The sequence below is a fragment of the Pseudomonas sp. R38(2017) genome (assembly GCF_002112395.1).
Taxonomy (GTDB): Bacteria; Pseudomonadota; Gammaproteobacteria; order Pseudomonadales; family Pseudomonadaceae; genus Aquipseudomonas.
On the sequence record NZ_NEHN01000005.1, the window covers coordinates 339,760 to 396,803 of the forward strand.

Consider the following 57,044-nt stretch of genomic DNA (forward strand, 5'->3'; position numbering starts at 1 on the left):
TCGAGTCGGTGGTTTGCAGCACCGGCTCCAGTTCGGAACGAATGTCACTCCACAAGAACTGGCCAACCCCGGTCAGCAACAGCACCATTGCCAGAATCCCCAGTGCCAGACGAAAACCGTCCGGCAACGCCGTGCGCACCGGCAATTGCAGCGGCGCAACCAGCGAAGGTTGTACCAGGCGCTGGCTGACATCGTCGTAACTGGCCTCGTCCTGCCAGGCGAAGGTGAACAACGCCAGCCGCCACTTTTCCAATTGCGCCTGGCTGTGCTCGCCGCGCAGACGTCCGTGGAAACCGAGAATCAGACATTGCAGATAGACGTTGGCGAGATCGCGGGTGGTGGGTTGCTGCTCATCGAGAAGAGTCTGGATCGCCGCCGGCAACTGCTCACCCGCCTGACGACTGGAATACAGGCGTGACTCCAAAGGTTTTTCCTGCCAGGCGCTCTGGCCCGGCCATGGGCTGAACAGCAGCGTTTCATCGACCAGAGCAACGAAGGCGTACACCAGTGCCTTGACCTGTTCGGTCGCCGAGTCGCCAACCCGCGAAAACGCCGTGCGCCACAGCCGTTGTGAAGCCTGGGTGGACAGCTCGACCACGGTTTCGACCAGCGCCGCATCGTCCTCGATGTCCTTGGGCAATTGAGTCCAGTCCAGTTGCCATTGCTGCCACGTCTGCCGGAACGCGCTGCTCAACGGTGCGTCCTGCAACCCAAGGCTTGCGGCACTTCCTTGCGACATACGGCGTTCCTTGTGTGATCAGGCACTTTCACTGTTCTGGGCGACAAACAGCACCACTTGCCACGGACTGCTGGTCAACCGGGTGGCCGGCGCGGCGATCACCAACGGCAATTGCGCGTCGAACCAGTTACCTTCGGCTGTCACCACAAACAGTCGGGTGTCGTCGCCGACGCTGTAGGCCACTTGTTCGTTGCGATTCATGGCCTGGTGCGTCAGGCCGCTCATGCGCTGGCGGCTGAGCAAAGCGATGTGCGGCGCCGAGGCAATGATCGCGCCGCGCAACCACTCGCCGGCCGCCTGCTCGCTGGCGCCGTTGGGCATGCGCAGGCCGATGACCAGCCGCTGGCTCGGCTGCTCGTCCGGCAACTGAATGGAAAAGCTGTGTTCGCTGCGCTCGAAAGCGATGCTGCGATAACCGGCACGAATCAGTTCCAGCGTGGTTTCCAGCCAATCGAGCAGCGGCTCGTAACCGCGCTGCAACTCGAAAAAATCCAGCGGCGCAAATGACGGCACGCCCGCCAACGGATCCAGCGCCGACCACGCGCCGGCCAACCCCAGCAACTGCACGTACAAACCCTGCGGATGAGCAATGCGACTGTTCAGCGAACCTTCGACTTCCGGCAGCCGCGTCCATAACGCGGTCAGTTGGCGACGGATCTCCAGCGCGTCGTCCTGATTGCCGGACTGTTGTGCCTGACGCAGACGCCCGCCCAGGAACAGGCATTTCTCCCGGGCCCGCGCGCAGAGCCCGGCAATTCGCCGACCCAGCGGCGACTCCGGCAAAAGGACCGGCGTCGGCGGCGTATAGGGCAACGGCAGAAAACCGCCGCCCTCCTTGCGGATTTTCAGCAGCGGCAGGCAGATTGAATCAGCCTTGTTCAACTGTGTGCACAGACGCGGATTGGGTCGCCACACGGTAATCGATTCGGGGAACTCGCCGCTGGTGAGATCCGGCAGGGCCTCGCCGACCACCGACTGCAATCGCCCCTTGAGCGGCAGCAATTGACCGGCGCGCCACAGCGGACTGATCGCCAGGTACACGGTGACGGTCGCATCGTCGGTTTCGTTGATCGAAGGGCCGACATCCAGCTCCAGCACAGGCCCGACACCCGCCTGCAGATTGACCGGCAACCCGTCGGGCATCGTCCCTTGCAATGACACCACGCGTACCACCCCGGCACTCATCGCCGAAGGGTCGAAATCCATGTGGCTGACCCCAAAGAACCACGGATTGCACGCCTGCGCCAGATGCGCGCCGAGCGCTTCGGCCCGCAGACCCTGCAACTGAAAATGCTGTGGCAGCAATTGCATGCCTTCATGCCAGCAGACCGCATCAGGTAGCAGACTCATACGACTCCCTTCGACTGCACCGCGAACCGGCGGCGGACGGTTTTTTCAGTTTTCCTTGCTGACCAGGGTCATCTCGCGGCTGTCGAACTTGAGCCATGCATCGCTCTGATCGTCCAGCCGCAAGCGGTGCGCTCCGGGTGTGTTATAGCTGGCGAAGACCAAAAGTCCAGCCGCCCGCTTGCCCCCCAGCGGGAAGGGTTGGCGGTCGATGAATTGCCCCGGCACCAGCTCCAGTCCCCACACGCTCATCAGCTGACGATAGTCGCGCTGGTACTGCTCGCGCCCGGCGAACCACTGCTGGGCGCTGATGCCCGACAGTTGCTTGAGCAGGTCAGGGTCATTGACCGCGATGAAATCCACAGCGATCGGTGTGTCGTCATTGGCCTTGGGCGCGACGTCGAGGGTCAGGCTGTCGAGGTCGACTTTCGGCCCGAAGAACGAACAGCCCGCGAGCAGCGCAAACCCGATTGTTAGAAAAAGTCGTGAAGACAAAATGAATTTTCCTTTTCGCGAGACAGTCCAAAAATGTTTTTCGCTTGCATTTTTATAGACCTGTTCTAGCGTCTTGGGTAGTTCGGTTCCTACAGCCGAATGTGGAAGGTTTGTCAAAGGAACGACAGGTCATCTGCCTCCCTTTCTAACCTGTGGTCCAGCAAGGGAAAGCGATGAACGGGCCTCCCCGATGCATTGCGCCCGCTCATCGCATCGGAGTCCGCCGACATGGCAGAAAGTACTCAGCACAAGCTCGACCGGGTGCGTCCGCCCAGAGTGCAAATCACCTACGACGTCGAAATCGGTAATGCCATCGAGAAAAAGGAATTGCCGCTGGTGGTCGGGATTCTTGCCGACCTCTCGGGCAAGCCGCTCGAACCACTGGCAAAACTGACTGAACGCCGTTTCACCGAAATCGACCGCGACAACTTCAACGACGTCCTCGCCTCCATCGCTCCCCGTGCCACCCTGCAAGTCAACAACACCCTCAGCGGCGACGACAGCAAGCTGAACATCGAACTCAACTTCAAGCACATCGACGATTTCGACCCGGTCAAGGTGGTGGAGCAAGTCACCCCGCTGCGTCGTCTGTTCGAAGCCCGTCAGCGCCTGCGCGATCTGCTGACCAAACTCGACGGCAACGACGATCTCGACAAACTGTTGCGCGATGTCATTGCCAACACCGAAGGCTTGCAAGAGATCAAATCGGCTCGCCCGGACACCGCTACCCCGGCAGTTGATGCCGAGGCCCCGGCCGAACCGCAAGCCTGATCGTCCACCTGACCGAGGAAGAATTCGCCATGCCCGCCGCCGCCCAGAATCAAGCCAGCGAAAATGCTGCCGCCGAAACTTTATCCCTGCTTGACCGAATCATTGCCGAGGGCCGCATGGCCCATGACGACAGCCAGCAGGACTATGCCCGCGACATGCTCGCGGAGTTCGCCACCCAGGTACTCGACGAAGGCATGGCCATCGACAAGGACACCGTGGCGATGATCAACGACCGCATCAGCAAGATCGATGAGCTGATCAGCGCCCAGCTCAACGAAGTGCTGCACCACCCGGACCTGCAAAAACTCGAAGCGTCCTGGCGCGGCCTGCACATGCTGGTGCAGAACACCGAAACCAGCACCCGGTTGAAGCTGCGCCTGCTCAACGTGACCCAGAAAGAGCTGCAGAACGACCTGGAAAAAGCCGTCGAATTCGACCAGAGCGCCCTGTTCAAGAAGATCTACGAAGAGGAATACGGCACCTTCGGCGGTCACCCGTTCAGCCTTTTGGTCGGTGACTACACCTTCGGCCGTCACCCACAGGACATCGGCCTGCTGGAAAAACTCTCGAACGTCGCCGCCGCTGCCCACGCGCCATTCATCGCTGCCGCCAGCCCGCGTCTGTTCGACATGAACAGCTTCACTGAACTGGCCGTGCCCCGTGACCTGTCGAAAGTGTTCGAGAGCCAGGAACTGATCAAGTGGCGCTCGTTCCGTGAAAGCGAAGACTCGCGCTACGTCTCGCTGGTGCTCCCGCACTTCCTGCTGCGTCTGCCATACGGCCCGGACACTTCGCCTGTGGAAGGCATCAATTACGTCGAAGACACCAACGGCACCGACCACAGCAAATACCTGTGGGGCAACGCCGCATGGGCGCTGTCGCAACGCATCACCGAAGCCTTTGCCAAGTACGGCTGGTGCGCGGCGATCCGTGGCGCTGAAGGCGGCGGCGCGGTCGAAGGCCTGCCGGCACACACTTTCCGTACCAGCTCCGGCGACCTGTCGCTCAAATGCCCGACCGAAGTGGCAATCACCGACCGTCGTGAGAAGGAACTCAACGACCTCGGCTTCATCGCCCTGTGCCACAAGAAGAACAGCGACATCGCGGTGTTCTTCGGCGGCCAGACCACCAACAAGTCCAAGGTCTACAACACCAACGAGGCCAACGCCAACGCACGAATCTCGGCGATGCTGCCGTACGTGCTCGCGGCCTCGCGTTTCGCCCATTACCTGAAGGTGATCATGCGCGACAAGGTCGGCAGTTTCATGACCCGCGACAACGTGCAGACCTACCTCAACAACTGGATCGCCGACTACGTGCTGATCAACGACAACGCGCCGCAGGAAATCAAGGCGCAGTACCCGTTGCGTGAAGCGCGGGTGGACGTCACCGAAGTCGCCGGCAAGCCTGGTGCCTACCGCGCGACCGTGTTCCTGCGGCCGCACTTCCAGCTGGAAGAGCTGACCGCGTCGATCCGCCTGGTCGCCACCCTGCCGCCTCCGGTAGCAGCCTGACCTGCCTGCGCCCGCAGGATTTCCCTGCGGGCGCTTCCCCGTTTGTCTAGCGCGACAACCTTCAGGAGTTTCAAGCGATGGATGCAATCATTCTCGACCTCGGCGGCGACATCAAAGGCGACAGCCTGCTCGAGGGCTACAAGGACAAGATCGAAGTCATGTCCTACAGCCACAACGTGGCGATGCAGGTGACCAACGACGTCAGCAACTCGGAGCGAACCTCCGGCCGGCCGCACATCGGTGAATTTACCCTGACCAAATTCATCGACAGCTCGACCCCTTCGCTCAACGAATATTGCTGTGCCGGCAAGCCGATCCCGGAAGCCAAGATCACCATCGGTCGCAACGCCGCCGAAGGCAGCGGGCAGATCATGCCGTTCATCATCTACACCCTGACCAACGTGGTGATCTCCAACGTCAGCGTCAGCGGCGGCACCGGGGGCAAACCGGTGGAAACCCTGTCCCTGAACTTCACCAAGATCAAATGGGAACTCACCGCGCAAAAAGACGACGGCACCAAGGAAGGCACCGCCGGCACGGTCTGGGACCTGGCGGCCAACAAGGCCAGCAAGTAACCGGACGTCCTCGCCATGGCAGGCACCGGCATACGCGCACCGCTGTTCGAACGCCTCGCCTGGAGCGAGGCCGACGAGCCGCCGGTGTTCGATCGGCAGGACTTGCTCGACTCGGTGCACGCCGAGCTCGGGCGCCTGTTCAACACCCGCCGTGGCCCGCGCGCACTGACGACACCTCCGAGCGTGATCGACTACGGCATCGCCGACTGGAGCGCCCTGCAACAACAGCGCAGCGATGACCGCCGTCGCCTGGCGCGGGACATTCGCGAGGCCATCACCCACTTCGAACCGCGCCTGCTGCTGGGCGAGGTTCAGGTCAATCCCCTCCCCGAACAGCCCCAGCGATTGAGCATCCGCCTGCTCGGCGAATTGCGCAGCGGCTCGCTGCACTGGCCGGTGGCCTTTGTCATCGAGCCCGGCAACGAAGGGCTGGAGGTGCGCCATGAGCGACTCGATTGACCCGCAACTGCTCGACTACTACCAACGTGAACTGACTTGGTTGCGCCACGCCGGCAGCCAGTTTGCCGAACGCTATCCGAAAGTCGCGCGGCGATTGGAGCTGTCTCCCGGTGAATGCCCGGATCCGCACGTCGAGCGTTTGCTCGAAGGCTTCGCCCTGCTCGCGGCGCGTCTGCAACGGCGTCTGGATGATGACTACGCCGAGTTCAGCGATGCCTTGCTTGAGCAGCTCTATCCCTTGGCCGTGCGCCCGTTGCCGTCCTGCGCCATCGTGCAATTCGAACCGGACCCGAGCAAAGGCAAACTCGACGGCGGCTATCCCCTGCCCCGGGATACACCGCTGTTCGTCACCACCAACAAGGGCGAAAGCATTCACTTTCGCACCAGCGCCGCCGTGCGGCTGTGGCCCATCGAAGTGGCCGAAGCGCTGTTGCTCGGCAGTGACGAAGCCCAGGCGCTGACCGGCGTGGCGCAGTCCCGTTCGGCCTTGCGCCTGAGCCTGCGCTGCCTGGGCGAAAGCCAATGGTCCGAACTGGAAATCGACAGTTTACGCATTCACCTGGCCGCCTCGCCCGTGATCAACGCCGGCCTCTATGACCTGCTCGGTGCCCACGCGGTGCAAGTACTTGCAGGCTCGCCGGGGAGCATTCCCGCCAAGGTGAAGGGACTGCCGCAGATCGTCGGGTTCGCCGACGGTGAAGTACTGCTGCCGGACGAGGACGGCGTACATCCAGGCATGCGTCTGTTGGCGGAATATTTTGCCTTCCCGGAGAAATTCCATTTCTTCGACCTGCCACTCGGCAGTGTTTCCAGCGACAGCCAGACGCTCTACCTCTACATCGTTTTCGACCGTGCGCCGGCCGGCCGATTGCACTTGCAGGCCAGCGACATCGCCCTCGGCTGTGCACCGGTAATCAATCTGTTCCCACGCACCTCCGAGCCGCTGCGCCCCGACGGTACCCGCAGCGAATACCGCTTGATTGCCGACAGCCACCGGGAAAACAGCGTCGAGATCCACAGCATCCGCGCGATGCGCTCCAGCTCCAGCGCCGGCGTGCAACGCCTGCCCGCCTATTACGGCAGCCAGCACAGCGGCGGCGATCAACAGCGTTACTGGCATGCGCGGCGAGTCAGCGGCCAGTCACCGAACCGGCTCGGCAGTGATCTTCTGGTCAGCGTCGTCGATACCCGTTTTGAACCGCAAACCGACCTGCCCGACTACAGCCTCACGGCCGAACTGCTGTGCACCAACCGACACCTCGCCCAGAGCCTGCCGGCCGGCACGCCACTGGGGTTCGAGCGGCCCGGGCCGGTGGCGTGGGCACGCCTGCGCAATCCGCCGAGCTCGCAGAGCCAGCCGCGACTGGACGGCGACTCACGCTGGCGGCTGGTGTCGCAACTGACCCTCAATCATTTGTCGCTGGTCGAAGGACCGCAGGCGCTGGATGCGCTGAAGGAGATTCTGCATCTGCATAACCTGCGCGATGAAGCCAGCGCCCTGCGTCAGATCGATGGCTTGCTGAGCCTGGCTTGCGAACGGGTGATCGGCCACGTCGGTGCCGATGCCTGGCGCGGCTGGCGCAACGGACTTGAAGTACAATTGCAGCTCGATCCGCAGCATTTCGTCGGCAGCAGCGCGGTGCTGTTCTCGGCGGTGCTAGCGCAATTCTTTTCGGTGTACGCCACGGCCAATCGCTTTGTGCGCACGGTGCTCATGCAGGCAGACAAGGAGGTCAAGGCATGGCAACCCCAAGCCGGCATGCCCCTGTCGCTCTGACACTGGGCCAGCGACTGCGCCGCGATCCGCAGGCGTTCGAATGGTTGCAGGCGTTGCTGTTGCTGGAGCGCGAACAGCCGCAGGCCGACTCCCTTGGCTCAGGCACGTCGCCGCAGGCCGAAGCGCTCAAATTGCGCGGGCCGTTGACGCCCGTGTTCGCCGCCAGCCAGATCGAAAGCCTTGAGGAAAAATCCGGTGAACCGCTGACCCTCAACTCGCCGATGTTCGGCCTCGGCGGCCCCGACGGTCCGTTGCCCTACGCCTATCAGGAATGGCTGCAACAACGGGCCAGGGCCAAGGATCACGCGCCCGCCGAATTCCTCGATCTGTTCCAGCATCGGCTGCTGAGCCTGCTGTACAAGGTGATGCGCAAACACCGGATCGCCCTCGGCTTTACCACGCCCGGCGCTTCGCCGGTGCAGGCGCAATTGCGGGCGCTGACCGGGTTGATGCCCAAATCGTTGCAGGAGCGCCAGGCGATTCCCGACTGCGCCGTTCTGGCCTGCACCGCGTTGTACGCCGATGGCCGCCGGTCGTTGGCGGGGTTCGCAGCGATTGTCCGCGAGCAATTTTCAGTACCGGTGGAGCTGAGCGCCTATGAAGGTGCGTGGCGTGAGATTCCGGCCGCCAGCCGCAGCGTCATGAAGGCTGGCGGGCGCAATCTGCAACTCGGTCGCACAGCCGTAGCCGGCACGCGGGTCTGGGATGAGCATGCCGGGATTCGCCTGACGCTCGGCCCATTGTCCTCGGCGCAGGCCGCGCGTTTTTTGCCGGACGGTGAGGCGCACCCGGCACTGGCCAGTCTGGCAGCGCTGTATTTCGGCCCCGATCTGGACGTGAAACTGGTGATTCTGGTGCGCGGTGCCGGGCCGCTGAAGCTCAGTCGCCAAGCCCCGGCACTGTTGAGCTGGAACGGCGGTTTGCAACGTCAGGCCAGCGTCACCGTGCAACGGATCGAAACCCGTCTTCGTCAGCTGGAGATCACCTGAAATGGAACTGGCCAGCCTGATCGGACGCCTCAACCCGGACAACCGCCGCGCCCTCGAACGCGCCGCCCAACGCTGTCTGCAGCGCGGGCATCACTTTGTCGAGATCGAGCATCTGTTGCTGGAATTGCTCGACATCGACGGCGGCGACTTTGCTTTCCTGCTGCCGCGTTTCGGGCTGGAACGGGATGCGCTGACGGCTGAAATCAACAAGGCACTGGACCTGTTCAAGGCGGGTAGTACCCGCACCCCGGCACTGTCCTCGCATACGCTGGGATTGTTGGAAGACGCCGTGGTGCAGGCCAGTGTGCTGGGGATCGACAGCATTCGTTCCGGGCTTTTGCTACTCGCATTGATTGATCGTGACGAGCGCCGAAGTCTGTTGCTCAACAGTGCGTCGTCATTGCTGCGGATTCCCAGGGAAGCCTTGCGCGCGAATCTGCTGGAGTGGACGGAGAACTCCCGCGAGCACGCAGGCCCGCGTTCTGTGTCTTCTGGAAATCCGGCGCCACGTCAGGACTCGGTGCTCGATCAATACACCCAGGACCTGACCGCTGACGCTCATGCCGGGCGCATCGATCCCATCGTTGGTCGCGACGGCGAGATTCGTCAGTGCATCGACATTCTTTTGAGACGCCGGCAAAACAACCCGATTCTGGTCGGCGCACCGGGCGTGGGCAAAACCGCCGTGGTCGAAGGCCTGGCGCTGCGCATTGCTGCCGGAGATGTGCCGCCGTCGTTGCAGGAAGTCAGTCTGCGAGTGCTTGACCTTGGTCTGTTGCAGGCTGGTGCCGGGGTCAAAGGTGAATTCGAACAACGACTCAAAGGCGTGATCGACGCCGTTCGCAGCGCCGACAAGCCAATCATCCTGTTCATCGACGAAGCCCACACTCTGATCGGGGCAGGCGGCGCCGAAGGTGGCAGCGATGCGGCCAACTTGCTCAAACCTGCGCTGGCCCGTGGTGAGTTACGTACGTTGGCCGCCACGACCTGGATGGAATACAAAAAATACTTCGAGAAAGACCCGGCCCTCGCCCGCCGCTTCCAGCTGGTGCAGGTCGAAGAACCGGATGAGATCACCGCCGTGGAAATGCTCCGTGGTGTGGCCGCCAAACTCGAACAACACCACGGCGTGCAAGTGCTGGACGCGGCGATCCACGAAGCGGTGAAACTCTCGCACCGCTACATCTCCGGCCGCCAGTTGCCGGACAAGGCCATCAGCGTCCTCGACACCGCGTGCGCCCGGGTCGCCCTCGGCCAGCACGACGTGCCGCCACCGCTGGAAAGCCTGCGCCACCGGCAAAACAGCCTCAAGGATGAAGTCGAGCGCCTGCGCCGGGAGCAGGCCACGGGGCTGGACCATCGTGAACGCATCACCCTGCTGGAGGGTGAGTCGAACACCAATGTGCAAGCGATCCGCGAACTGGAAACACGTTGGAGCGAAGAGCGCGTGGCCGTGCGTGAACTGCTCGAGACCCGCCGCGAATTGCTGGCGTTGAGCGAAAGCGCCGACAGCGACAAGCCCGACGAAGCCACCGACAGCCGCATCGATCATCTGGCCGCCGAACTGCTGCGCCTGGAGGCGGGACTGGATGCGATCCGCCAGGACGATCCGCTGGTACCGGAACAGGTCGACAGCAAAACCGTCGCTGCCGTGATCGCCGGCTGGACCGGCATCCCCGTCGGCAAAATGCTTGCCGACGAAGCCCATGCCGTGCGCACCCTCGGCACCCGCATGGGCCAGCGCGTCATGGGCCAGAGCATTGCGCTCAACACCATCGCCCAGCGTTTGCAGGCCTATCGAGCGGGGCTCACCGATCCACAAAAACCGGTCGGGGTATTCCTGCTGGTCGGCCCCACGGGCGTCGGCAAAACCGAAACCGCCTATGCGCTGGCGGACGCGTTGTATGGCGGTGAACGCAACCTGATCAGCATCAACCTTTCCGAATATCAGGAAGCCCATACCGTCAGCCAGCTCAAGGGCGCCCCTCCGGGTTACGTCGGTTACGGCAGCGGCGGCGTACTGACCGAAGCGGTGCGACGCAAACCGTATTCGGTGGTGTTGCTGGATGAGATCGAGAAGGCGCATCCGGATGTGCTGGAAGCGTTTTACAACGTCTTCGACAAAGGCTTGATGGAGGACGGCACCGGGCTGGTGGTGGACTTCAAGAACACCGTGATGCTCGCCACCAGCAATGTCGGTGCTGAGTTGCTGCTCGATACGCCCGTGTCACAGATCGGCTCCGAGCCCTTCAACGAGGTGCTGCACAAAGTCCTGCTGCAAGCCTTCCGACCGGCATTTCTGGCGCGCATGACGGTGGTTGCGTATCGGCCGCTGGATGAGCAGACGCTGGAAGGGATTGTGCTGGCGAAGCTGGAGAAATTGCGTGGGCGCTACAAGGCTGCGACCGGCAAGCAGTTCGAATTTGATTCGGGAATTGTGAAAGCGGTACTCGCCAAGTGCAGCGCGGCGGGTGCACGGGATGTCGAGAATGTGTTGATGACGCAGGTGACGGGGAAGTTGGCGGAGTGGGTGTTGGAATAAAGCGTACCCAAGGTTCATACGGAAACAAAACGACGGGACGAAAACATGGGGAATATACATTTCAACTTGAACAACTCTGCGCACCTTGGAGGATTGGCGCCGCCCCCCTTGGCCGCTGGAGGTTTTGGAAACGCGCTTTTGCCAGGTGGAATGTATGGCATGGCGGGGACGTACATCATTGTCAACTCCAACTCCAACAACCGCTACATCGGTATCGCCAACGATATAGGCACACGCTTCAACACCCGCTTGGCGACGATTACAGAGACCGGTTTTTTGCCGGCCGAAATGGCCAGAATCGGCGTCACCTGGGGAACAACCACTTGCCAGAATACCGCTCCGGTCTTTGGCGTCGCTCCCGCTCCCGTGCTTGCAGTACCCGCCCCTCCGGCTGCATTCAATGCATTGATCGATGGTGTCGCGGTAAACCTGGAGCGCTTGCTGATTCGCTTTGTCATCACTCAACTGGGTGCCGGCGGTACCGTTTCCAACAACGCCATGGCCGTAGCCCCGTATGCCAATCCGACTGCAAATCCCATTACCGTCCGCTTGACCTGGGGGGCCATGGGCGGCCTGTACCTGGCCGGGTTTCATCAGGCGATATGGAATGTGGGAATGATCAACGCATGGTGAAAAACGCCAGCGCCCGGGCCTGTAAGGAAAAACAAGGACATTGAAATCAAAGGGGACAGATTTATTTATGAAACAAATAAATTCGTCCCCTTTTTTACACTCGACAAAATATGTTCGGCGGATTTTTCATACATCATCAAGCCATCCGTCACTGACTGACGGGAAACAGCAAAGGAAACAGAAAATTAGATGAAATACGGACATAAGCAGGTTTTTCGCTGCCATTTCAATGAAGACTAACCGCCCTCATGCAACTGAAGAACAGGGCATTTGATAAACACAACAAAGGATTGTAAACATCATGCCAGATCACCTCGTTACGTCCGACCAGATGGATTTATTGAGAGTGGGCGAGCGCGTCATAACCGATGTAAAAAACTTATTAATCAACGGAAGCGGAAATCAAACACACTCAAACGTTACGGGACTAAATCATCTCGCAACAGCGTTAAGCTACAACTACGGAAATGCGTTCGGCCCTTTCAGACCCCGAAGGATCATTGCCATAGCACAGCAAACAGGCGGAGGGAACTGCGATCAGACGGGAGCCATTTCATATGCATATTGCCGTGACCTGCTCGACAACCTTCACGAATCCGCCTGGGCTTATGTACCTGGGCATACATTTGCTTTGATTGGTTTAACCGGCACAAACACCGACGAATGGATTGCTGTTGACCCTTGGGTGGAGCACGCAGTACCGACGCTTTACAAACATCATTTCTCTCACGGCAACAACTTACAGTTTTATTCAAAAAAAACTGGAACCGGCAAAAACGCTTACACTTCGACCAAAGTGCTTAACCAGATACAGACTATTATCCAGGCCACGTTACCTGCCCAAATATTTTTAAACTCCACTGTCATCTACAACCAATACAGCCATGGAACACCCTGGAAGAATGGCATTTCGTACAAATACATTGAACAAATAGTACTTGATTAGATGTGGAGAAACAGACGCACCTCACGGCTTTAAATATAAGTGAGACTCCTATGCCCCGTTCCACCGACAACAACACCACCCTCTCCCTCACTGCCGCCTCGCTCTCGGCGCTTTACCCTGAGTCATTTTCCGGGGAGGAAACGCTCAACGTATTGAGCTTGCAAATCATCAACGGCCTCAACGACGGCACCTCCCTCACCCTGACCAGCGCCATCGCCAGCCACGTCACCACCACCCTGCACAACGACGCGCAACTGCGCCCGTTCGACGCCTTGGTCGCCGAGATCCGTCAACTCCCCGCCGACGCCACCGCCGAGCGCTATCAGCTGGTTCTAAGGCCATGGCTCTGGTGGCTGACCCTGGCCAGCAACAACCGCGTGTTCCAGAACCTCGCCACCTCGGACATCGTCACCACGATTTTCAAGGCCCACGGCTTCACCGATTTCAAACTCTCGCTGACCAGCAGCTACACCCCGCGCGAGTACTGCGTGCAGTACGGCGAAACCGACTTCGCCTTCGTCTCCCGCCTGCTGGAAGAGGAAGGCATCTTCTGGTTTTTCACCCACGACGAGGGCAAGCACACGCTGGTGCTGGGCGACAGCAATGACGCCTTCGTGCAGATCCCCAACGGCCCGAAGGTCAAGTATCTGGCTCAGCAAATGGGCGAGCGCGAGTTGCATGGCATCCGCTCGGGTCAAGTGTGCCTGCAAGCTGTGGCCGGGGTGTACAAGGCAACGGATTACGAGTTCACCACGCCGACCACGTCACTCTTCGGCCAGGCCGAGGCGGTTGCCGGGCCGCGTTCCTTCTATGAGCATCCGGGTGGTTACAACGCCAAGGCTCGGGGCGACGCATTGACCAAACAACGGGTCGACGGGCTGCGCAGTGAAGAGAAACGTTTTGTTGGCGAGAGCGACTGCCGCTGGTTGATCCCCGGCCATTGGTTCACTCTCGACGGCCACGAAGACGCGAGTCTGAACATCGATTGGGTCGTCACGCGAGTCACCCACGACGCCAGCCACGAAAGCTATCGCAACCGCTTCGAAGCCATCCCCAAAGCCACGCCGTTTCGCCCGCCCCGCACCACACCGAAACCGCGCATGCATCCACAAACAGCGATTGTCGTGGGCAAGTCCGGCGAAGAAATCTGGACCGACGAGTACGGCCGGATCAAGTTGCAGTTCCCCTGGGATCGCGACGGCAAGAACGATGAAACCAGTTCCTGCTGGGTGCGTGTGGTGTTGCCGTGGAGCGGCAAGGGTTTCGGCATGCAGTTCGTGCCGCGTATCGGCCAGGAAGTCATCGTGACCTTCATCGACGGCGATCCGGACCGGCCGCTGGTCACCGGTTGCGTGTACAACGGCGACAACGCCCTGCCCTACGCCTTGCCGGCGAACCAGACCCAATCGGGGATCAAGACCCAATCGTCCAAGGGTGGCGGCGGTTTCAACGAGCTGCGTTTCGAGGACAAGAAGGATGCCGAAGAGGTGTTCCTGCAGGCGCAGAAAGACTTGAAGATCAACGTGCTCAACGACACCACCGCCACCGTCGGCCACGACGAAACCCTGACGGTGCAGAACGCCCGCACCCGCACGGTCAAGGACGGCGACGAGACCGTCACGCTGGAAAAAGGCAAGCGCAGCGTGACCATCCAGACCGGCAGCGACAGCCTCGATGTGAAGGACAGCCGCACGGTAAAAGTCGGCGCCGACCAGAACCACAGCACCGGCGGCAACTACACCGACAAGGTCACCGGCGACTACAGCCTGACGGTGGATGGCAACCTGACGATCAAGGTCAGCGGCACCCTCACGCTGCAAAGCGGTGGCAGTTTCACGATCAAGAGCGGCGCGGATCTGGCGACTTCGGCCAGCACCTCGATCACCCAGAAGGCCGGGACCGCCATGACCAATCAGGCCGGTACTTCGCTGGACAACAAGGCCGGAACCACGCTGACCAACGACGCCGGCATCAGCCTGACCAACAAGGGCGCGGCCTCACAGACCGTGGACGGCGGCGGCATGCTGACCATCAAGGGCGGGCTGGTACAGGTCAACTGACAAGGAGAAGCCATGGCGATCACACCGCTGGATCTGCAGCAGAACGACAAACACCTCAAGGGGCGATTGCAGGACGGCCAGCTCGACGGCCCGCTGAACATCAAGGAAGACGGTCGCCAACAGGCAGACCTGAATTACAGCCAGGGAGAATTACAGGGCACATCCCTGCTCTACCACCCCAACGGCAGGGTCTCGGCGCAGATGCCGTTCGTGCGCGACAAGCTGCAAGGCGTCGCCAGTTTCTACGCGCCCGAAGGCTGGCTGCAGCGCAAGGCAACCTATCGGCGCGGTTTGTTGCATGGCGAGGCGTTCAACTACTTTCCCGACGGGCAAGTGGCAGAGGCCGAGTTTTATCGCGACGGCGTGCGTGAGGGGCGTTATCAACGCTTTCATCCCAACGGCAAACCGGCGGTGGATGCGCGTTATCTGAATGGGCAGTTGATGGAACCGGAGCAAGGATTTGCCGAGGATGGGCGACCGCTGGATGCCGATGGCAAGCCGATTTCCCGGGTGCGCTGGTGGTTTCGCAAATGGACGGATCCGCAGCAGGCCTGACTCAGGGAATCAACATCTGCATCTGCCCCGGCATCACGATCTTGATCACCCCCGCCCAATTGCACATCAACGTGCTGTTGGCATCGATCGCCGGCATCCCGCCCAGCAGCAGGGTCGGCGCACCGCCGGGAATCCACGGAGAGGCGGTGGCGGGAATGCACGGCATCGGCGTTAACACCCCCAGCGCAGCAGCCGTGGCAGCGGCGACCATCGGGTTGGCCATGCTCATGCACATGCCGAACGTGGTGACGTTGACCAGCGGAATGTGATCCATGATGTTCGCCGCCGGCATCCCGCCGGTCAGCGTGCGGTTGACCGGCAACACGTTGAGCACTGCCGGCGCAGCACCGAAACTGCATTGCAGGGTGGCGCTGGCACAGACTTGCGGGCAGCCCATTTCAAAGCTCCTTCCTGGACACGGCATACCCGCTAAACCTTAGTCGCCAGCGGCCCGCCGCGCACATTCCCAAAGGTGATTATCGTGCAACACGCTAACCTATAAGACCGAACCGCGCTTGTGACCGCCCGAGCGCGCCATTAGATTAGCCAATGATGTCTGGCCTCCAAAATAAGCAGAAGGGATAAGCATGGCGCTTACTGACCAGTCCACCCGTATCCGCTCTGGCGAAGAACTCGATGCCAGCCTGATCGATCCGTACCTCAAGGCGCACATTCCGGGCCTGACCGGCACGCCGCAGATCAGCCAGTTTCCCGGCGGCGCGTCGAACCTGACCTACCTGCTGGAATACCCGGACCAGGAATTCGTCCTGCGCCGTCCGCCGTTCGGCCACAAGGCCAAGTCCGCCCACGACATGGGCCGCGAATTCCGCATCCTCAACCAGTTGCGCGACGGCTTCCCGTATTGCCCGAAAGCCTACGTGCATTGCACCGATGAATCGGTGATCGGCGCCGAGTTCTATGTGATGGAGCGGGTCAAGGGCATCATCCTGCGCTCGGACCTGCCGCCGGAACTGGGCCTGGATGCAGCGAAAACCGAAGCCCTGTGCAAGAGCTTTATCGACCGTTTCGTCGAGCTGCACCGGGTCGATTACAACGCCTGCGGTCTCGGCGATCTGGGCAAGCCTGAAGGCTACGTCGCCCGTCAGATCAAAGGCTGGAGCGAGCGCTACGAAAAAGCCCTGACTCCGGACGCACCGCACTGGGAACAGGTCAAAGCCTGGCTCAACGACAAGATGCCGGCCGACCACCCGACCTCCAGCATCGTCCACAACGACTACCGCTTCGACAACGTCATCCTCGACCCGAACAACCCGATGCAGATCATCGGCGTGCTCGACTGGGAACTGACCACCCTCGGCGATCCATTGATGGACCTGGGCAACACCCTCGCCTACTGGATCCAGGCCGACGACCCGGCACCGGTGCAACTGATGCGCCGCCAGCCGAGCCACGCCCCGGGCATGCTGACCCGCCGCGAATTCGTCGACTACTACGCCGAGCGCTCGGGCATCCAGATCGACAATTTCGACTTCTACTACACCTATGGCCTGTTCCGTCTGGCCGGGATCGTGCAGCAGATCTACTACCGCTTCTTCCATGGCCAGACCCAGGACAAACGCTTCGCGCAGTTCATTCACATGAACAAACTGCTGGAGCAGATGAGCCTGCAGGTCATTGCCAAATCCAGCCTCTGATGACGGCGTTATAACAAGGCTTACTACAAGGGAATCCCATGTCCAAGACTCAGTTGTTCGACCTCGACGGCAAGATCGCTTTCGTCTCCGGCGCCAGCCGTGGCATCGGTGAAGCCATCGCCAAACTGCTGGCCCAGCAAGGTGCCCATGTGATCGTTTCGAGCCGCAAACTCGAAGGCTGCCAACACGTGGCCGACGCCATCATCGCCGCCGGCGGCAAGGCCACAGCGGTCGCCTGCCACATCGGCGAAATGGAGCAGATCAGCCAGGTCTTCGCCGGGATCAAGGAACAGTTCGGGCGCCTGGACATCCTGGTCAACAACGCCGCGACCAACCCGCAATTCTGCAACGTGCTGGACACCGACCTCGGCGCCTTCCAGAAAACCGTCGACGTGAACATTCGCGGCTACTTCTTCATGTCGGTGGAGGCCGGCAAGCTGATGCGTGAGAACGGTGGCGGCAGCATCATCAACGTGGCGTCGATCAACGGCATCTCGCCGGGAATCTTCCAGGGCATCTACTCGGTGACCAAGGCTGCCGTGATCAACATGACCAAAGTCTTCGCCAAGGAATGCGCGCAATTCGGCATTCGCTGCAACGCCCTGCTACCGGGCCTGACCGACACCAAGTTCGCCTCGGCCCTGGTCAAGAACGACGCAATCCTGAAACAGGCCCTGACACAAATCCCGCTCAAGCGCGTGGCCGACCCAAGCGAAATGGCTGGCGCCGTGCTGTACCTGGCGAGCGACGCCTCAAGCTACACCACCGGCGTTTCGCTGAACGTGGACGGCGGCTTCCTGTCCTGATCCGCCGCTGAAGCAAACGAAAAGGCAGCCCAAGGGCTGCCTTTTTCATGCCTCCAGAATCTTCGGCAACTGCCAGCCGAAATGCACCGACAACAAGCGCAATAACAAACACGCCGCCCCTGCCAGCAACGCAGCCGCCACCGGCGAAACGCCCAGTCTGCGCCCGATGATCAACACCGCCGCGCCGACAAATGCCGAACTGGCATACAAATCCGCCTGCAACACCACCGGCACTCGCGCCAGCACAATGTCCCGCAGCACCCCGCCACCGACGCCGGTAATTGTGCCCATCAGCATGGCCACAAACGGCGAAATGCCGAAATTCAACGCCTTCTGCGCCCCGGCCACGGCAAACAGCGCCAGCCCCGCCGCGTCCAGCACGATCAAGGTCGAACCGGACCAGCCCAGCACCTGCTCATGAAAAACAAACGCCACCCCGCCCATGGCAAACGCCAGCGCCGGATAACGCCAGTCAGCCACGGCCTTGGGCGGCGTAGCGCCGATCAACAGATCACGCGTCACCCCGCCACCGAGCGCAACGATGAACGCAATCACCATCACGCCCAGCAGATCGAGTTGAGCGTGCATCGCCGCAATGGCGCCTTCAACGGCAAACACCGCGGTGCCGACCAGATCGGCCACCAGCACAATCCACTCGACCCGCGCCTTCGACGGCGCGTGCGTTATTGAGTGACGCAACGCGTCTTGGTGATGTGTCGGGTTACCTGTCCGTCGGCATACATGTCACCGGCGACCTCGGTATTTTCCATCACCTGACAGGTGCGTTCAGGTGGCGGAGGCGGCGCTGCCGGCGGAGGGGGTGGAGGACTGGCACAACCACTGAGCAGCACCAGACCTAAAGCCGACAACAACGAAAAACACACGCGTTTCCCAGGATTGTTCATAGGATGACCCGCGATAAATGGAAGAAAAACTCCCGTCGCCGAGCGTGCAAATACCCGGTTATGGAAACCGAACCACTCATTCCTTATAGACCAGTGGACTGCAAGTGCCAGTGAAATGGCTCGAACTGGCAGGATTTGCTGTCGATTTTCGGGATGAGTCGACTGATCCATCGCCACCGCCGACAAGCCATCCCCCACAGTTGAACGTCGGATTGAGACGCAGAGCATCCCGGGCTGCATTCCCACGCCGAGCGTGGGAACGATCAACTCGACTTACGCGTTTGCTTTTGCTTCCCACCACTCAACACGATGAGCGTTAGCTCGAGTACCGCTTTTGATCGCAGAGCCCGTCGGCAGGCTGAGTGGAGGGATTGATCCGGGGGTGGGAGCGCAGCGACCGTTTGGCGAAGCCAAACACATCGAGAGGAGGTGCAGCGAAGCAAACCGTAGGCGATGCCCCCCGGATCAATCCCGGAGCGAAGGAACCCGAGCCACAGCGAGGGCCGTACGTCAGGGTAAAGCCTTTTGGGTTACCTTTTCGGCGTTTGGAAAAGGTGACTCGCCGTAAGGGCGAAACCCTAAGAAGCCGTTACCGCAGCAACGGATATTCACATCCCCCCCTGAGCCTGGTCGGCCCAAAGGCCGCCAAGCTCACCCGGACGAGCGCAAAGAATTACTCTCAAGCTCATACCGCAATTCATCAATCAAGGCATCCACCGCTTCCGGCGTGCGCAAGGCATCCAGACTCAACCCACTGATCACCAGATCAACCTGCCCGGAAGCCGGGTGATACAACTTCACCGTAAGCGAATGATCCCCATCCACCACACACTCACAAGCCAACGGCGAAAAACTACGCTCAAGCCGAGCCCGCAACTGCGCCAGATAAATCATTGCGCCAGCTCCACACAACCAGACTCAACAACAAACAACACATTCATAAAGGGCTGATCCATTAGCAGGTTCCAAAAAGGCACGATCACGAAAAAAACGCATCGCACCCCACCAGACTAAGAACAGCCCGCCCGATCAAACACCCGAATTTGCACCCCATGAACTAGTGCATTTGCACCTTACCGCTGCCCCCGGCCGCCCCCCGAAAACAACCCACGCTCCCGCGCCCAGACAATCGCCTCACTGCGACTGTGCACATCGAGCTTCGAATACACCGTCGCCACATGATTGCGCACCGTGTTCGGCGCCAGTTTCAAGCGCGCAGCAATCTCCTTGTCCGCCAACCCCTCACAGATCAACCCCAGCACATCACGCTCGCGAGCCGTCAGGTCGGTAAACGACACACTTGGAAGTTGCGGCGAATTGACCTTCTTCACATTGGCCAGTTTTTCGATCAGCGTACGGCTGAACCACGACGCATCCTTCATCACCTCTTCAATCGCCGCCACCAGTTCGAGCTCGGTACGCTTGCGCTCGGTGATGTCCATCAGCACCAGCAGATAGCACACAGTGTCCTGAATGTTGACGGTGTCAGCGGATACCGCGCACTCCAGCAATTCGGCGTCTTTCCTGCGGATCCGCATATCGACGCGATCGACCCGGCCGCTCTTCTCCAACGCTGCCAGCAACCGGGCGCGTTCCGCCGGTTCATCGATGAAATCCAGTTGCGCGACGGTCTTGCCAAGCACGTCTTCGCTCTCGTAAGCCAGGGTATCGAGAAAGGCCTGATTGACGTCGATCAGCCGCTGCTCGTCGGCGCTGCAAATCAGGATCGGCACCGGGGTCAGGCGAAAGGCCTTGGCGAACCGTTCCTCACTCTGACGCAGGGCGACCTCGGCCTTGTGCCGCAGCTCCATGTCGACGAACGAAAACAGCATGCAGTCCTCGTCGTTGAGCACCAGCGGCTGGCCGGCGACGATCACCTGTTTGCTGCCACCGTCCGGCAAGCGCAACTCAGCCTGCATCTGCGGAATGGTCGCGACATCGCGCAGGCGCTGGATGGCCAGGTCCTTGCGCTCGGCCTGTTCGAGAATATCCAGTTCATAGGTCGAGGCGCCGATCACCTGATCGCGGGTGTAGCCGGTCATCTCCAGAAACCCCGGATTGACCTTGATGTAACGCAGATCGCTGAGGCGGCAGATCACCGCCGGCGCGGGGTTGGCGTTGAAGGTTTTTTCGAAGCGCTGCTCGGCGTTGGCCCAATCGGTGACGTCGCTCATGATCAGCACCAGCGATTCGGTCTCGCCGTCACGATCGGTCAGCACCATGCTGCGCACGCTGTGCACCCAGGTGCGTTCTTCATCACTGTGCGGGGTGACTTCCACCAGCACGTCACTGAAAGTTTCCCCAGCCGCCACGCGACTGATCGGGTACTGCTCCGGCGTCAGCGTGTGGTTGTTGCGATAACGCAGGTTGAAGCGCTCGGCATACTCCCCGGCATTGTTGCCCAACTCGCCGATGCGACTGACGCCATGCATCGCCAGCGCAGCTTCGTTGGCCCAGAGGATGGTCTGGTCGAGTTCCAGCAGAATCACCCCGTCGGACAGACCGGCGATGATCTGTTGCAACTGACGGCGATTGGTTTCGGTGGTCAGGACGTCCCGGCTCATTGGTTCTCCACAAGTACACTCATGTGAAGATTACGACCGCAGGCCGTTGTGATCGTGCCGGTCAATTTTGCCCTTGGTCAGCGCGATGAGTGATCCACCAGTTCCCGCAGCGTATCGAGAAACAGCTTGAGCACCGGCGAGGCATCGTCCGCCCGATAGGTCGCGTACAGCGGCACTTGCGGCAGCGCCGGGGTCAGGCGCCGGAACATCAGTCCGGCCGGCGCCAGTTGTTCGATGGACGCCGGCAACAGCGCCACGCCGAACCCGGCACGGACCAGACTGAGCAAGGTCTGCACCTCGATCACCTGCTGGCGGATCTGCGGGGTGAACCCGGCCTGAATGCAGCACTGATAGAGAAAATTGGCGAACCGCGATTGCTTCAATTCCAGCGCCACAAACGGCTCCTGCGCCAGATCAGCCGGCGCCAGCACCTCGCGTCGGGCCAGCGGGTGATCCTGCGGCATCACCACATGGATTGGCTCATGGATCAGCAGTTCATTGCGTAATTGCGGATCGTCATAACCGACGCGGAACACGCAGGCGTCGATGCGTTTCTCCTTCAACGCCTTGACCTGCGCCGCCGGTGTCATCTCATGCAGACGCCAGGTCACCTGCGGGTAACGCTCGCGAAAAAGGTGCAGCGCTTTGGGCAGTACGCCGACCATCACCGAGCTGATCATGCCGATTTCCAGCTCGCCCAGTTGCCCGCGCCCGGTCTGGCGGGTCAGGTCCAGCGCCCGCTCGAGTTGTTCGAACACCAGCGGCGCCTGCTCCTTGAGCATCTGCCCCGCCGCCGTCAGCTCGACCCGATGATGACTGCGCTCGAACAGCGGCGTGCCAAGTTCTTCCTCCAGCAAGCGGATCTGCTGGCTCAGGGGCGGCTGGCAGATGTGCAGCCGTTCGGCGGCACGGCCGAAGTGCAACTCATCGGCCAGCGCCATGAAGTACCGCAGCAAACGCAGGTCCATGGTGGCTTACCCCAGGTTCAATGGCGTGGAACGCTGACGCACCCCGGTCAGGCTGAACAGCGCATTGGCAATCGCCGGAACCACCGACGGGCTGCCCAGCTCGCCAACGCCGCCCGGTTTGTCCGGCTGACCATCGAGCACGAGGATGTCCACGGGCGGCATGTCGGACATCCGCGTAACGCGATAGTCGTGGAAGTTGCTCTGCACCACCCTGCCCTGCTGGATGTCGAGACGATCGAACAGCGCATGACCGAGGCCCCACATCAATCCGCCGTAAATCTGCTCCTCGACCCCGCCGGGCGACACCGCCAGACCGCAATCGACCACACAGGTCAACTTCTCGACCCGGGCCTTGCCGTCCACCTTCGTGACCCGCGCCACCACGGCGATGAAACTGGTGTAGCCCTGATTGGTGGCGATCCCCAACGCCGTATCCGGCGGCAGTTTCTGGCCCCAACCGGCGCGTTCGGCCGCCTGCTTCAGCACCGCGACATGCCGTGGCCGTTCCTGCATGTTGGCCAGCCTGAACGCCAGCGGATCTTCACCGGCGGCATGGGCCAGTTCATCCATGAAACTTTCCACGGCGAACACGTTGGGAATGAAGCTCACCGAGCGATACCAGCCGCTGGGCACGTTGCTTTCGTGCTTGACCCAGGTCAGGTCCAGGTGCGGCGGACGGTAGGCGAAGTCCCACGCGGTGATGGCCTCGGTGGTGCTGTAATCCATGTGATCCGCGCGCTCGAAATAGCCCGGTTCCCACTGTTCCGGCGATTCTGGCGACACCGCATGCAGTTGCAGCGCCGTGAGTTTACCTTGGGCATCCAGTGCGCCCTTCGCCCGATGAAGCGTGGCCGGGTGATTGAACAGCGCGCGCATTTCGTCTTCGCGGCTGTTGAGCAATTTCACCGGCACGCCGGTCTGCTGCGCCAGATACGCGACTTCGAACAGCCAGTATTTGGCTTCCCGCGCACCGAAGCTGCCGCCGGACACCAGTTCATGAATCGTGACCTTGTCCTTGCCGATGCCGCACACGGTCTGCGCCGCTTCCAGTGCCGACGACGGAACCTGCACGCCGCCCCAATAGGTGATCGCCTTGTCCTTGACCTGCGCGGTGATGCAGATCGGCTCCAGCGGGTTTTGCACCTTGTAAGGCATCGTGTAATCGGCTTCGAGCAACTTCGCCGCGCCCGACCATTGCCCGGCGACATCGCCCTGGGCCATGGCTTTGACGGTTTGCGTTGCCGGATCGCTGATCGCTGCGATCTGTGCTTTGCTCAGCTCGGCGCTGTCGAAACCGGCCAGCGGGGAGTCGCTCCATTTGATCTCCAGCAACTGGCGCCCCTGCTGCGCGGCCCAGAAGGTGTCGGCCAGCACTGCGACGCCTTCGAGGTTGCCGCCGAGCACATCCGGCCGCCCCGGAATCGCGATCACCTTGCGCACGCCCGGCACTTGCAACGTGGCCGCCGAATCCACCGCGACAACCTTCGCGCCCACCACCGGCGCACGCTGAATCACCGCCACCAGCATCCCCGGCAACTGCACGTCGATGCTGTACTTGAAGCGCCCGCAGACCTTGGCCGCCGCGTCGCGTTTGTGGCGCAACTTGCCGATGTATTTGAACTGTGCCGGATCCTTCAGCGTGACGTTGGCCGGTGCCGGCAGATGCGCTGCCGCGCCGGCCAGTTCGCCGTATCCGAGGCTACGTTTGCTCGAGGCATGCACGACCCGGCCTTCTTCGGTGGAGCAGCTCTCGGGGCTGACTTTCCACTGCTGCGCCGCCGCACTGATCAGCAGCGCCCGCGCCGTGGCGCCGGCCGTGCGCAGGCGATCGTATTCCAGCGACACGCTGGTGCTGCCGCCGGTGGAGAAGACTTTCCAGACCGGATGAATATAGGTTTCAAAGAACGGATCTTCCGGGGTGATGACCTGCACGGTCATCGGGTTCACATCCAGTTCCTCGGCCACGCACGCGGCCAAAGCCGTCTGGGTCCCGGTGCCGGAATCGTGCTTGTGCACCACCAGTTTCACCGTGCCGTCGGGCAGCACGCGTACCCAGGCGTTGGGTTCGAATTCGGTGGCCGAGGTTTTCGCTTCAGTCGCTGCACCGGTTGGCAGATACAGCGCAATCGCCAGACCGGACGCCACCGTCACCGTCTGCTTTAGAAATACCCGACGCGACAGTTCGAAACCGGTATTTTCGACGAGGCTCATCACGCCTCCTTCGGCGCATTCGCCGCACGTTTGATCGCCTTGTTGATGCGCCCGTAAGTGCCGCAGCGACAGATATTCCCGGACATGGCGTTGCGGATCGAGTCGTCGTTGACCGGCGCGCCGGTGTTAAGCAGCGCGGCGGCGGACATGATCTGCCCGGATTGACAGTAGCCGCATTGCGGCACATCTTCGGCGACCCAGGCCAGTTGCAGCGGATGATTTTCGTTGGGCGACAAACCCTCGATGGTGGTGATGCTGTGGCCCGCGACGGCGGCCAGCGGCAACTGGCAGGAACGCACCGCGACGCCATTCAGGTGCACGGTGCAGGCACCGCACAGGCCCATGCCGCAGCCGAACTTGGTGCCGGTGAGTTTCAACTGATCACGCAACACCCATAACAAGGGCATGGAGGGGGACGCTTCATCCAGCTCGCGTCGTTCGCCGTTAACCGTGAATGCAATCATTGTCAGGCTCCAAAAGAGCGGCCCGTCTTTGTGCGGGCCTGGTCACCGATTATTGGAAGCCCGGGCAACACGCGGCCAGCGACGATTTCTGCCAACCGGTGTAAGCAGGACTAACAACATGTACAAGCGATACCCGTCGGTGCAGTCCATGAGCGCGTTCATCCACGCGGCGCGCAGCGGCAGCTTTTCCAGCGCAGCGCGCAAGCTCGACCTGACTCACAGCGCAATCAGCCAGCAGATCCGCGCCCTGGAAGAATTCATCGGCCAGCCGTTGTTCGTGCGCGAAGGCGGCGGCAGTAACCTGACCGACGCCGGGCAATTGTTTGCCAGCGTGCTGTCGGATGGTCTGGCGCAGATTGATCGGGCGTTGTCTTCGGTGAAGAACCGCAGCATGGCCCAGCGCCTGACCCTCGACGTCGACAGCGAACTGGCCCAGAGCTGGCTCAATCCGCGCCTGCCGCAGTTGCTCGATGGCTTGCCGGATTACGAAGTGACAATCCTGTCGATGCCGCGCAGTGATCGCAGCACGTTCGAACGGGTGGACCTGTCGCTGCGCTATGGCTACGGCGATTGGGACGATTGCGAGATGACCCAGATCTGCGGGGATCGGGTGTTGGCGGTGGCAGCTCCGGCGCTGCTTGAGCGCCATGGTTTACAGGTGCCGTTGAACCCGGCGCAGATTCTTGAATTACCGCTGCTGGGGTATACGCGGCGGTCGTGGATTCCGTGGCTGGATGCGGCGGGTATGCCCGCGGTGGAGCCTGCTGCTCGCGTCGTATTTGATAACGCGGCGAATCTCATCGCGGCTGCCGAGGCGGGTGTCGGCGCGGGACTGGTACGTGGATTACTGGCCGCCGATGCGTTGCGCAGCGGGCGGCTGGTGGCGTTGAACGAGGCGCAGATTGCGGCGCATTACAACCTTTACGCGGTGTGGCCCCATGGGCAGGCTGAGCGCGTGGCGCCTGTTGTTGAAGTGATCAAGCAGTTGGCCCGGCAAACACAGTCCTGACGCCATCGCTGACAAGCCCATATCGAACAAGTATCACCACCCCACCCAATTAATATTGTACGAACCCTCCCCCGCCTTCCAATACTCGCCTCAAGCAACCACCCACCCGGGCCGGATGCGAACAGGCGAGGGAATGCGCAAGTGCTGCGCATAGAAACGGCCGATTGCCCGGGACGTGGATGCTGTGAGCCGCAAGGCTCCCTTCCCCGCTATCAGGAGATCGACTTCAATGATCATCGATATCAGCTGCTATCCCACGGATCTCGTGGACCTCGCCTGGAGGCATGACGGTGACCCGTTCACCGGCGAGCGTCTGCTGGAGATGATGGATGGCCCGTACATGGTCAACGGCAAGCCTCGCCGCATCGACAAAGCCTTCATCCAGCCACCGCAGGGCAACACCATTTACACCTGGACCGACGGCGAACTGTCGGGCCGCGAATCCATCGACGCCTACATGGCCTACACCCTGAAAATGGTCCAGACCTACCCGGACCGTTTCATCGGCTGCTTCGTCTACAACCCGCGCTGCGGCGTGGAAAACGGCGTCGAGGCGATCGAGCGCTACGTCAAGGAACACGGTTTCAAGATGGTGCAGATGCAGGCCAACATGCATGCCTACCGGCCTGACCGTGCACTCGACTGGGTGCGTCCGGCCTTCGAGAAATGCGCCGAACTGGGCATTCCGGTCAAGTTGCACACCGGCGACGGGCCCTACAGCATCCCCTCGGAATGGGTGCCGATGATCAAGGAATTCCCCAACGTCGATTTCATCATGGCCCACTTCGGCGTGCAGACCGGCGGCGTCTATGTGTTCGAACCGATGCAGTGGGCAATGGAGCTGCCCAACGTCTATTGCGAGTCCGGCTGGTGCCTGCAATCGCGGATTGTCGAGTTCGCCAAAGTCCTTCCGACCCACAAGATCCTGTTCGGCACCGACACCCCGCCGAACGAACCGGGCATGTGGCTGCGCCTGCTCGAAGTGCTCTGCCACGAGCCGCCGCAGGGCCTGAATCTCGACGAGGACACCCTCGAAGACTACCTGGGCAACAACACCGCACGGATGATCGGCCTTCAGCCGTCCCCGCCGCCGCGTTCCGTTTCCGAAGCAGAGGCGCAACTCAAGCGCCCCGTCACCACTCAACTGGCCAGGAGCTGAACCGATGATCATCGACACCCATCTGCACCCCACCAACCTGGTCGACGAGGCCTGGCGTCACACCGGCGAACCGTTCACCGGCGAGCGCATGCTCAAGCTGATGGACGGCCCGTACATGATCAACGGCAAGCCGCGCCGGATCGACATGGGCTTCATCCAGCCGCCACCGGGCAACACCGGGTATCGCGACGGCAACCGCCGTGGCCGTGAGGGCGTGCGTGACTACATGTCCTACGTCGCCGAACTGTGCGTGAAGTACCCGGACCGCTTCATCGGCAATTTCAACTTCAACCCGCGCTGGGGACCGGAAAACGGTGCGGCAGAGCTGGAATTCCACATCAAGGAATACGGCTTCAAGATGCTCAAGCTGCACGCCAACATGCACGGCTATCGCCCGGATCGCGCACTCGACTGGCTGCGTCCGGCGATGAAGGTCTGCGCCAAGTACAACATCGTGGTGCTGATCCACACCGGCGATGGCCCGTACACCATTCCGACGATGTTCTACCCGATCATCCGCGAATTCCCGATGGTCAATTTCATCATCGGTCACTTCGGCATCCAGACCGGTGGCAACTACTCGTTCGAGGCGTTCTGGATGGCGATGGACACGCCGAACGTGTACTGCGAATCCGGCTGGTGCTTCCAGTCGCGGATCGTCGAGTTCGCCAAGGAGCTGCCGCGCAACAAGATCGTGTTCGGCACCGACTCGCCGCCGAACGAACCGGGCATGTGGCTGCGCGAGCTGGAAGTGTTGTGCTCGCCGGCGCCGCAGGGCCTGGGGATCGACGAGGATCACCTTGAGGACTACCTGGGCAACAACATCGCCCGGTTGTGCGGGATCGAACCGACCCCGCCGCCCAAGGACCTGGCCGAGGCGGACATTCGTCTGACCACGACCTACCTCTAAACCCGTACACAGCGACTTTACAGGCGCGAAGATGACCCGGCGTTCGCTCGACCGGCAGGCCAACGGCTTGTCGATCGAACGCCAGCCTCACCCCTGCGCGCCTGCTTTTTACGAGGTGAAACCATGACCCGTTCGACGCTCGGCGACTCTCAGGATTTTCACGTATTCATCGACGCCTATCGCCGCCAGTACCCGGACGATGTGCTGACCATCACCCAACCCCTTTCTGCCGATCAGGACGTCACCGCCCTGGTCGATGCCCTCGCCGCCCAAGGCCGCGACCCGCTGCTGATTTGCGAACACGTCGGCAACCTCGGTGTGCCGGTGGCGACCAATCTGTTCGCATCCCGCCGGCGTATCGCCCGGCTGTTCGGCGTCGGCGCCGCGCAGTTACACGAAACCTTTCAGACCCGCGCCAACCAGCCGATCGCGCCGCGCTACGTCGAAACCGGCCCGGTACTCGACGAGGTGTTCGAAGGTGAAGCGCTGGACCTCGCACTGCTGCCGATGCTCAAGCATTTCGACAGTGATCGCGGCCCGTACATCACCAACGCAATCATCATCGCCGAGGACCCGCTCACCGGCATCGCCAACATGAGCTATCACCGCTCGATGCGCCACGCCCGTCAGGCGTTGGCCACCAGCCTGCACTCACGCGGGCATCTATGGCGGATGTTGCAGACCGCCCGCGAACGCGGCGAAGAACTGCGCGTGGCCATGGTGGTCGGCGCGCACCCGTTGTTCATGCTCGCCGCTGCGGCTCGCTTGCCTTATGGCAGTGACGAACGTGCGGTGGCCGGCGGGCTGTTCGGTGCGCCGCTGGAACTGGTCAAGACCCCGCGCTACGGCATCGGCGTGCCGGCTTACGCCGAGTTCGTACTCGAAGGCGCGATAGACCCGGCGGCCTATGCCGAAGAAGGTCCGTTCGGCGAGTTCAGCGGTTACTCCTCGGATCGCTCGACCAACAACGTGCTGCGCGTCGACACCCTGTTGCGACGCAAGGACGCCTGGCTGGTGGACGTGATGGGCGGGCGCTATGCCGAACACCTGACCCTGGCGCGGCTGCCCCGCGAAGCGGAAATGAGCGAGAAGCTCAAGGCACGCTTTCCCGCCGTCACCGCCGTGCATTACCCGAACTCCGGCACGCATTTTCATTGCTACGTAGCGCTGGACCAGAGCCGCGACGGTGAGGCCCGACAGATCATGCTGGCACTGCTCGGCTGGGATCCGTACCTGAAAACCGTGATCGCGGTGGACAGCGACATCGACCTCACCGACGACAGCCAGGTGCTGTGGGCACTGGCCACGCATTTCCAGCCGCATCTCGACATCTTCACCATCGACGGTTTGCCCGGCAGCCCGCTGGACCCGTCATCCTCGGTCAATGGCACCACCTCGCGGATGGGCCTGGATGCCACGCGCGGCTCTGGGTTTGACGGGATCAAGGCGCAGCTCGATCAGGACGTGCTCGAACGCGCGCGGCAACTGCTCGACGGTCTGCCATCGTGAACCGTCAGCGGATGGTGGTCGGTATCAGCGGCGCGTCCGGCTTCATCTACGGTGTACGCCTGCTGGAGCTGCTGGCCGATCTGAACATCGAAAGCCACCTGATCATCAGCCGCGCCGCGCTGCTGACCATGGCCCACGAAACCGACTACAAACTGGCCGACGTCACCGCCCTCGCCAGCCACTATCACCGTGCCGATGACGTGGCCGCCGGGATCGCCAGCGGTTCGTTCCGTTGCCTGGGCATGGTGGTTGCGCCGTGTTCAATGAGGACGCTGGCAGAGATCGCCACCGGCACCTCATCGGGGCTGATCGGCCGCGCCGCCGATGTCACCCTCAAGGAGCGCCGCACGCTGGTGCTGATGGCCCGCGAAACGCCGCTGACCCTCGCCCACCTGCGCAACATGACCGCCGTCACCGAGATGGGCGGGATCATCGCCCCGCCGGTGCCGGCCTTCTATGCCCGCCCCGCCAGCCTGGCGCAAATGGTCGACCACAGCCTCGGCCGCGTCCTCGACCTGTTCGGCCTCGATGCCGGCGTTGCGCTGCGGTGGGGTGAAACCCCGGCCCCCGACCAAATCCAGCCTTACTCCCCTTCATCGTGCACCGGTCTATCACTACCAAGGAGCCTCACATGAACACCCCTTTCAACGCCCCGACCCCGAACACGAAAATCCCGGTCACCATCCTCACCGGGTTCCTCGGTGCCGGCAAAACCACCCTGCTCAATTACATCCTCAAGGAAAACCACGGCCGCAAGATCGCGGTGATCGAAAACGAGTTCGGCGAAGTCGGCATCGACGGCGATCTGGTGCTCAGTTCCGAGACCGAAGAAATCTACGAAATGGTCAATGGCTGCGTGTGCTGCACCGCCGAAGTCCGCGAGGATCTGGTGCGGATCGTCCGCGAACTGGTGGCGCGCCCGGTGCGGCTCGACCACATCCTGATCGAGACCAGCGGCCTGGCCGACCCGTACCCGGTGGCCCAGAGCTTTTTCATCAACGACCCGATTGCCGAGGAAGTCGAACTCGACGCCATCGTGACCATGGTCGATGCCAAGCACATCGCCCAACACCTGGAAGACCTGCAACTGGACGGCGTCGACAATCAGGCGGTGGATCAGATCGTCTGCGCCGACCGTATCGTCATCAACAAGGTCGATCTGGTCAGTCCTGAAGAGGTGGAAACTCTGCGCGGCAAGATCCGTGGTTTGAACGCCACGGCGGATCTGGTGACCTCGACCCACGCACAGATCGACCTGTCGAAAATCCTCGGCATCGGCGCCTTCGAATGCACGCAGAAGCTGATGGAAATCGGCGCGGATCAGCACGACCACGATCACCACGACCATGACCATCACGCTGAAGAGCACGAACACGATCCGAGCGTGTCCTCGGTAGGCATCGCCGTGGACGGCGCCGTCAACCTGATGGCGTTCCACCGCTGGATCAGTGAGTTGCGCAACGCTCAGGCCGACAACCTGTACCGCATGAAAGGCGTGCTGGCGGTGGCCAACGAAGACCAGCGCTATGTGCTGCAAGGCGTGCACAGCCTGGTGGAGTTCCGCGCCTCGACCGCGTGGGGCAGCGAGCCGCGCTCAAGCAAGATCGTGTTCATCGGCCGCGACCTGGATCGGGCGGCGCTGAACCAGGGCTTTGCCGCCTGCCTGGCCGGCTGAAGCCCGGCATCGGAGCCGGTGGATGGCGGTTCCGGGCACACAGAACGAATACCCCTCTGTACCGAATAACAACAGCTAGAGGTGATTCCCCATGTCGTCAGCCAGTTCTTCCTCCACCGTCCACCCCGTCGACCGCGTCTTGCCGGTGCGACAGATGCTCACCCTCGGCCTGCAACACATGGCCGTCTCGTACATCGGCGCCATCGCCGTGCCGTTGATTGTCGCCAGTGCCTTGAAGATGTCTCACGCCGACACGGTGGTGCTGATCAGCACCACGCTGTTCTGTTCCGGCATCGCCACGCTGTTGCAGACCGTCGGTTTCTGGAAGTTCGGCGTGCGCCTGCCGATCCTGCAAGGCGTGGCGTTCAGCAGCGTCGGCCCGGTGATCGCCATCGGCAGCAACCCGGAGGTGGGCTTCGCCGGGGTCTGCGGGGCGGTGATCGGCGCCGGAATATTCACCCTGCTGATGGCGCCGTTTGTGGGCCGTTTGCGACGATTTTTTCCACCGGTGGTGACCGGCTGCATCGTCACGGTGATCGGCTTGCAGCTGTTCCCGATTGCCTATGAATGGGTCGGCGGCGGGCGCAACGCGAGCAATTTCGGCGCGCCGGCGTTTCTCGCGGTGGCCGTGGTGGTGTTGCTGACCATCCTGCTGGTCAACCGTTATGGCAGCCCGTTGCTGCGTAACATGGCGGTGCTGGTCGGGATGCTGGTGGGCGCCGGTCTGGCTTACGGTCTGGGCATGGGCAACTTTCATAGCGTGCAGGACGCGCCGTGGCTGACCGTGCCCTACCCATTCTATTTCGGTTTGCCGACCTTCAGTCTGATCCCCATCGCCACCATGGTCGTCGTGATGATCGTACAGATGGTCGAGTCCATGGGGCTGTTCGTGGCCATCGGCGACATCGTCGACAAACCGGTAGACGACAAGCAGGTAATCAACGGCCTGCGCGCCAATGGCCTGGCCAGCACCATCGCCGGGATGTTCGCCGCGTTCCCGTTCATTGCCTTCATGGAAAACGTCGGGCTGGTGATCCTGACCGGCGTGCGCAGCCGTTGGGTGGTGGCGATCAGCGGTCTGCTGATGTGCTCGATTGCGCTGGTGCCGAAGGCCGGCGCGATCATCGCCTCGATGCCGACCGCCGCGCTGGGCGGTGCCGGCATCGCGATGTTCGGCGTGGTCGCGGCGGCGGGCATCCAGACCCTGGCCAAGGTCGACTACGAGCGCAATCGCTACAACGTGCTGATTGTCGGTTTCACCATCGCCGCCGCCCTGGTGCCGGTGCTCGCCCCGGCCCTGTTCAAACAACTGCCCGAGTGGTCACAGCCGTTCCTGCACAGCAGCGTGGTCATCGCCTGCCTGGTGTCGGTGCTGCTCAACGCGGCGCTCAACGGCGTCAGCGTGCCAGAAACCACACCCGGCAAATCCGCCTCGCACATCCTCTGACTGGAGCTGCCCATGACTCAACTTCAAAACATCCTGATCAAGAATCCGGTCGCGGTGATGACCGGCCTGCGCGGCCCCCGTGCCCGGGCCGATGCCGTGGACATCCGCGTGGTCAACGGCCGCATCGCGCAAATGGCTGCCAACCTTGAGCCGCAACCCGGGGAGCGGGTGATAGACGCGCGTAATTCCGTGGTCTATCCGGGCTGGATCAACACCCACCATCACCTGTTCCAGAACCTGCTCAAAGCCGTGCCCGAAGGCTTGAATCAGGACCTGCAAGGCTGGCTGGCGAGCGTGCCCTACCCGCGTCTGAACCGTTTTACCCCGCAACTGGCGCGGATCGCCGCGCGGCTGGGGATGGTCGAACTGCTGCTGTCCGGCGTCACCACTTGCGCCGATCACCACTACCTCTACCACGCCCACGGCAGCACCGAGACCGGCGACTTGCTGTTCGACCTTGCCGAGGAGTTCGGCCTGCGTTTCGTGCTCTGCCGTGGCGGCGCACTGGAGTCCGCCAGCGCGCATCCGGGCTTCTCGAAAACCGCGCTGCAACCGGAATCCCTGGAGCAAATGGTCGGCGATCTCGAACGGCTGAAATCGCGATACCACCAGGACACTCCGGATGCTCTGCGGCGGGTGGTAGTGGCGCCAACCACGCCAACCTTCTCGCTGCCGCCAACGCTGCTGCGTGAACTGGCGCATACCGCACGCGGCATGGGGTTGCGTCTGCACACGCACTTGTCGGAAACGCAGAACTACGTGAATTTCTGCCGCGACAAGTACAACTGCCTGCCGGTGGAATTCGTCGCCGAACACGAGTGGCTCGGCCCGGACGTCTGGTTCGCCCACGCCGTGCACCTGCAACCGGGAGAAATCCGCATGCTCGCCCAGACCGGCACCGGCGTCTCCCACTGCCCGGTGAGCAACGCGCGGCTGGGCAGCGGCGTTGCGCCGATTCCGCAAATGTATGAGGCCGGCGTGCCGATCTCCCTCGGCGTCGACGGCGTCGCCTCCAACGAATCCGGGAGCATGGTCGGCGAAGCCAACACCGCGTGGCTGATCCACCGCGCCGAACAAGGCGCCTCGGCCACCACCGCCGAAGACGTCATCCACTGGGGCACGGCCGGCGGCGCACAAGTGCTCGGCCTCGGCGCGGTCGGCACATTGGAAGTGGGTCAGGCAGCGGACCTGGTGATCTACAGCCTCGACCATCCAAGGTTCTACGGCTTCCACGACAATGCCGTCGCACCGGTCGTTGCGGGTGAGCCGATTGCGGTGAAGTACAGCCTGGTGGGTGGGCGGATCGTGGTCGATGACGGGGTGATTCCGGGGCTGGATATCGAGCGGATGCGGGCCGAGGCTTGGGAGGGTGTGCAGGCGATGATGAAGGTCGACGATTGATACATCTCCGGTGGGAGCGACGGTGCGACGATTCGTCTCGTCGGCTCCCGCCGGCGGCATTAGCGACTTCCCGTTTTGTCGACTAACGTTAGTACCTCATCGGATTGAGCCCCTGCCAGCTACACCGGGCTCTTGATCAAGGAGAGACTGATGACATCCAACCGCCTCATCGAACAGACCTATCGCACCTGGTCCAGCCCCATCCTGCTGGAGCTGAAAAAGCGCGAACACCAGATGGCGCCGGCCGAACGCCAGGCGCTTGAGAATGTGCTGGTGGAAAGACGATTGCTGGACGTTGGCAACCCGAACGGCAGTGACCGTCGCAAAGGTTCGGCGAACAACAACGAAAGACTTGGGTAGTCGCAAGCCCAATGTGCAAAAACTGTGGGAGCAAGCTCGCTCCCACAGGTAAAGCTTTGCTTGGCAATAGAATGTTTTGCCGACCTATCCAGCTCTGTCCGTGTTCACGCCGCTCGTTGCCCACCCGCCACCGCCGCCGAAGCCGCCAGCATCGCCCGCAACAACACCGCACAGCCCGCCGCCAGATCGTCCGGCGCGGCGTTTTCGATTTCGTTGTGGCTGATGCCGCCCTCGCACGGCACGAAGATCATCCCGGCCGGGCCGAGTTCGGCGAGGAAAATCGCGTCATGGCCGGCGCCGCTGACTATGTCCATGTGCGACAGGCCTAGACCTTTGGCGGCGCCGCGGACGGCTTCGACGCAGCCTTTTTCGAAGTACAGCGGCGGGAAATCGGCGGTCGGGGTCAGCTCGTAGGTCAGGCCGTGTTCTTCGCAGGTCGCTTCGATGACTTGCTTGACCTCGGCGATCATCGAGTCGAGGCGTGCCGGTTCCAGATGCCGGAAGTCGAGAGTCATGCGCACTTCCCCCGGAATGACGTTGCGCGAGCCCGGATAGGCTTGCAGGCAACCGACCGTGCCGCAGGCGTGAGGTTGATGGCCGAGGGCAGCGCGATTGACTGCGCCGACGATCACCGAAGCACCGACCAGAGCATCCTTGCGCAGGTGCATCGGGGTCGGACCGGCGTGGGCTTCGACGCCACGCAGTTTCAAGTCGAACCACTTCTGCCCCAAGGCGCCGAGTACCACACCGATGGTTTTCTGTTCGTCCTCAAGAATCGGGCCTTGCTCGATGTGTGCTTCGAAATAGGCGCCGACCTTGTGCCCGCTGACCTTGCGCGGCCCGGCGTAGCCGATGGCGTTCAGCGCTTCGCCGACCGTTATGCCGTCGGAATCAACCTTGGCCAATGTTTCTTCGAGAGTGAATTTTTCCGCGAACACGCCGGAGCCCATCATGCACGGGGCGAAGCGCGAGCCTTCTTCGTTGGTCCAGACCACCACTTCCAGCGGCGCCTCGGTTTCCACGCCAAGGTCATTGAGGGTGCGCAACACTTCGACCCCCGCCAGCACGCCGAAGCAACCGTCGAACTTGCCGCCGGTGGGCTGGGTGTCGATATGACTGCCGGTCATCACCGGCGGCAGGTTCGGATTGCGACCGGGCCGACGGGCGAAGATGTTGCCGACTTCATCGACCGTGACGCTGCAACCGGCGCCCTTGCACCACTGCACGAACAGGTCGCGGGCCTGGCGGTCGAGGTCGGTCAGGGCCAGGCGACAGACCCCGCCCTTGACCGTGGCGCCGAGCTTCGCCAGCTCCATGAGCGACGCCCACAAGCGGTCGCGGTTGATGTGCTGATGGGTCGATTGCAGAACGTCTACGGCTGCGTTCATGGGGATCTCCTCAGGCAGTTCTTATGGAAATTACAACGGCGATTTGACGATGACCGGGCTCGTCCGCATCGCGCACAACCCGTAATAGATCAACCCGCCCAGCGCCGAGCCGGTGAACCAGCCGTAGCTGTAAAACCAGCTGAACGCGCTGCTTCCCAGCGACAGCAGGGTCAGTACCACCGGCACGCCGAACGCGATGAACCCGGCCCAGTTCCACGCCGGGTACACGTCGTCGCGGTACAGGCCGGCCAGGTCCAGTTGCTGTTTCTTGATCAGGAAATAGTCCACCACCATGATCCCGGCAATCGGCCCGAGCAGGCTGGAATAGCCCAGCAGCCAATTCGAATACACGGTTTCCAGGCTGACATCGGAGACGATCAATCCAAGTTTCTTCAACAGTTCATGGCCCATCAACGCCAGGCCGACGAACCCGGTGAGGATCACCGCCTTGGTGCGGTTGATGACCTTGGGCGCGATGTTCTGGAAGTCGTTGGTCGGCGAGACGATGTTGGCGGCGGTGTTGGTCGACAGCGTGGCGATGATGATCAGCGCCATGGCTACCGCAACCCACACCGGGCTCTGGATATGGCCGATCAGAGTCACCGGATCGGAAACGCTGACGCCCACCAGTTTCACCGATGCCGCGGTCATCACCACGCCCAGCGCGGCGAACAGGAACATGGTCAGCGGCAGGCCGAAAATCTGCCCGAGAATCTGATCCTTCTGGCTACGGGCATAACGGCTGAAATCAGGAATGTTCAACGACAATGTGGCCCAGAAACCGACCATCGCGGTCAGCCCGGCGGCAAAGTAGCTGACCACGCTCGCGCCCTCGGGACGTTTCGGCGCAATCGCCAGCAACTCGGTCATCGACACATTCGGCATGGCCCACACCAGCAACCCGATACCGACCGCCACCAGCAGCGGCGCCGAAAGGGTTTCCAGCCATTTGATCGACTCGGCGCCACGGATCACCACCCACAGGTTCAGCGTCCAGAAGATCATGAAACCGATCACCTCCCCCGTACCGCCGAGGGATTTCCAGCCCTCGAACACCGACCCGAGAAACAGATGAATCGCCAGCCCGCCGAACATGGTCTGGATGCCGAACCAGCCACACGCCACCAGCGCGCGGATCAGGCACGGCACGTTGGAGCCGAGAATCCCGAAGGACGAGCGCAGCAGCACCGGAAACGGAATGCCGTATTTGGTGCCGGGAAACGCATTCAGCGTCAGCGGGATGAGGACGATGATGTTGGCGAACAGAATCGCCAGCAGCGCCTCGCCGACGGTCAAACCGAAATACGCGGTGAGTACGCCGCCCAGAGTGTAGGTCGGCACGCAGATCGACATGCCGACCCACAGGGCGGTGATGTGCCATTTGTTCCAGGTTCGCTCGCGCACCTTGGTCGGTGCCATGTCTTGGTTGTAACGGGGACTGTCGAGGACGTCGCTGCCGGCTTCGAGTTCGAACAAGCCGTCGCGCTCGGTCACTTGCGATCTGTTCTGTTGCATGGCCGCTCCACTGTTCTTCTGATTATTTTTCGCTCATCAGGCGGCTGCACATGGGGGTGCGAGCCGGACGATGGCCGGAGGAACTGACAGCTTTCATGCACCGGCCATGCTGTCAGCGGCGGCATCAATAAACGTGCCGGGTGCCCCGCTTGCGCATCGGGCCGTGCTTTTAAAGCTTTGTAACTGACTGATGTTGATCAGTTTTAATTATTCACCTGGTGAGTCCGCGAACACTTGACTGAACACTCAGGCTAAATGCCAGGCAAGTTGTCCGAACTGTCAGGACTCAATCTGGTGCACTGCACTTTTTTTCATCGTGGCCGCTCAGTTGCAGCTCAACTTCAAGCGGCTGATTTCACATAGGAAATCTTGCTCATATTTCCAACCTGTCAAGTGCGTCAAAATGGTGAAGCGCCTCACCATTTTGGTGATTTACGATTTTTATCGTTATTTTTCAGCACGTTAAAACAGCAATAAGCTTATAAAAAATAATCTTGATCAATTTCAGAACTGCGACTAGCGTCTATTCCTGACAGCGCTGACAAGATTACGCTTTTGGCGCTGCAAACAATAAAACATCTAGAACCGGCACAAGTCGGTCATGCCTGCGAGGAACTCGGAATGTCTCTGTTTATCCGTGGCGCCACCGTTGTTACCCATGATGAAAGTTACCGCGCCGATGTCTATTGCGCTGACGGCGTGATCAAAGCCATTGGTGAAAACCTGGATGTTCCCGCAGGCGCCGAAGTGCTCGACGGCGGCGGCCAATACCTGATGCCCGGCGGCATCGATCCGCACACCCACATGCAGCTCCCGTTCATGGGCACCGTGGCCAGCGAAGACTTCTACAGCGGCACCGCTGCTGGCCTGGCCGGCGGCACCACCTCGATCATCGATTTCGTGATTCCCAATCCGCAGCAGTCGCTGCTCGAAGCCTTTCACCAGTGGTGTGGCTGGGCGGAGAAATCGGCGTCCGACTACGGCTTCCACGTCGCGATTACCTGGTGGAGCGAGCAAGTCCGCGAGGAAATGGCCGAGCTGGTCAGCCATCACGGGATCAACAGCTTCAAGCATTTCATGGCCTACAAGAACGCGATCATGGCCGCCGACGACACGCTGGTCGCAAGCTTCGAACGCTGCCTGGAACTCGGTGCGGTGCCGACCGTGCACGCGGAAAACGGCGAGCTGGTCTATCACCTGCAACGCAAGTTGATGGCCCAGGGCATCACCGGGCCAGAAGCGCATCCGCTGTCGCGGCCCTCGCAGGTCGAAGGCGAAGCGGCAAGTCGGGCGATCCGCATCGCTGAAACCATCGGCACGCCGCTGTACCTGGTACACGTCTCGACCAAGGAAGCCCTCGACGAAATCACCTATGCCCGCAGCAAGGGCCAACCGGTCTACGGTGAAGTGCTGGCCGGGCATCTGCTGCTGGACGACAGCGTCTACCAGCACCCGGACTGGCAGACCGCCGCCGGCTACGTGATGAGCCCGCCGTTCCGTCCGCGCGGGCATCAAGAGGCACTGTGGCATGGTCTGCAGAGCGGCAATCTGCACACCACCGCCACCGACCATTGCTGCTTCTGCGCCGAGCAGAAAGCCGCCGGGCGCGACGACTTCAGCAAGATCCCCAACGGCACCGCCGGCATCGAAGACCGCATGGAGGTGTTGTGGGATGAAGGAGTGAATTCGGGACGTTTGTCGATGCAAGACTTCGTCGCCCTCACCTCCACCCACACCGCCAAGATCTTCAACCTCTACCCGCGCAAGGGCGCGATCCGCGTCGGCGCCGATGCCGACCTGGTGCTGTGGGACCCGCAAGGCACCCGCACCATCTCCGCCAAGACCCACCATCAGCAAGTGGACTTCAACATCTTCGAAGGCAAGACCGTGCGTGGTGTGCCGAGCCATACCGTCAGCCAGGGGAAAGTGGTCTGGGCCGATGGCGACCTGCGCGCCGAGCGCGGTGCGGGCCGGTATATCGAACGGCCGGCGTATCCGGCGGTATTTGATTTGCTGAGCAAGCGGGCTGAGTTGCACAAACCTGTGGCCGTCAAACGCTGACCTCCGATCGTTCCCAAGCTGAACGATCAAACCACTGCCCGACAGAGGCAGAAAACCTCAAATAACCGTGAGGCAAAAAACCGTGATCGAGACCCTGAACCATCTCCCGCACCCGCACGAAAGTGCGGCCGCCCTCGCCGGCCATTTCACCGATCTGGCGCCGCCGCTCAACGACCGTCAGGCGCATCTGGAAGCCTCGCGCTGCCTGTATTGCTACGACGCGCCGTGCGTGAATGCGTGCCCGAGCGAGATCGATATCCCGTCGTTCATCCGCAATATCCATCAGGACAACGTGCAGGGTGCGGCGCAGAAAATCCTCTCGGCAAATATCCTCGGCGGCAGTTGCGCCCGGGTCTGTCCGACCGAAATCCTTTGCCAGCAAGCCTGCGTGCGCAACAACGCCCATGAATGCGCGCCAGTGCTGATTGGCTTGCTGCAACGCTACGCCGTGGACAACGCGCACTTTACCGAGCATCCGTTTCAGCGCTCCGCCGCTACTGGCAAACGCATCGCCGTGGTCGGTGCCGGCCCGGCGGGGCTGTCCTGTGCCCATCGCAGCGCCATGCACGGTCACGACGTGGTGATTTTCGAAGCGCGGGAAAAGGCTGGCGGGCTCAACGAATACGGAATCGCCAAGTACAAACTGGTCGACGACTACGCGCAGAAAGAGCTGGATTTCCTCCTGCAAATCGGCGGCATCGAAATCCGCCATGGCCAGAAACTCGGTGAAAACCTGACCTTGAGCGAACTGCATCAGCAATTCGACGCGGTGTTCCTCGGTCTCGGCCTCAATGCGAGCAAACAACTCGGCCTGGCCCACGAAGACGCGCCTGGCCTGCTCGCTGCCACCGACTACATCCGCGAGCTGCGTCAGGCCGACGACCTGTCGCAACTGCCGCTGGCCGAGCACTGCATCGTCCTCGGCGCCGGCAACACCGCTATCGACATGGCCGTGCAAATGGCCCGCCTCGGTGCCCGCGACGTCAACCTGGTTTATCGCCGTGGTGCGGCGGACATGGGCGCCACCGGCCATGAGCAGGACATCGCCAAGGCCAATCAGGTGCGGCTGCTGACCTGGGCGCAACCAGACGAAGTGCTGCTCGATGCTCAAGGCAAGGTGCGCGGGATGCGTTTCGCCCGTACCCATCTAGTGGAAGGTCGCCTGCAAACCACTGGCGAGACCTTCGAGCTGGCCGCCGACGCGATCTTCAAAGCCATCGGCCAGGCCTTCGACGGCAGCGCCCTCGCCGACCCGCTGGCCCGTGAGCTGAAACGTCAGGGAGAACGGATTCAGGTCGATGAAAACCTGCGCACCAGCATTCCAGGTGTGTACGCCGGCGGCGACTGCACCAGCCTCGATCAGGACCTGACCGTGCAAGCGGTGCAACACGGCAAGCGCGCCGCCGAGGCGATCAACGCTCAACTGATGCTCAACGTGGAGGCTGCGTAAATGGCCGATCTTTCGATTGTCTTCGCCGGAATCAAAGCCCCCAACCCGTTCTGGCTGGCCTCCGCGCCGCCGACCGACAAGGCCTACAACGTGGTGCGCGCCTTCGAGGCGGGCTGGGGCGGCGTGGTCTGGAAAACCCTGGGTGAAGACCCGGCGGCGGTCAACGTGTCCTCGCGCTACTCGGCGCATTACGGCAACAACCGCGAAGTGCTGGGCATCAACAACATCGAACTGATCACCGACCGCTCGCTGGAGATCAACCTGCGGGAAATCACTCAGGTGAAAAAGGACTGGCCGGATCGCGCGCTGATCGTGTCGCTGATGGTGCCCTGCGTCGAAGAGTCGTGGAAACACATCCTGCCACTGGTGGAAGCCACCGGCGCCGACGGCATCGAGCTGAACTTCGGTTGCCCCCACGGCATGCCCGAACGCGGGATGGGCGCGGCGGTCGGTCAGGTGCCGGAGTACGTCGAGCAAGTCACGCGCTGGTGCAAGACCTATTGCTCGCTGCCGGTGATCGTCAAACTCACACCGAACATCACCGACATCCGCGTCGCCGCCCGCGCCGCACACCGAGGTGGTGCCGATGCGGTGTCGCTGATCAACACCATCAACTCGATTACCAGCGTCGATCTGGAACACATGGTCGCCCTGCCCACCGTCGGCAGCAAAAGCACCCACGGCGGTTATTGCGGCTCGGCGGTCAAACCGATCGCGCTGAATATGGTCGCGGAAATCGCCCGTGATCCGCAGACCCAGGGCCTGCCGATCTGCGGCATCGGCGGCATCGGCAGTTGGCGCGATGCGGCGGAGTTCATCGCACTGGGCAGCGGCGCGGTGCAGGTGTGCACGGCGGCGATGCTGCATGGTTTCCGGATTGTCGATGAGATGAAAGACGGCTTGTCGCGCTGGATGGACAGTCAGGGTTACGCCAGCATCGCCGAGTTTTCCGGGCGCGCGGTAGGCAATACCACGGACTGGAAGTACCTGGACATCAATTATCAGGTGATTGCGAAGATCGACCAGCAAGCGTGCATCGGTTGCGGGCGTTGCCACATTGCCTGCGAGGACACTTCACACCAGGCGATCAGCAGCCTGAAACAGGCCGATGGCACGCACAAATATGAAGTGATCGATGATGAGTGTGTGGGGTGCAATCTGTGCCAGATCACCTGCCCGGTGGCGGACTGTATCGAGATGGTGCCGATGGAAACGGGCAAGCCGTTTCTGGACTGGAATCATGATCCGAGAAATCCCTACCATGTAAGTGCCTGAGTCACAGATCGTTCCCACGTCGATGCGTGGGAACGATCGATCAAGGCTCCAACCCGATCCCCCGCAAAATCACACTCGTCACCGTCTGTACCGCCCGCTCGAACTGCATGTCCGACAACGGCTGATGCTCATTCAGGATATTCACCTGATGATCAAAGTCGGCATAGTGCTGGGTCGACGCCCAGATCATGTACAGCAGGCTCGACGGTTCCACCGGTAGAATCCGCTTGTCCTCCACCCACTGCCGGATCTTCGCCTCTTTCATCTTCGCCCAGTCGTACAGGCTGACATCCAGCGCCTCGCCCAGGGTCGGCGCGCCGTGGATGATTTCGTTGGCCCAGACTTTCGAGCCGTAGGGCCGGCTGCGCGAGTGATTCATCTTGGCGCGGATGTAGCTGCTGAGCACCACGCGCGGATCGTCGAACATCTCGAAGCACAGCGCGTCCTGCTTCCACACCTCCAGCAGGTCGAACAGCACGGCGCTGTACAACTCGCTCTTGGTTGAAAAGTAGTAATGCAGGTTGGATCGCGGCAGCTGCACTTCAGCAGCGATGTCCGCCATGGCGGTGCCACCGAAACCTTTTTCGGCGAAGACTTTTTCCGCCGCCAGCAGAATCTTGTCGACGTTGGTGCGGCGGATTTCGATCTTGTGATTGCCCATGAGGGCTCCCTGAAGACAACGTTGTTGAAGACTAGCATCCGCTCTGGGCAAGGGGCGACAGCCGAGAACGATTCTTCACACACTTGGGCTTTTTTCTGGTTTAGGATCGCCCTCCTTCTCCCCGTCAGACACTGAAGGATCCTGTCCATGACCATTCGAAAGCGCATCGCTGCGGATGATCCGCAACTCGCCGCGCTATGGGAGCGCTCGGTCCGCGCCACCCATGATTTCCTCCCGGAAGACGACATCCACCGGCTGTTCCCGCTGGTGCGTGACACCTACCTGCCCGCCCTGGATGTGCAGGTTTTCGAGAACCCCGACCACTCCCCGGCAGGCTTCATCGCCACCGACGACGACACCGTGCAGATGCTGTTCATCGACCCGGCCCGGTGTGGCCAGGGGATCGGCCGGCGCTTGCTCGACCACGTCCGCCGCCCGCTGCTGAAGGTCGACGTCAACGAACAGAACCCACAGGCCCACGGCTTCTACCGGCACTACGGATTCGAAGACATCGGCCGCTCGGCACTCGACGGCGAAGGCCGGCCGTTTCCGGTCATTCACATGCGCCTGAAAGCCTTGTGATCCAGGTTCTATACTCAGCCCGCCATTTCACTGAAGGGAATCTTTCCATGTCGATGAAAAACCTGTTCACCGCTGGCGCGCTGCTGGCTTCGCTGGTTGTCACTTCCCAGGCCTTCGCCCACGCCCATCTGAAAAGCCAGACCCCGGGCGCCGACAGCACCGTCGCGGCACCGACGGATCTGCGTCTGGTGTTTTCCGAAGGCGTCGAAGCCAGCTTCACCAAAGTCACCGTGACCCACGACGGCAAGCCGGTGGCGGTCAAACCGCTGACCACCGAAGGTGACAAGAAGACCCTGATCGTCACCCCCGAAGCACCGCTGACCGCGGGCGAATACAAGGTCGAATGGCACGCCGTATCCGTCGACACGCACAAGAGCGAAGGCGCCTATCAGTTCAAGGTTGGCCAGTAATTCATGAGTGACGCGCTGGTGTTGTGCCGGTTCCTGCATTTCATCGTGGTGTTGATGCTGTTCGGGGCCTGGCTGTTCCGGCCGCTGCTGCTCAAGGGTGAAACGCCGGCACTGGATCGACACCTGGCGCGGCTGGCTCGCTGGTTGGCGGCGGTCGCGCTGGTCAGCGGCGTCGCCTGGGCGTTGCTGATCACCGCGAGCATGGCCGGTTCGGCTGCTGCGGCATTCGATCCGGCCACCATCGAGCTGGTGCTGGGCCATACGTTTTTCGGTCAGGTGTGGCGCTGGCATCTGCTGATCAATGCATTGTTGCTGGCGTTGCTGTTTACCCCGTGGCGTTCGAACCAACCATTGCGGCTGGGCCTGAGTGCGTTGCTGCTGATGACGCTGGCACCGGTCGGACACGGGGCGATGCTCGACGGTTTCAGCGGCCAGATGTTGATCCTCAATCAAGTGATTCATCTGACCTGTGTCGGTGCCTGGCTCGGCGGGCTGTTGATGCTGGTGATGATCCTGCGCCAGTCCGGCGAAACGGTGCGCTACGTCTTGCAGCACTTCAGCGGGGTTGGCTACGGGTTGGTTGCCGGTCTGCTGATCACCGGATTGATCAACGTGCGCGTCCTCACCGGTCAGTGGTGGCCGACGCCGTTGTTCTCGGGATTCGCCCTGATCCTGCTGATCAAGGCCTTGCTGGTGCTCGGAATGCTTGGGCTGGCGCTGTTCAATCGCTTGCGCATCCGTGATTGCGAACAGCGCGTCGACACCCTCAAGCGCAGCGTGATGCTCGAATGGTTGCTGGGGATCGGCGCCGTGGCGGCGGTTTCCGTGCTCGGCACCCTGCCTCCGATGATCGCTGCCTGACGTCAGTGTTTCTGAGTATCACCCTTCGCCGTATCGATGCTGACCACCACCGACATTCCCGGCCGCAAACGCTCGATTTCCTGTTGGTCCGGATCGATGGTCACTCGCACCGGTACCCGCTGGGCGATCTTCACGAAGTTGCCGGTAGCGTTGTCGGCCTGCAATAACGCGAACTCCGAACCGGTGCCGGGCGAGATGTGCTGAACGTGGCCGGTGAATTTGCGGTGGTTCAGCGCATCGACGGTGAAGCTCACCGGTTGCCCGACCCGCACGTTGTCCATCTGGGTCTCTTTCATGTTGGCGATCACCCACTTCTGGTCCGGCACCAGCGCCATCAGTTGTGCCCCGGAATTGACGTAGGCACCGAGGCGCACGCCGATCTGCCCGAGCTGGCCGTCACGCGGGGCAATGATGCGGGTGTTGGACAGGTCGATCCGCGCCAGTTGCACGGTGGCCTCGGCACTGGCCACGGCGGCCTCCAGCGAGCCGCGATTGACGATCACCGTTTGCAGATCCTGCCGGGCGATTTCCAGATTGGCCTTGGCCTGCGCTACAGACGCAATGCTTTGCGCGTTGGCGGCCAGCGCCACGTCCATCTCGCGTTTGGACACCGAGCCATCGTTGACCAGCGCGCTGTTGCGGCGCAGGTCAGCCTCGCTTTTGCGCAACTGCGCCTCGCTGTCGGCCACCACCGCCTGCCGCAGTTTGATGGTTGCCTCGGCGCTGTTGCGTTGTTGCACCACATTGGCCAACGCGGCTTTCTGCACCGCCAGTTGCGCCAGCGACTGGTCGAGACGCTGCTGATAAATCCGGTCATCGAGACGTACCAGCAGATCGCCGGCCTTCACGAACTGGAAATCCTGCACCGGCACTTCATAGACATAACCACTGAGCTGCGGGCCGATGATCGTCACCTGCCCCCGCACCAAGGCGTTTTCAGTGGTTTCGAATGCACTGCTGAACGGCGGCAACTGCCACGCATACAGCACGATCAGCACGCCGACGATGGCAATCGCGGCAAAGCCCAACGACGAGATGATCCGCACACGCAACGAGCGCGGCTCGGTGTTCGGCGATGACGGCGGTGCCACACCTTCAGGCGTGGCGGCAATGGCATTGGTTGTCGTGGTGGTCGGTTCGGTCATGAAGAAGTGGCACCGCTGGAAGATACGGAAGGTGTCGGGGCGACGGCTTTGGTGGTGCTGATCAGCCATAGCGCACGGATGGAAATCCAGATCATGGTGAGGATCGCGATCACCGCGATCAGCATGAACACATCGTTATAGGCCAGTACGTTGGCCTCGCGGGTGGCGGCGTTGGCCAGGCTGCGAATGCCTTGCAGGTTGCGCAGGCTCGGGTCCGCTATCAGGGAGCCGACCGCCGAACCGCCGCTCTGCACCCGGGCGGCCACCAACGGGTCGGACAGCACCAGTTGCTCGACGATATGGCTGGAATGAAACTTCTCGCGAACGATCTGGAACGTACCCAGCAACGCCGCGCCGATCAGGCCGCCAAGGTTGTTGCAGATCCCGAACAACACCGAAAAGCTCACCAGATTGCGCGGGTTGGTCAGCACGTTGCGCGTGCCGAGGACCATGGTCGGGCCGAGGAAAAAGGTACTGCCGAAGGCCAGCAGGAACTGGCTGAAATACAGGTTTTCCGGGCGAGTCAGGTTGTTCGAGGAACTGTCGATGATCGAACCGGTGGCCATCAACGCCAGCGAGACGATCAGCGGCATCAGCAGGTGTTTCGGGTCGATGGTCAGCGCACTGGTCAACAGCCCGGCGACGCTGCCGATCAGCATCACGACATACAGGCTATGAAGTTGCTGGCTGCTCATGTTCAGGTTTTGCATGAAACCCACGGCGCCGGTGGACTGCTCCGAGGTCACCATGCGAATAAGGATCACCGCCAGTGCCAGGCGGATCATCACACCGCTGCCGAGCCAGCGGGTCATCAGCATCGGGTTGCTGCGGTTGTGCTCGATGGCCAGTCCCGCGAGGATCAGGGCAATCGACGCAGCGAGGGCAATGCCGATCCATTGTGCTTCGAACCACCAGTCGATCCGGCCGAGGGACAGCACTGCGCACAGCAAGGCCACGCCGCTGGCGAGGATCGCGAAGGTCAGGAAATCGAGGGGTTCAAAGGTCTTGAAGCGGTCACCCGGCGGCAGCTTGAGCATCAACACGCAGCCCAGCGACAACAGCGCCATGCCCAGTTCAAACAAGTACAGGCCGCGCCATTCGGCAATCTGCAGCAGGTCTTCGGAAAACAGCCGCGCCAGCGGCAACGCCAGTTGCGACGTGCCCAGACCCAGCACCAACGCCTTCATCCGCCACTTGGCCGGAAACGCCTGCACCATGTAATACAGGCCCAGCGAACTCAACGCCGCGCCGACCATGCCGTGAGCCGCACGCACGGCCACCGCCGAATTCAGGTCATTGACAAACAGATGCCCGAAGGTCACCAGCGCGTACAGCACCAAAAACACCTCGGTGAACGCCCGCAGACCGAACTGCTGGCGAAACTTCACCAGCAGCAGGTTCATCGACACGTTGGTCATCACATACGCCGCCGGCAGCCAGGCCATCTCCGCCGTGGTCGCCCCGAGTGCGCCTTGCAGATAAGGCAGGTTGGCGACCACCAGCGAATTGCCCAATCCGCCCGTCAACGCCACCAGCAACCCGACCAGCGCATAGGCCAGACGCTTGGGGTTGGAGTGCAGCGGCGTCGAGGGGGATCCGGGCAGACTGGGCTTCTCGTGAGGCTGCCAGTTGCGCGGGGCGTATCGATCCATGGAAAGGCCTTGTACGGTGATGGCTTGAGTGTGCCGCAAATCTGCAGTCAAACACATATCCCTGTGGGAGCTTGCTCCCACAGGTCAGTGGTGGATTCGTAAATTTTGTTTAAAGGTCATCTCGCCCGCAGCGGATTTTTCCCAAGCGTAGCGGATGCCAACCTTGCCGCACTTCTCAACCTGCAAGGTGCCCGTTATGACCACTTCCCGCTGGCAACGCTCCCCGCGTCTGCTGAAAAATCTGCTGGCAGCCACCCTGTTGCTGCCCGCCCTCGTCTTCGCCCAGGAACGCCCGTGGCCGGATGGCTCGCAACTGGTGATTTCAGTGTCGATGCAATTCGAAACCGGCGGCCAGCCCGAGGGCGCTGAAAGTCCGTTCTCCGGCACGCCGCTGCCCAAAGGTTATCCGGACTTGCCGGCGCAGACCTGGTTCGATTACGGCTACAAGGAAGGCCTGTGGCGCATGCTAGATCTGTGGGATCGCACCGGCATCAAGGTCACCTCCCACGTGGTCGGTGAAGCGGCGCTCAAGCACCCGGAACTGGCCAAGGCGATTGCCGAGCGCGGCCATGAACTGGCAGCCCATGGCATGCGCTGGGCCGATTCGTACAACATGAACTACGCCCAGGAAAAACAGTTCATCGGCGACGGCGTCGCGGCGGTGGAAAAAATCACCGGCCAGCGTTCGGTCGGCTACAACGCCAACTGGCTGCGGCGCAGCCCCAACACGCTGAAGGTGTTGCAGGATCTGAATTTCACCTACCACATCGATGATGTCAGCCGCGATGAGCCCTTCGTGACCATGGTCCGTGGACGAAAATTCGCCGTGGTGCCCTATACCCTGCGCAACAACGACATTGTGCTGATCGAAGGCCGGCACTTCTCCGCCGAGCAGTTTTATCAGCAACTGGTGCTGGAATTCGATCGCCTCTACGCCGAAGGCGCGAGCAAACGGCGGATGATGTCGGTGAGTCTGCACGACCGCATCGGCGGCACACCGGCGATGGTCGAGGCGATGGAGCGCTTTATCCGCTATGCGCAGTCACATCCGAAGGTGAAATTCATGCGCAAGGATCAGATTGCCCAGGTGGTGCTGACCGAGAAAAACCCGCTGATCGACAACACCGAGGCGGCGTACAACCAGTGACAAAAAAATCGCAGCCAAGGCTGCGATTTTTTCTGCTTGACGACTCACGCCCGCAGCAGCATATAAGCCGCAACCACCAGGCACACACTGGCGAATCCCACCTGCAATGTCCTCGCCGGTACTCGCGCGCAAAGTTTGCGCCCGATGATCATGCCGACAATGCTGGCCACGATAAACGCCGCGCCCAAATGATCGATCCGCACCCCGGCATGAAACGCACCGATCACACCGATAGCGGAAATCAGGCTGATCACCATCAGCGACGTGGCGACGATGCCGCGCATCTGCACATCGGTCAGTTGCTTGAAGGCCGGCACGATCAGGAACCCGCCGCCGACGCCGAGAAGTCCGGACACCACACCGGTGACCGCCCCCAGTGCCGCAAGGGTTGCGGTGCATTTGGCAGTCCAGTCGAACCGGCCGGTCTGTTCATTGAGCATGCAGTTCTTCTGGCCCCAACTGGCGTGACCATGATCGCTCGGCCCCTCTTGCTGGCGTTCGCGGCGCAGCATGCGCCAGGCCACCATCACCATCAGCAGGCTGAAGAGGATCATCAGGACCTTCTCCGGCAACTGGTGCGCGAAGTAGATGCCCAGCGGCGAAAATACCGCCCCGAGTGCGGCGATCAACAGCGCCGCGCGGTAGCGCACCAGTCCATGACGCAAACCATCGATGGCCCCGACCGCCGCCGCACTGCCCACGGCGAACAGCGCGACCGGCGCCGCTTGCGTCATCGTCCAGCCCAGACCAAGCACCAGCGCCGGCACCGCGAGAATCCCGCCACCGGCCCCGGTCAGCCCGAGGATCAATCCCATCACCACGCCAAACAGACTTGCCAGCAACATAGGGAGTTCTCAGTCGACTTTGGACAGACTCGTCAACCACTCACGGCCCTTGAGCATGCCGTTCCAGTAGAACCACGGCAGCAGGGAAGCCTTCAGCCACCACGCGGAACGGCGCGGCACGGTCGGGTCGAGGGGAAAGGTCGGCAGCAACTTACCGCCATAGCCGAACTCGGCGAGGATCACCTTGCCCTTCTCCACCGTCAGCGGGCAGGAACCGTAGCCGTCGTACTTCAGCGGCGGTGCCAGAGACTTGCGCTGGGCCAGCAGGTTCTCGGCGACCACCACGACCTGCTTGCGCACGGCAGCAGCGGTTTTCGCGTTGGTGGTGTTGCAGATATCGCCGAGCGCGAACACCTCCGGATAACGCGGATGTTGCAGGCTGTGCGGGTTGACCTCGCACCAGCCGGCGGCGTCGGCCAGCGGACTTTGTGCGATGAAGTCCGGGGAAACCTGTGGCGGGACGACGTGCAGCAGATCGAAGGTCTTGGCCACCTGAGTGACGTTGCCATCGGCGTCCTTGACCTCGAACCAGGCGGTTTTCGCCGGGCCGTCAACCTTCACCAGGTTGGCGTTGAACGACAGGCGGGCGTTGTACTTCTCGATGTACTTCATCAGTGGCGGCACGAACGTCGCCACGCCGAACAATGCCGCGCCGGCCAGATTGAATTCAACCTCGACCTTGTTCAGAACGCCTTTCTTGATCCAGTGATCGCAGGACAGGTACAGCGCCTTTTGCGGGGCGCCCGCGCATTTGATCGGCATCGCCGGCTGAGTGAACAGCGCCTTGCCGCCGCGCAGTTTCTGTACCTGATCCCAGGTGTATTGCGCGTGGTGATAGCTGTAGTTGGACGTCACGCCGTGCTGGCCGAGATTTTCCTGCAAGCCTTCGATTTTCTCCCAGGCCAGGCGCAAGCCGGGGCAGACGATCAGGTTCTGATAGGTGACGGTGCGTTGATCGTTGAGGTTGAGACGACGCTGGTCGGGATCGATAGCGGTCACAGCCGCCTGAATCCAGGTGGCCTGACGCGGCATGACCTTGTTCATCGGTCGGGCGGTGTCTTTGGCGTCGTACGCGCCACCGCCGACCAGGGTCCACGCCGGCTGGTAGTAATGCAGGGTGCTCGGCTCGATCACCGTGATTTTCAGGCCGGGATCGCGCTTTAGCAGGCTCGCGACAAAGCCGATACCGGCAGTGCCGCCGCCGATGACCACGATGTCCGCACTGATGGATGGGCCCCAGTGTTGATCGTTCATTGCTTGTTCCTTATTGCTGCACGCAAGGATAGCCGGGTCTATTGCGCCCAGCTTTTGAGCACGGCTCCGCAGTAGAGTCCGGACAGGGTTTTCATCACCTGGATGACTTCATGACTGGCGAGGCCGTAAAAAATGTACTTGCCTTCACGACGGGTCGCGACCAGCCCTTCATCACGCAGGATGCCCAATTGCTGGGACAAGGTCGGCTGGCGCACGCCGGTCATTTTCTCCAGCTCGCCGACATTGCGTTCGCCCTGGGTCAACTGGCACAGGATCAGCAGCCGGTCCTCGTTGGCCAGGGCCTTGAGCAGCGAACAGGCCTTGGAGGCCGAGGCCCGAAGTTGGGCGACTTCACATTCGGTCAGACTGGATTGCATTTGCAGGATGCCTTCAACGTCACTTAAGCTGCGGACATTATGTGTTTACATAAAGTGTTGCAACCCTGACTTTCCATCCCTCTGCACAGGACCCTGTCCATGCCCGCGCTGATTGAAGCTTTCCTCGACCCCGCCTCCTCGACCTACAGCTACGTGGTCTACGAGGCCGATGGCGGACAGTGCGCAATCGTCGATCCGGTGCTCGACTACGACGCTGCCGCCGGCCGCACCTGCACGGCCCAGGCAGACAAAATCATTGCCTTCGTTCGCGCCCACCATCTGCAAGTGCAGTGGTTGCTGGAAACCCACGCCCACGCCGATCACCTGTCCGCCGCGCCCTACCTGCGCCGCGAGCTGGGCGGCAAGATCGCCATCGGCGAATCGATCAGCAAAGTGCAGAACGTGTTCAAGGCTCTGTTCAACCTCGAGCCGGAATTTCGTGTCGACGGCTCACAGTTCGATCACCTGTTCGCACCGAACGAGTCGTTCAGGATCGGCAATCTCAAGGCGACCGCTTTGCACGTTCCCGGCCACACACCGGCGGACATGGCCTACCTGATCGATGGCGAGCAAATCCTGGTCGGCGACACACTGTTAATGCCCGACGTGGGCACCGCCCGTTGCGACTTTCCCGGTGGCAACGCCCATCAACTGTTCCATTCGATCCATAAACTGCTGGCTTTCCCCGCCAGCGTGAAGCTCTATGTCTGTCACGACTACCCGCCGCAAGGTCGGGAATCGCAATGCCAGACCACCGTCGGCGAACAACGCAAAAGCAATATCCATGTGCATGACGGCATCGACGAAAACGCTTTTGTCGAAATGCGCACCAAACGTGATTCGGGGTTAGGCATGCCGACCCTGCTGCTGCCGGCGATTCAGGTGAACGTACGGGCGGGGAATCTGCCGCCGGCGGAAGGCAATGGCGTTGTCTACCTGAAGATTCCCATCAACTCTGTGTAGGAAAAATTCAGTCAAGGAACCGGGAACAACGGATTTCGCACCTGTCGCGTCGGATGCCATGAACTGGGCGTAATCTCGGCCAGCAGGCAGACTTCATTGGGCAATCAACCAATGGAGATTTGGCAATATGGATATTCGCCGTAACCACCGAGATATGTCGCCGCAAGAGAAGTCCGCCTTCATCGAAGCGGTGCTGAGGTTGAAAAACAACGTTAACAGTGTGCTGCGCCCCGGTCTGCAGAGCCGCTACGATGACTTTGTCCAGATACACAAGAATTCGATGGGGCGCGGTAATCCGCTCGTCCCCAACCCGCACCAGAGTCCCCTGTTTTATCCATGGCACCGTGTACTGATCCGCCAGTTCGAGCTGGCTCTGCAGTCCGCCGTCGATGATCCTCGGATCACCTTGCCGTACTGGAACTGGCAAATCAGCGGAACCGACAACCCGTTCACCTCGAACTTCATGGGCGGCAATGGCGACAACACCCAGAACCAACAGGTAACGACCGGCCCTTTTTCCAATAACCAGTCGGCATTCATCGTGTCTGTATGGGACGAGGGAACCGGTAGCGCTGCCTTGCGTCGCGATCTGGGGGCTGCTGGTGCTTTGCCGACTCAGGAAGCCATCATCTCGGCCCTGAATAGAACACCCTACTGGATGGAATCGGGTGGCTGGGAAAACATTTCAGAGAACGAATTGCACAATCCAGTGCACGCGTGGATTGGCGGCAACATGATGGAAGCCTCTTCTCCCAACGACCCGCTGTTCTTTCTGCACCATTGCCATCTGGACCTGCTGTGGGAGCGCTGGAAACGGCAACACCCCAATATCCAGTCCTTCCCGTTTGTCGACCTGAGTGAATCGACACTGGTCTTTCACCCGGATAACGAACTCGCGCCCTGGCCCCAGAGCTTTACCGTTCAGCAGGCACTTTTTACGGAAGAACTCGGTTATCGGTATGAATACCTGTGAACTGCACCGGGTTCAGTTACCCAATGTCAAACCGTTCGCCGGCAACGGCAGCGCCGTTTTGTAGCGCACTTGCTTGAGCGCAAAGCTTGAGCGGATGTTGGCCACCCCCGGCACTTTGGTCAGAAAATCCATCATGAAACGCTCGAGCGACTGAATGGTCGGCACCAACACCCGGATCAGATAATCCGGGTCGCCGGCCATCAGGTAGCACTCCATGACTTCCGGGCGATCTGAAATCGCTTCTTCGAAATGCTGCAGCGCTTCCTCCACCTGCTTCTCCAGGCTCACGTGAATGAACACGTTCACGTGCAGCCCCAGCAGATCGGCATCCAGCAGGGTCACCTGCTCACGGATCAGCCCCAGTTCTTCCATCGCCTTGACCCGGTTGAAGCACGGTGTCGGCGACAAATTGACCGAACGGGCCAGGTCGGCGTTGGTGATGCGCGCATTCTCCTGAAGGCTGTTGAGAATGCCGATGTCGGTACGGTCCAGTTTGCGCATGAGACAAAACCACCTGTTTTTTATGTTTATGCAGATTTTCTATCTGCAAATGATCTCCAGCGCAACGAAACAGAGAGAAATATTCTTCTTGCCCGGGCCTATGATTGTTGTAGGACAAGATTTCTTTTATCGAAGAATGACTGCCAGCTCACTACAAGAAATTCACAAGATCGAGCGTAGAAGCCATGACCCAAGCGTATGAACCGCTGCGTCTGCACGTCCCTGAACCTTCGGGCCGCCCAGGCTGCAAAACCGACTTCTCCTACCTGCATCTGACCGATGCCGGCACGGTGCGCAAACCTTCCATTGACGTTGAACCCGCCGACACCGCCGACCTGGCCCGTGGCCTGATCCGCGTGCTCGACGATCAGGGCAACGCCCTTGGCCCATGGGCCGAGAACGTACCGGTCGAGATCCTGCGCAAAGGCATGCGCGCGATGCTCAAGACCCGGATCTACGACAACCGCATGGTGGTCGCCCAGCGTCAGAAAAAAATGTCGTTCTACATGCAGAGCCTTGGCGAAGAAGCCATCGGCAGTGCCCAGGCCCTGGCCTTGAACACCGACGACATGTGCTTCCCGACCTACCGCCAGCAAAGCATCCTGATGGCCCGCGACGTACCGCTGGTCGACCTGATCTGCCAGTTGCTGTCCAACGAGCGCGACCCGCTCAAGGGACGTCAGTTGCCGATCATGTACTCGGTCAAGGACGCGGGTTTCTTCACCATTTCCGGCAACCTCGCCACCCAGTTCATCCAGGGCGTGGGCTGGGGCATGGCCTCGGCGATCAAGGGCGACACCAAAATCGCCTCGGCCTGGATCGGCGACGGCGCTACCGCCGAATCGGACTTCCACACCGCCCTCACCTTCGCCCACGTCTACCGTGCGCCGGTGATCCTCAACGTGGTCAACAACCAGTGGGCGATCTCGACCTTCCAGGCCATCGCCGGTGGTGAAGCCACCACCTTCGCGGGACGCGGCGTCGGTTGCGGCATCGCCTCGCTGCGGGTGGATGGCAACGATTTCTACGCGGTTTATTCAGCCTCCGCCTGGGCTGCCGAACGCGCCCGCCGCGGCCTCGGCCCGACAATGATCGAGTGGGTCACCTACCGTGCCGGCCCGCACTCGACCTCCGACGATCCGTCCAAATACCGTCCTGCCGACGACTGGAGCCACTTCCCGCTGGGCGATCCGATTGCCCGCCTGAAACAGCACCTGATCAAGGTCGGCCACTGGTCGGAAGAAGAGCACGCCGCCGTCAGTGCAGAGCTCGAAGCCGAGGTGATTGCCGCACAGAAACAGGCCGAACAGTACGGTACCCTCGCCGGCGGCCAGATTCCGAGCGCCGCGACCATGTTCGAAGACGTCTACAAAGAGATGCCGGAGCACTTGAAGCGCCAGCGTCAGCAGTTGGGGATCTGACATGAACGACCACAACAACAATATTCAGTTGGAAACCGCCATGACCACGACCACCATGACCATGATCCAGGCCCTGCGCTCGGCCATGGATGTGATGCTTGAGCGTGACGACAATGTGGTGGTGTTCGGCCAGGACGTCGGCTACTTCGGCGGCGTGTTCCGTTGCACCGAAGGCCTGCAAGCCAAGTACGGCACCTCGCGGGTGTTCGACGCACCGATCTCCGAGAGCGGCATCGTCGGGACCGCCGTGGGCATGGGCGCCTACGGCCTGCGCCCGGTAGTGGAAATCCAGTTCGCCGACTACGTCTACCCGGCCTACGACCAGATCATTTCCGAGGCGGCTCGCCTGCGTTATCGCTCGGCCGGCGAATTCACCGCGCCGATGACCCTGCGCATGCCTTGCGGTGGCGGCATCTACGGTGGCCAGACCCACAGCCAGAGTATCGAAGCCCTGTTCACCCAGGTCTGCGGCCTGCGCACCGTCATGCCGTCCAACCCGTATGACGCCAAGGGCCTGCTGATCGCCTCCATCGAAAACGATGACCCGGTGATCTTCCTGGAGCCGAAACGCCTGTACAACGGCCCGTTCGACGGCCACCACGAACGTCCGGTAACCCCGTGGTCGAAACACCCGGCTGCACAAGTCCCGGATGGCTACTACACCGTGCCGCTGGACGTCGCCGCCATCGCCCGTCCGGGCAAGGACGTCACCGTGCTGACCTACGGCACCACCGTGTACGTGTCGCAAGTCGCCGCCGAAGAAACCGGCGTCGATGCTGAAGTCATCGATCTGCGCAGCCTGTGGCCTCTGGACCTGGACACCATCGTCAAATCCGTGAAGAAAACCGGCCGTTGCGTGGTGGTTCACGAAGCCACCCGCACCTGCGGCTTCGGCGCCGAACTGGTGGCGCTGGTGCAAGAGCATTGCTTCCACCACCTGGAAGCGCCGATCGAACGCGTCACCGGTTGGGACACCCCCTACCCGCATGCGCAGGAGTGGGCGTATTTCCCAGGGCCGTCCCGTGTGGGCGCGGCGCTGAAACGGGTCATGGAGGTCTGAATGGGCACGCACGTTATCAAGATGCCGGACATCGGCGAAGGCATCGCAGAAGTTGAACTGTCGCAGTGGCACGTCAAGGTCGGCGATCTGGTCGTTGAAGATCAGGTGCTGGCGGATGTGATGACCGACAAGGCAATGGTCGACATTCCGTCGCCGGTCCACGGCAAGGTGATTGCACTCGGCGGTCAGCCGGGTGAAGTGATGGCGGTCGGCAGTGTGCTGATCAGCATCGAGGTTGAAGGTGCGGGCAATCTGAAAGAGTCCGACAAACCGGCGCCTGTTGCAGCGAAGGAAGCACCTGTCGCACCGAAAGTTGAAGCGGTCGTTGAAAGCAAACCCGCCGCGCCACGTACGGCTCCGGTTTGCCAGGGCCCGATGGTTGCCCGTGAAGCCGATGAGCGTCCGCTGGCCTCGCCCGCCGTGCGCAAGCATGCGCTGGATCTGGGCATCCAACTGCGTCTGGTGCGCGGTTCCGGTCCGGCCGGTCGCGTGTTGCACGAAGACCTCGAGGCTTATCTGACGCAAGGTCAGTCGAACGCTTCGGCGCCGGTCGCCGCCGCTTACGCCCAGCGTAACGATGAAGAACAGATTCAAGTGATCGGCATGCGCCGCAAGATTGCCCAGCGCATGCAGGACGCCACCCAGCGTGCTGCACATTTCAGTTATGTCGAAGAAATCGACGTCACCGCGATTGAAGAACTGCGTGCCCACCTGAATGAAAAACATGGCGCCAGCCGTGGCAAGCTGACCCTGCTGCCATTCCTGGTCCGCGCACTGGTCGTCGCCCTGCGCGACTTCCCGCAGATGAACGCCCGTTACGACGACGAAGCCCAGGTCATCACTCGCCTGGGCGCGGTGCATGTCGGTGTCGCCACCCAAAGCGATGTCGGCCTGATGGTGCCGGTGGTGCGTCACGCCGAGGCTCGCAGCCTGTGGGACAGTGCGGCGGAAATCTCCCGTCTGGCCACCGCCGCGCGCAATGGTAAGGCCAGCCGCGATGAGCTCTCTGGCTCGACCATCACCCTGACCAGCCTCGGCGCCCTTGGCGGCATCGTCAG

53 protein-coding genes (2 of these 53 only partly in view) are annotated in these 57,044 nt (G+C 61.5%); 34 read left to right on the forward strand and 19 right to left on the reverse strand.

Features of this window, described 5'->3' with window-relative positions; translation table 11 throughout:
• The 3 genes in view from CAF87_RS14600 to CAF87_RS14610 are tightly spaced (at most 45 nt apart) and all read right to left on the reverse strand, a layout consistent with a single transcriptional unit that may run on beyond the window.
• Positions 1-739, reverse strand: the 5' portion of a protein-coding gene (locus CAF87_RS14600) for a DotU/TssL family secretion system protein (RefSeq protein ID WP_085732025.1). Its footprint begins 26 nt before the window's first position; 739 of the gene's 765 nt are visible here — the first part of the coding sequence; it begins with the start codon at positions 737-739; its stop codon lies off the left edge, out of view.
• 18 nt (positions 740-757) lie between these two features.
• On the reverse strand, positions 758-2,089 hold the full coding sequence (tssK, locus tag CAF87_RS14605; protein ID WP_085732026.1) for a type VI secretion system baseplate subunit TssK: 1,332 nt from the start codon (positions 2,087-2,089) through the stop codon (positions 758-760).
• A 45-nt stretch (positions 2,090-2,134) separates the two neighbouring features.
• On the reverse strand, positions 2,135-2,581 hold the full coding sequence (locus CAF87_RS14610) for a type VI secretion protein (RefSeq protein WP_085732262.1): 447 nt from the start codon (positions 2,579-2,581) through the stop codon (positions 2,135-2,137).
• Between the two features lie 228 nt (positions 2,582-2,809).
• Here CAF87_RS14610 and tssB point away from each other — a divergent pair, with 228 nt between their 5' ends.
• From tssB to CAF87_RS14665, 11 genes are all read left to right on the forward strand, one after another.
• Complete coding sequence (tssB, locus tag CAF87_RS14615; RefSeq protein WP_085732027.1) at positions 2,810-3,352, forward strand: type VI secretion system contractile sheath small subunit; 543 nt, start codon at positions 2,810-2,812, stop codon at positions 3,350-3,352.
• A 29-nt stretch (positions 3,353-3,381) separates the two neighbouring features.
• Positions 3,382-4,866, forward strand: coding sequence for a type VI secretion system contractile sheath large subunit (tssC, locus tag CAF87_RS14620; protein WP_085711487.1), 1,485 nt, complete (start codon positions 3,382-3,384; stop codon positions 4,864-4,866).
• A 77-nt stretch (positions 4,867-4,943) separates the two neighbouring features.
• Complete coding sequence (locus CAF87_RS14625; protein WP_025111453.1) at positions 4,944-5,441, forward strand: Hcp family type VI secretion system effector; 498 nt, start codon at positions 4,944-4,946, stop codon at positions 5,439-5,441.
• A 15-nt stretch (positions 5,442-5,456) separates the two neighbouring features.
• A complete protein-coding gene (gene tssE, locus CAF87_RS14630) occupies positions 5,457-5,900 on the forward strand; it encodes a type VI secretion system baseplate subunit TssE (RefSeq protein WP_085732028.1) in 444 nt (147 codons plus the stop codon).
• Complete coding sequence (tssF, locus tag CAF87_RS14635; RefSeq protein ID WP_085732029.1) at positions 5,884-7,677, forward strand: type VI secretion system baseplate subunit TssF; 1,794 nt, start codon at positions 5,884-5,886, stop codon at positions 7,675-7,677. The genes tssE and tssF overlap by 17 nt, the downstream gene beginning before the upstream one ends.
• Positions 7,641-8,666, forward strand: coding sequence for a type VI secretion system baseplate subunit TssG (gene tssG / locus CAF87_RS14640; protein ID WP_085732030.1), 1,026 nt, complete (start codon positions 7,641-7,643; stop codon positions 8,664-8,666). Before tssF ends, tssG begins: the two co-directional genes overlap by 37 nt.
• Before the next feature lies 1 nt (position 8,667).
• Positions 8,668-11,208, forward strand: coding sequence for a type VI secretion system ATPase TssH (gene tssH, locus CAF87_RS14645; protein WP_085732031.1), 2,541 nt, complete (start codon positions 8,668-8,670; stop codon positions 11,206-11,208).
• 159 nt (positions 11,209-11,367) lie between these two features.
• Positions 11,368-11,841, forward strand: a complete 474-nt coding sequence (locus CAF87_RS14650; RefSeq protein WP_218189723.1) for a GIY-YIG nuclease family protein — start codon at positions 11,368-11,370, stop codon at positions 11,839-11,841.
• Positions 11,842-12,142: 301 nt separating this feature from the next.
• Entirely contained in the window at positions 12,143-12,787 is a 645-nt protein-coding gene (locus CAF87_RS14655; RefSeq protein WP_085732033.1) for a hypothetical protein, read from the forward strand.
• Positions 12,788-12,837: 50 nt separating this feature from the next.
• Positions 12,838-14,847 (forward strand): type VI secretion system tip protein VgrG, encoded by a 2,010-nt coding sequence (gene tssI / locus CAF87_RS14660; protein ID WP_085732034.1) that lies wholly within the window; start codon positions 12,838-12,840, stop codon positions 14,845-14,847.
• A 12-nt stretch (positions 14,848-14,859) separates the two neighbouring features.
• Complete coding sequence (locus tag CAF87_RS14665; RefSeq protein ID WP_085732035.1) at positions 14,860-15,402, forward strand: toxin-antitoxin system YwqK family antitoxin; 543 nt, start codon at positions 14,860-14,862, stop codon at positions 15,400-15,402.
• A 1-nt stretch (position 15,403) separates the two neighbouring features.
• On the opposite strand, the gene CAF87_RS14670 is transcribed toward CAF87_RS14665, so the two are convergent.
• On the reverse strand, positions 15,404-15,799 hold the full coding sequence (locus CAF87_RS14670) for a DUF4280 domain-containing protein (protein WP_085732036.1): 396 nt from the start codon (positions 15,797-15,799) through the stop codon (positions 15,404-15,406).
• Between the two features lie 190 nt (positions 15,800-15,989).
• Here CAF87_RS14670 and CAF87_RS14675 point away from each other — a divergent pair, with 190 nt between their 5' ends.
• Both CAF87_RS14675 and CAF87_RS14680 read left to right on the forward strand, forming a co-directional pair.
• Positions 15,990-17,057: a phosphotransferase family protein gene (locus CAF87_RS14675; RefSeq protein ID WP_085732037.1), complete on the forward strand. Its 1,068-nt coding sequence runs from the start codon at positions 15,990-15,992 to the stop codon at positions 17,055-17,057.
• A gap of 38 nt (positions 17,058-17,095) precedes the next feature.
• Complete coding sequence (locus CAF87_RS14680) at positions 17,096-17,863, forward strand: SDR family oxidoreductase (protein WP_085687598.1); 768 nt, start codon at positions 17,096-17,098, stop codon at positions 17,861-17,863.
• 45 nt (positions 17,864-17,908) lie between these two features.
• Here the strand turns inward: CAF87_RS14680 and CAF87_RS14685 are convergent, their stop codons facing one another.
• From CAF87_RS14685 to CAF87_RS14710, 6 genes are all read right to left on the reverse strand, one after another.
• Entirely contained in the window at positions 17,909-18,562 is a 654-nt protein-coding gene (locus tag CAF87_RS14685) for a trimeric intracellular cation channel family protein (protein WP_256576015.1), read from the reverse strand.
• An 857-nt stretch (positions 18,563-19,419) separates the two neighbouring features.
• On the reverse strand, positions 19,420-19,662 hold the full coding sequence (locus CAF87_RS14690) for a DUF1652 domain-containing protein (RefSeq protein ID WP_085687595.1): 243 nt from the start codon (positions 19,660-19,662) through the stop codon (positions 19,420-19,422).
• Positions 19,663-19,841: 179 nt separating this feature from the next.
• Positions 19,842-21,332, reverse strand: coding sequence for a helix-turn-helix transcriptional regulator (locus CAF87_RS14695; RefSeq protein ID WP_085732039.1), 1,491 nt, complete (start codon positions 21,330-21,332; stop codon positions 19,842-19,844).
• Positions 21,333-21,409: 77 nt separating this feature from the next.
• Complete coding sequence (locus CAF87_RS14700; RefSeq protein ID WP_085732040.1) at positions 21,410-22,300, reverse strand: LysR family transcriptional regulator; 891 nt, start codon at positions 22,298-22,300, stop codon at positions 21,410-21,412.
• A gap of 6 nt (positions 22,301-22,306) precedes the next feature.
• Positions 22,307-24,511 (reverse strand): molybdopterin cofactor-binding domain-containing protein, encoded by a 2,205-nt coding sequence (locus tag CAF87_RS14705; RefSeq protein ID WP_085732041.1) that lies wholly within the window; start codon positions 24,509-24,511, stop codon positions 22,307-22,309.
• Positions 24,511-24,975, reverse strand: a complete 465-nt coding sequence (locus tag CAF87_RS14710) for a (2Fe-2S)-binding protein (RefSeq protein ID WP_085732042.1) — start codon at positions 24,973-24,975, stop codon at positions 24,511-24,513. Before CAF87_RS14710 ends, CAF87_RS14705 begins: the two co-directional genes overlap by 1 nt.
• Positions 24,976-25,093: 118 nt before the next feature.
• On the opposite strand from CAF87_RS14710, the gene CAF87_RS14715 reads away from it, so the two are divergent.
• The 9 genes from CAF87_RS14715 (at position 25,094) to CAF87_RS14755 (ending at position 34,445) form a co-directional block, all read left to right on the forward strand.
• A complete protein-coding gene (locus CAF87_RS14715) occupies positions 25,094-25,984 on the forward strand; it encodes a LysR substrate-binding domain-containing protein (RefSeq protein ID WP_085732043.1) in 891 nt (296 codons plus the stop codon).
• Positions 25,985-26,213: 229 nt separating this feature from the next.
• On the forward strand, positions 26,214-27,143 hold the full coding sequence (locus tag CAF87_RS14720) for an amidohydrolase family protein (RefSeq protein ID WP_011334798.1): 930 nt from the start codon (positions 26,214-26,216) through the stop codon (positions 27,141-27,143).
• 4 nt (positions 27,144-27,147) lie between these two features.
• On the forward strand, positions 27,148-28,053 hold the full coding sequence (locus CAF87_RS14725; protein ID WP_007952854.1) for an amidohydrolase family protein: 906 nt from the start codon (positions 27,148-27,150) through the stop codon (positions 28,051-28,053).
• A gap of 123 nt (positions 28,054-28,176) precedes the next feature.
• The gene (locus CAF87_RS14730) at positions 28,177-29,562 is read left to right on the forward strand and encodes a UbiD family decarboxylase (protein WP_085732044.1); all 1,386 of its coding nucleotides are present in this window, start codon (positions 28,177-28,179) and stop codon (positions 29,560-29,562) included.
• 11 nt (positions 29,563-29,573) lie between these two features.
• A complete protein-coding gene (locus tag CAF87_RS14735) occupies positions 29,574-30,197 on the forward strand; it encodes a UbiX family flavin prenyltransferase (RefSeq protein ID WP_085732045.1) in 624 nt (207 codons plus the stop codon).
• The gene (locus tag CAF87_RS14740; protein ID WP_085732046.1) at positions 30,194-31,237 is read left to right on the forward strand and encodes a GTP-binding protein; all 1,044 of its coding nucleotides are present in this window, start codon (positions 30,194-30,196) and stop codon (positions 31,235-31,237) included. The genes CAF87_RS14735 and CAF87_RS14740 overlap by 4 nt, the downstream gene beginning before the upstream one ends.
• A gap of 91 nt (positions 31,238-31,328) precedes the next feature.
• Positions 31,329-32,684, forward strand: a complete 1,356-nt coding sequence (locus CAF87_RS14745) for a nucleobase:cation symporter-2 family protein (RefSeq protein WP_085732047.1) — start codon at positions 31,329-31,331, stop codon at positions 32,682-32,684.
• Between the two features lie 12 nt (positions 32,685-32,696).
• The gene (locus CAF87_RS14750) at positions 32,697-34,085 is read left to right on the forward strand and encodes an amidohydrolase family protein (RefSeq protein WP_085732048.1); all 1,389 of its coding nucleotides are present in this window, start codon (positions 32,697-32,699) and stop codon (positions 34,083-34,085) included.
• Between the two features lie 150 nt (positions 34,086-34,235).
• Positions 34,236-34,445 carry a hypothetical protein gene (locus CAF87_RS14755; protein WP_085732049.1) on the forward strand — a complete coding sequence of 70 codons (210 nt, stop codon included), beginning with the start codon at positions 34,236-34,238 and terminating at the stop codon, positions 34,443-34,445.
• A 104-nt stretch (positions 34,446-34,549) separates the two neighbouring features.
• Here the strand turns inward: CAF87_RS14755 and CAF87_RS14760 are convergent, their stop codons facing one another.
• Both CAF87_RS14760 and CAF87_RS14765 read right to left on the reverse strand, forming a co-directional pair.
• On the reverse strand, positions 34,550-35,833 hold the full coding sequence (locus CAF87_RS14760) for a Zn-dependent hydrolase (protein ID WP_085732050.1): 1,284 nt from the start codon (positions 35,831-35,833) through the stop codon (positions 34,550-34,552).
• A 30-nt stretch (positions 35,834-35,863) separates the two neighbouring features.
• The gene (locus tag CAF87_RS14765; protein ID WP_085732051.1) at positions 35,864-37,348 is read right to left on the reverse strand and encodes an NCS1 family nucleobase:cation symporter-1; all 1,485 of its coding nucleotides are present in this window, start codon (positions 37,346-37,348) and stop codon (positions 35,864-35,866) included.
• A gap of 621 nt (positions 37,349-37,969) precedes the next feature.
• Between CAF87_RS14765 and hydA the strand changes: the two genes are divergently transcribed.
• The 3 genes from hydA (at position 37,970) to preA (ending at position 42,134) form a co-directional block, all read left to right on the forward strand.
• Positions 37,970-39,409: a dihydropyrimidinase gene (gene hydA / locus CAF87_RS14770; RefSeq protein WP_085732052.1), complete on the forward strand. Its 1,440-nt coding sequence runs from the start codon at positions 37,970-37,972 to the stop codon at positions 39,407-39,409.
• A gap of 82 nt (positions 39,410-39,491) precedes the next feature.
• Positions 39,492-40,859, forward strand: coding sequence for an NAD(P)-dependent oxidoreductase (locus tag CAF87_RS14775; protein WP_085732053.1), 1,368 nt, complete (start codon positions 39,492-39,494; stop codon positions 40,857-40,859).
• Positions 40,860-42,134 (forward strand): NAD-dependent dihydropyrimidine dehydrogenase subunit PreA, encoded by a 1,275-nt coding sequence (gene preA, locus CAF87_RS14780; RefSeq protein WP_085732054.1) that lies wholly within the window; start codon positions 40,860-40,862, stop codon positions 42,132-42,134.
• Between the two features lie 40 nt (positions 42,135-42,174).
• On the opposite strand, the gene CAF87_RS14785 is transcribed toward preA, so the two are convergent.
• Positions 42,175-42,795 (reverse strand): TetR/AcrR family transcriptional regulator, encoded by a 621-nt coding sequence (locus CAF87_RS14785; protein ID WP_007952885.1) that lies wholly within the window; start codon positions 42,793-42,795, stop codon positions 42,175-42,177.
• A gap of 147 nt (positions 42,796-42,942) precedes the next feature.
• Between CAF87_RS14785 and CAF87_RS14790 the strand changes: the two genes are divergently transcribed.
• Genes CAF87_RS14790 through copD form a run of 3 tightly spaced genes read left to right on the forward strand, consistent with a single transcriptional unit; the run spans position 42,943 to position 44,648 of the window.
• Positions 42,943-43,377 carry a GNAT family N-acetyltransferase gene (locus tag CAF87_RS14790; RefSeq protein WP_085732055.1) on the forward strand — a complete coding sequence of 145 codons (435 nt, stop codon included), beginning with the start codon at positions 42,943-42,945 and terminating at the stop codon, positions 43,375-43,377.
• 47 nt (positions 43,378-43,424) lie between these two features.
• On the forward strand, positions 43,425-43,787 hold the full coding sequence (copC, locus tag CAF87_RS14795; protein ID WP_085732056.1) for a copper homeostasis periplasmic binding protein CopC: 363 nt from the start codon (positions 43,425-43,427) through the stop codon (positions 43,785-43,787).
• 3 nt (positions 43,788-43,790) lie between these two features.
• Positions 43,791-44,648, forward strand: coding sequence for a copper homeostasis membrane protein CopD (gene copD, locus CAF87_RS14800; RefSeq protein WP_085732057.1), 858 nt, complete (start codon positions 43,791-43,793; stop codon positions 44,646-44,648).
• A gap of 2 nt (positions 44,649-44,650) precedes the next feature.
• Here copD and CAF87_RS14805 read toward each other — a convergent pair whose 3' ends face one another.
• Together CAF87_RS14805 and CAF87_RS14810 are read right to left on the reverse strand one after the other, a co-directional pair.
• Positions 44,651-45,793 (reverse strand): HlyD family secretion protein, encoded by a 1,143-nt coding sequence (locus tag CAF87_RS14805; RefSeq protein ID WP_085732058.1) that lies wholly within the window; start codon positions 45,791-45,793, stop codon positions 44,651-44,653.
• Positions 45,790-47,445 (reverse strand): MFS transporter, encoded by a 1,656-nt coding sequence (locus tag CAF87_RS14810; RefSeq protein WP_085732059.1) that lies wholly within the window; start codon positions 47,443-47,445, stop codon positions 45,790-45,792. The genes CAF87_RS14805 and CAF87_RS14810 overlap by 4 nt, the downstream gene beginning before the upstream one ends.
• A gap of 196 nt (positions 47,446-47,641) precedes the next feature.
• Between CAF87_RS14810 and CAF87_RS14815 the strand changes: the two genes are divergently transcribed.
• Positions 47,642-48,592 (forward strand): polysaccharide deacetylase family protein, encoded by a 951-nt coding sequence (locus CAF87_RS14815; RefSeq protein ID WP_085732060.1) that lies wholly within the window; start codon positions 47,642-47,644, stop codon positions 48,590-48,592.
• 44 nt (positions 48,593-48,636) lie between these two features.
• Here CAF87_RS14815 and CAF87_RS14820 read toward each other — a convergent pair whose 3' ends face one another.
• From CAF87_RS14820 to CAF87_RS14830, 3 genes are read right to left on the reverse strand one after another with little or no spacing between them, the layout of a single operon-like run.
• Complete coding sequence (locus CAF87_RS14820; RefSeq protein WP_065258956.1) at positions 48,637-49,437, reverse strand: sulfite exporter TauE/SafE family protein; 801 nt, start codon at positions 49,435-49,437, stop codon at positions 48,637-48,639.
• A gap of 9 nt (positions 49,438-49,446) precedes the next feature.
• A complete protein-coding gene (locus CAF87_RS14825) occupies positions 49,447-50,691 on the reverse strand; it encodes an FAD/NAD(P)-binding oxidoreductase (protein ID WP_085732061.1) in 1,245 nt (414 codons plus the stop codon).
• A gap of 38 nt (positions 50,692-50,729) precedes the next feature.
• The gene (locus CAF87_RS14830; RefSeq protein WP_007952897.1) at positions 50,730-51,068 is read right to left on the reverse strand and encodes a helix-turn-helix transcriptional regulator; all 339 of its coding nucleotides are present in this window, start codon (positions 51,066-51,068) and stop codon (positions 50,730-50,732) included.
• Positions 51,069-51,167: 99 nt separating this feature from the next.
• Here CAF87_RS14830 and CAF87_RS14835 point away from each other — a divergent pair, with 99 nt between their 5' ends.
• Positions 51,168-52,031: an MBL fold metallo-hydrolase gene (locus CAF87_RS14835; RefSeq protein ID WP_085732062.1), complete on the forward strand. Its 864-nt coding sequence runs from the start codon at positions 51,168-51,170 to the stop codon at positions 52,029-52,031.
• A gap of 127 nt (positions 52,032-52,158) precedes the next feature.
• Positions 52,159-53,004, forward strand: a complete 846-nt coding sequence (locus CAF87_RS14840; RefSeq protein ID WP_085732063.1) for a tyrosinase family protein — start codon at positions 52,159-52,161, stop codon at positions 53,002-53,004.
• A 12-nt stretch (positions 53,005-53,016) separates the two neighbouring features.
• On the opposite strand, the gene bkdR is transcribed toward CAF87_RS14840, so the two are convergent.
• Complete coding sequence (gene bkdR / locus CAF87_RS14845) at positions 53,017-53,505, reverse strand: Bkd operon transcriptional regulator BkdR (protein WP_007915088.1); 489 nt, start codon at positions 53,503-53,505, stop codon at positions 53,017-53,019.
• Positions 53,506-53,690: 185 nt separating this feature from the next.
• Here bkdR and CAF87_RS14850 point away from each other — a divergent pair, with 185 nt between their 5' ends.
• The 3 genes in view from CAF87_RS14850 to CAF87_RS14860 are tightly spaced (at most 1 nt apart) and all read left to right on the forward strand, a layout consistent with a single transcriptional unit that may run on beyond the window.
• Entirely contained in the window at positions 53,691-54,926 is a 1,236-nt protein-coding gene (locus CAF87_RS14850; protein ID WP_085732064.1) for a 3-methyl-2-oxobutanoate dehydrogenase (2-methylpropanoyl-transferring) subunit alpha, read from the forward strand.
• 1 nt (position 54,927) lies between these two features.
• On the forward strand, positions 54,928-55,986 hold the full coding sequence (locus CAF87_RS14855; RefSeq protein WP_085732065.1) for an alpha-ketoacid dehydrogenase subunit beta: 1,059 nt from the start codon (positions 54,928-54,930) through the stop codon (positions 55,984-55,986).
• Positions 55,987-57,044, forward strand: partial view of a dihydrolipoamide acetyltransferase family protein gene (locus CAF87_RS14860; protein WP_085732066.1) — the 5' portion only. It continues 214 nt past the right edge of the window; the window shows 1,058 of its 1,272 coding nt (coding positions 1-1,058); the start codon lies at positions 55,987-55,989; the stop codon falls past the right edge of the window.

What these genes read in the sequence shown, in the direction of transcription:
- tssK (WP_085732026.1), bottom strand. Translation starts at nt 2,089, where the DNA reads ATGAGTCTGCTACCTGATGCGGTCTGCTGGCATGAAGGCATGCAATTG.
- tssB (WP_085732027.1), top strand. Translation starts at nt 2,810, where the DNA reads ATGGCAGAAAGTACTCAGCACAAGCTCGACCGGGTGCGTCCGCCCAGA.
- tssC (WP_085711487.1), top strand. Translation starts at nt 3,382, where the DNA reads ATGCCCGCCGCCGCCCAGAATCAAGCCAGCGAAAATGCTGCCGCCGAA.
- CAF87_RS14625 (WP_025111453.1), top strand. Translation starts at nt 4,944, where the DNA reads ATGGATGCAATCATTCTCGACCTCGGCGGCGACATCAAAGGCGACAGC.
- tssE (WP_085732028.1), top strand. Translation starts at nt 5,457, where the DNA reads ATGGCAGGCACCGGCATACGCGCACCGCTGTTCGAACGCCTCGCCTGG.
- tssF (WP_085732029.1), top strand. Translation starts at nt 5,884, where the DNA reads ATGAGCGACTCGATTGACCCGCAACTGCTCGACTACTACCAACGTGAA.
- tssG (WP_085732030.1), top strand. Translation starts at nt 7,641, where the DNA reads ATGGCAACCCCAAGCCGGCATGCCCCTGTCGCTCTGACACTGGGCCAG.
- tssH (WP_085732031.1), top strand. Translation starts at nt 8,668, where the DNA reads ATGGAACTGGCCAGCCTGATCGGACGCCTCAACCCGGACAACCGCCGC.
- CAF87_RS14650 (WP_218189723.1), top strand. Translation starts at nt 11,368, where the DNA reads ATGGCGGGGACGTACATCATTGTCAACTCCAACTCCAACAACCGCTAC.
- CAF87_RS14655 (WP_085732033.1), top strand. Translation starts at nt 12,143, where the DNA reads ATGCCAGATCACCTCGTTACGTCCGACCAGATGGATTTATTGAGAGTG.
- tssI (WP_085732034.1), top strand. Translation starts at nt 12,838, where the DNA reads ATGCCCCGTTCCACCGACAACAACACCACCCTCTCCCTCACTGCCGCC.
- CAF87_RS14665 (WP_085732035.1), top strand. Translation starts at nt 14,860, where the DNA reads ATGGCGATCACACCGCTGGATCTGCAGCAGAACGACAAACACCTCAAG.
- CAF87_RS14670 (WP_085732036.1), bottom strand. Translation starts at nt 15,799, where the DNA reads ATGGGCTGCCCGCAAGTCTGTGCCAGCGCCACCCTGCAATGCAGTTTC.
- CAF87_RS14675 (WP_085732037.1), top strand. Translation starts at nt 15,990, where the DNA reads ATGGCGCTTACTGACCAGTCCACCCGTATCCGCTCTGGCGAAGAACTC.
- CAF87_RS14680 (WP_085687598.1), top strand. Translation starts at nt 17,096, where the DNA reads ATGTCCAAGACTCAGTTGTTCGACCTCGACGGCAAGATCGCTTTCGTC.
- CAF87_RS14690 (WP_085687595.1), bottom strand. Translation starts at nt 19,662, where the DNA reads ATGATTTATCTGGCGCAGTTGCGGGCTCGGCTTGAGCGTAGTTTTTCG.
- CAF87_RS14695 (WP_085732039.1), bottom strand. Translation starts at nt 21,332, where the DNA reads ATGAGCCGGGACGTCCTGACCACCGAAACCAATCGCCGTCAGTTGCAA.
- CAF87_RS14700 (WP_085732040.1), bottom strand. Translation starts at nt 22,300, where the DNA reads ATGGACCTGCGTTTGCTGCGGTACTTCATGGCGCTGGCCGATGAGTTG.
- CAF87_RS14705 (WP_085732041.1), bottom strand. Translation starts at nt 24,511, where the DNA reads ATGAGCCTCGTCGAAAATACCGGTTTCGAACTGTCGCGTCGGGTATTT.
- CAF87_RS14710 (WP_085732042.1), bottom strand. Translation starts at nt 24,975, where the DNA reads ATGATTGCATTCACGGTTAACGGCGAACGACGCGAGCTGGATGAAGCG.
- CAF87_RS14715 (WP_085732043.1), top strand. Translation starts at nt 25,094, where the DNA reads ATGTACAAGCGATACCCGTCGGTGCAGTCCATGAGCGCGTTCATCCAC.
- CAF87_RS14720 (WP_011334798.1), top strand. Translation starts at nt 26,214, where the DNA reads ATGATCATCGATATCAGCTGCTATCCCACGGATCTCGTGGACCTCGCC.
- CAF87_RS14725 (WP_007952854.1), top strand. Translation starts at nt 27,148, where the DNA reads ATGATCATCGACACCCATCTGCACCCCACCAACCTGGTCGACGAGGCC.
- CAF87_RS14730 (WP_085732044.1), top strand. Translation starts at nt 28,177, where the DNA reads ATGACCCGTTCGACGCTCGGCGACTCTCAGGATTTTCACGTATTCATC.
- CAF87_RS14735 (WP_085732045.1), top strand. Translation starts at nt 29,574, where the DNA reads ATGGTGGTCGGTATCAGCGGCGCGTCCGGCTTCATCTACGGTGTACGC.
- CAF87_RS14740 (WP_085732046.1), top strand. Translation starts at nt 30,194, where the DNA reads ATGAACACCCCTTTCAACGCCCCGACCCCGAACACGAAAATCCCGGTC.
- CAF87_RS14745 (WP_085732047.1), top strand. Translation starts at nt 31,329, where the DNA reads ATGTCGTCAGCCAGTTCTTCCTCCACCGTCCACCCCGTCGACCGCGTC.
- CAF87_RS14750 (WP_085732048.1), top strand. Translation starts at nt 32,697, where the DNA reads ATGACTCAACTTCAAAACATCCTGATCAAGAATCCGGTCGCGGTGATG.
- CAF87_RS14755 (WP_085732049.1), top strand. Translation starts at nt 34,236, where the DNA reads ATGACATCCAACCGCCTCATCGAACAGACCTATCGCACCTGGTCCAGC.
- CAF87_RS14760 (WP_085732050.1), bottom strand. Translation starts at nt 35,833, where the DNA reads ATGAACGCAGCCGTAGACGTTCTGCAATCGACCCATCAGCACATCAAC.
- CAF87_RS14765 (WP_085732051.1), bottom strand. Translation starts at nt 37,348, where the DNA reads ATGCAACAGAACAGATCGCAAGTGACCGAGCGCGACGGCTTGTTCGAA.
- hydA (WP_085732052.1), top strand. Translation starts at nt 37,970, where the DNA reads ATGTCTCTGTTTATCCGTGGCGCCACCGTTGTTACCCATGATGAAAGT.
- preA (WP_085732054.1), top strand. Translation starts at nt 40,860, where the DNA reads ATGGCCGATCTTTCGATTGTCTTCGCCGGAATCAAAGCCCCCAACCCG.
- CAF87_RS14785 (WP_007952885.1), bottom strand. Translation starts at nt 42,795, where the DNA reads ATGGGCAATCACAAGATCGAAATCCGCCGCACCAACGTCGACAAGATT.
- CAF87_RS14790 (WP_085732055.1), top strand. Translation starts at nt 42,943, where the DNA reads ATGACCATTCGAAAGCGCATCGCTGCGGATGATCCGCAACTCGCCGCG.
- copC (WP_085732056.1), top strand. Translation starts at nt 43,425, where the DNA reads ATGTCGATGAAAAACCTGTTCACCGCTGGCGCGCTGCTGGCTTCGCTG.
- copD (WP_085732057.1), top strand. Translation starts at nt 43,791, where the DNA reads ATGAGTGACGCGCTGGTGTTGTGCCGGTTCCTGCATTTCATCGTGGTG.
- CAF87_RS14805 (WP_085732058.1), bottom strand. Translation starts at nt 45,793, where the DNA reads ATGACCGAACCGACCACCACGACAACCAATGCCATTGCCGCCACGCCT.
- CAF87_RS14810 (WP_085732059.1), bottom strand. Translation starts at nt 47,445, where the DNA reads ATGGATCGATACGCCCCGCGCAACTGGCAGCCTCACGAGAAGCCCAGT.
- CAF87_RS14815 (WP_085732060.1), top strand. Translation starts at nt 47,642, where the DNA reads ATGACCACTTCCCGCTGGCAACGCTCCCCGCGTCTGCTGAAAAATCTG.
- CAF87_RS14820 (WP_065258956.1), bottom strand. Translation starts at nt 49,437, where the DNA reads ATGTTGCTGGCAAGTCTGTTTGGCGTGGTGATGGGATTGATCCTCGGG.
- CAF87_RS14825 (WP_085732061.1), bottom strand. Translation starts at nt 50,691, where the DNA reads ATGAACGATCAACACTGGGGCCCATCCATCAGTGCGGACATCGTGGTC.
- CAF87_RS14830 (WP_007952897.1), bottom strand. Translation starts at nt 51,068, where the DNA reads ATGCAATCCAGTCTGACCGAATGTGAAGTCGCCCAACTTCGGGCCTCG.
- CAF87_RS14835 (WP_085732062.1), top strand. Translation starts at nt 51,168, where the DNA reads ATGCCCGCGCTGATTGAAGCTTTCCTCGACCCCGCCTCCTCGACCTAC.
- CAF87_RS14840 (WP_085732063.1), top strand. Translation starts at nt 52,159, where the DNA reads ATGGATATTCGCCGTAACCACCGAGATATGTCGCCGCAAGAGAAGTCC.
- bkdR (WP_007915088.1), bottom strand. Translation starts at nt 53,505, where the DNA reads ATGCGCAAACTGGACCGTACCGACATCGGCATTCTCAACAGCCTTCAG.
- CAF87_RS14850 (WP_085732064.1), top strand. Translation starts at nt 53,691, where the DNA reads ATGACCCAAGCGTATGAACCGCTGCGTCTGCACGTCCCTGAACCTTCG.
- CAF87_RS14855 (WP_085732065.1), top strand. Translation starts at nt 54,928, where the DNA reads ATGAACGACCACAACAACAATATTCAGTTGGAAACCGCCATGACCACG.